Annotated in this window: 51 protein-coding genes and 2 tRNA genes (2 of these 53 only partly in view); 21 read left to right on the top strand and 32 right to left on the bottom strand. The window is 61.8% G+C overall.

All coding sequences use genetic code 11. The annotated features are described in order from the left end of the window. From PQR40_RS11620 to PQR40_RS11595, 6 genes are all read left to right on the top strand, one after another. Window positions 1-514 carry the 3' portion of a pyrimidine 5'-nucleotidase gene (locus PQR40_RS11620; protein WP_408337331.1) on the top strand. 290 nt of this gene lie to the left of the window's left edge, so the window shows 514 of its 804 coding nt (coding positions 291-804); its start codon lies off the left edge, out of view; its stop codon occupies window positions 512-514. Beyond that, window positions 481-1,179 carry a nucleoid occlusion factor SlmA gene (slmA, locus tag PQR40_RS11615; RefSeq protein ID WP_408236866.1) on the top strand — a complete coding sequence of 233 codons (699 nt, stop codon included), beginning with the start codon at window positions 481-483 and terminating at the stop codon, window positions 1,177-1,179. The genes PQR40_RS11620 and slmA overlap by 34 nt, the downstream gene beginning before the upstream one ends. Window positions 1,180-1,477: 298 nt before the next feature. Further along, complete coding sequence (metX, locus tag PQR40_RS11610; protein ID WP_408236869.1) at window positions 1,478-2,623, top strand: homoserine O-succinyltransferase MetX; 1,146 nt, start codon at window positions 1,478-1,480, stop codon at window positions 2,621-2,623. Then, window positions 2,620-3,228, top strand: coding sequence for a methionine biosynthesis protein MetW (gene metW / locus PQR40_RS11605; RefSeq protein ID WP_325044186.1), 609 nt, complete (start codon window positions 2,620-2,622; stop codon window positions 3,226-3,228). The genes metX and metW overlap by 4 nt, the downstream gene beginning before the upstream one ends. Window positions 3,229-3,242: 14 nt before the next feature. Further along, window positions 3,243-4,637, top strand: coding sequence for an AmpG family muropeptide MFS transporter (locus tag PQR40_RS11600; protein WP_408509040.1), 1,395 nt, complete (start codon window positions 3,243-3,245; stop codon window positions 4,635-4,637). A 74-nt stretch (window positions 4,638-4,711) separates the two neighbouring features. Next, window positions 4,712-5,926 carry a M48 family metallopeptidase gene (locus PQR40_RS11595; RefSeq protein WP_408484213.1) on the top strand — a complete coding sequence of 405 codons (1,215 nt, stop codon included), beginning with the start codon at window positions 4,712-4,714 and terminating at the stop codon, window positions 5,924-5,926. Between the two features lie 81 nt (window positions 5,927-6,007). Here the strand turns inward: PQR40_RS11595 and PQR40_RS11590 are convergent, their stop codons facing one another. The 5 genes from PQR40_RS11590 to gatC all read right to left on the bottom strand — a co-directional run bounded on the left by PQR40_RS11590 (window position 6,008) and on the right by gatC (window position 11,124). Continuing rightward, window positions 6,008-6,787, bottom strand: coding sequence for an exodeoxyribonuclease III (locus PQR40_RS11590; protein ID WP_408236875.1), 780 nt, complete (start codon window positions 6,785-6,787; stop codon window positions 6,008-6,010). 54 nt (window positions 6,788-6,841) lie between these two features. Beyond that, window positions 6,842-7,681, bottom strand: coding sequence for a PPK2 family polyphosphate kinase (locus PQR40_RS11585; protein ID WP_408509039.1), 840 nt, complete (start codon window positions 7,679-7,681; stop codon window positions 6,842-6,844). Window positions 7,682-7,824: 143 nt separating this feature from the next. After that, window positions 7,825-9,300, bottom strand: coding sequence for an Asp-tRNA(Asn)/Glu-tRNA(Gln) amidotransferase subunit GatB (gene gatB / locus PQR40_RS11580; protein WP_408484157.1), 1,476 nt, complete (start codon window positions 9,298-9,300; stop codon window positions 7,825-7,827). A gap of 5 nt (window positions 9,301-9,305) precedes the next feature. After that, a complete protein-coding gene (gene gatA / locus PQR40_RS11575) occupies window positions 9,306-10,793 on the bottom strand; it encodes an Asp-tRNA(Asn)/Glu-tRNA(Gln) amidotransferase subunit GatA (RefSeq protein WP_408236884.1) in 1,488 nt (495 codons plus the stop codon). Between the two features lie 31 nt (window positions 10,794-10,824). Continuing rightward, window positions 10,825-11,124 carry an Asp-tRNA(Asn)/Glu-tRNA(Gln) amidotransferase subunit GatC gene (gene gatC / locus PQR40_RS11570; RefSeq protein WP_095417749.1) on the bottom strand — a complete coding sequence of 100 codons (300 nt, stop codon included), beginning with the start codon at window positions 11,122-11,124 and terminating at the stop codon, window positions 10,825-10,827. Window positions 11,125-11,504: 380 nt separating this feature from the next. On the opposite strand from gatC, the gene PQR40_RS11565 reads away from it, so the two are divergent. The 5 genes from PQR40_RS11565 to rodA all read left to right on the top strand — a co-directional run bounded on the left by PQR40_RS11565 (window position 11,505) and on the right by rodA (window position 17,925). Continuing rightward, entirely contained in the window at window positions 11,505-12,548 is a 1,044-nt protein-coding gene (locus tag PQR40_RS11565; RefSeq protein WP_004189550.1) for a rod shape-determining protein, read from the top strand. 153 nt (window positions 12,549-12,701) lie between these two features. Then, complete coding sequence (gene mreC, locus PQR40_RS11560; RefSeq protein WP_408236890.1) at window positions 12,702-13,790, top strand: rod shape-determining protein MreC; 1,089 nt, start codon at window positions 12,702-12,704, stop codon at window positions 13,788-13,790. Beyond that, complete coding sequence (mreD, locus tag PQR40_RS11555) at window positions 13,787-14,299, top strand: rod shape-determining protein MreD (RefSeq protein ID WP_408236893.1); 513 nt, start codon at window positions 13,787-13,789, stop codon at window positions 14,297-14,299. Before mreC ends, mreD begins: the two co-directional genes overlap by 4 nt. A 145-nt stretch (window positions 14,300-14,444) precedes the next feature. Beyond that, a complete protein-coding gene (gene mrdA / locus PQR40_RS11550; RefSeq protein WP_408509038.1) occupies window positions 14,445-16,766 on the top strand; it encodes a penicillin-binding protein 2 in 2,322 nt (773 codons plus the stop codon). Window positions 16,767-16,776: 10 nt separating this feature from the next. Next, complete coding sequence (rodA, locus tag PQR40_RS11545; RefSeq protein WP_408236899.1) at window positions 16,777-17,925, top strand: rod shape-determining protein RodA; 1,149 nt, start codon at window positions 16,777-16,779, stop codon at window positions 17,923-17,925. A gap of 262 nt (window positions 17,926-18,187) precedes the next feature. On the opposite strand, the gene PQR40_RS11540 is transcribed toward rodA, so the two are convergent. The 14 genes from PQR40_RS11540 to def all read right to left on the bottom strand — a co-directional run bounded on the left by PQR40_RS11540 (window position 18,188) and on the right by def (window position 31,071). Next, window positions 18,188-18,892: a tetratricopeptide repeat protein gene (locus tag PQR40_RS11540; RefSeq protein WP_408509037.1), complete on the bottom strand. Its 705-nt coding sequence runs from the start codon at window positions 18,890-18,892 to the stop codon at window positions 18,188-18,190. Then, window positions 18,889-19,671 (bottom strand): HpcH/HpaI aldolase family protein, encoded by a 783-nt coding sequence (locus tag PQR40_RS11535; protein WP_408337323.1) that lies wholly within the window; start codon window positions 19,669-19,671, stop codon window positions 18,889-18,891. Before PQR40_RS11535 ends, PQR40_RS11540 begins: the two co-directional genes overlap by 4 nt. A gap of 206 nt (window positions 19,672-19,877) precedes the next feature. Beyond that, window positions 19,878-20,321: a 6-carboxytetrahydropterin synthase QueD gene (gene queD / locus PQR40_RS11530; RefSeq protein WP_093634683.1), complete on the bottom strand. Its 444-nt coding sequence runs from the start codon at window positions 20,319-20,321 to the stop codon at window positions 19,878-19,880. 9 nt (window positions 20,322-20,330) lie between these two features. Beyond that, on the bottom strand, window positions 20,331-20,963 hold the full coding sequence (gene queE, locus PQR40_RS11525; protein ID WP_408509036.1) for a 7-carboxy-7-deazaguanine synthase: 633 nt from the start codon (window positions 20,961-20,963) through the stop codon (window positions 20,331-20,333). Between the two features lie 86 nt (window positions 20,964-21,049). Further along, on the bottom strand, window positions 21,050-21,781 hold the full coding sequence (gene queC / locus PQR40_RS11520; RefSeq protein ID WP_408509035.1) for a 7-cyano-7-deazaguanine synthase QueC: 732 nt from the start codon (window positions 21,779-21,781) through the stop codon (window positions 21,050-21,052). A gap of 440 nt (window positions 21,782-22,221) precedes the next feature. Further along, window positions 22,222-22,297: transfer RNA gene (locus PQR40_RS11515), tRNA-Phe, on the bottom strand. A 94-nt stretch (window positions 22,298-22,391) separates the two neighbouring features. Further along, window positions 22,392-23,084, bottom strand: a complete 693-nt coding sequence (gene esaR, locus PQR40_RS11510; RefSeq protein WP_408236913.1) for a response regulator transcription factor EsaR — start codon at window positions 23,082-23,084, stop codon at window positions 22,392-22,394. Then, on the bottom strand, window positions 23,085-25,499 hold the full coding sequence (locus tag PQR40_RS11505) for a sensor histidine kinase (RefSeq protein WP_408236916.1): 2,415 nt from the start codon (window positions 25,497-25,499) through the stop codon (window positions 23,085-23,087). After that, window positions 25,489-26,088 carry a DUF4390 domain-containing protein gene (locus PQR40_RS11500; protein ID WP_408236919.1) on the bottom strand — a complete coding sequence of 200 codons (600 nt, stop codon included), beginning with the start codon at window positions 26,086-26,088 and terminating at the stop codon, window positions 25,489-25,491. Before PQR40_RS11500 ends, PQR40_RS11505 begins: the two co-directional genes overlap by 11 nt. Further along, a complete protein-coding gene (gene rsmB / locus PQR40_RS11495; protein ID WP_408509034.1) occupies window positions 26,085-27,524 on the bottom strand; it encodes a 16S rRNA (cytosine(967)-C(5))-methyltransferase RsmB in 1,440 nt (479 codons plus the stop codon). Before rsmB ends, PQR40_RS11500 begins: the two co-directional genes overlap by 4 nt. 306 nt (window positions 27,525-27,830) lie before the next feature. Next, entirely contained in the window at window positions 27,831-28,688 is an 858-nt protein-coding gene (gene htpX, locus PQR40_RS11490) for a zinc metalloprotease HtpX (protein ID WP_408236925.1), read from the bottom strand. A 103-nt stretch (window positions 28,689-28,791) separates the two neighbouring features. Continuing rightward, a complete protein-coding gene (locus PQR40_RS11485; RefSeq protein WP_408236927.1) occupies window positions 28,792-29,433 on the bottom strand; it encodes a LysE family translocator in 642 nt (213 codons plus the stop codon). A 113-nt stretch (window positions 29,434-29,546) separates the two neighbouring features. Then, the gene (gene fmt, locus PQR40_RS11480; RefSeq protein WP_408509033.1) at window positions 29,547-30,536 is read right to left on the bottom strand and encodes a methionyl-tRNA formyltransferase; all 990 of its coding nucleotides are present in this window, start codon (window positions 30,534-30,536) and stop codon (window positions 29,547-29,549) included. Window positions 30,537-30,567: 31 nt separating this feature from the next. Further along, window positions 30,568-31,071, bottom strand: a complete 504-nt coding sequence (gene def / locus PQR40_RS11475; RefSeq protein ID WP_408236932.1) for a peptide deformylase — start codon at window positions 31,069-31,071, stop codon at window positions 30,568-30,570. 243 nt (window positions 31,072-31,314) lie between these two features. On the opposite strand from def, the gene dprA reads away from it, so the two are divergent. The 3 genes from dprA (at window position 31,315) to PQR40_RS11460 (ending at window position 35,955) form a co-directional block, all read left to right on the top strand. Next, window positions 31,315-32,559, top strand: coding sequence for a DNA-processing protein DprA (dprA, locus tag PQR40_RS11470; protein WP_408509032.1), 1,245 nt, complete (start codon window positions 31,315-31,317; stop codon window positions 32,557-32,559). 89 nt (window positions 32,560-32,648) lie between these two features. After that, window positions 32,649-33,026, top strand: a complete 378-nt coding sequence (locus PQR40_RS11465; RefSeq protein WP_408236938.1) for a thioredoxin family protein — start codon at window positions 32,649-32,651, stop codon at window positions 33,024-33,026. Window positions 33,027-33,276: 250 nt separating this feature from the next. Further along, window positions 33,277-35,955, top strand: coding sequence for a DNA topoisomerase III (locus PQR40_RS11460; RefSeq protein ID WP_408509031.1), 2,679 nt, complete (start codon window positions 33,277-33,279; stop codon window positions 35,953-35,955). Between the two features lie 146 nt (window positions 35,956-36,101). Here PQR40_RS11460 and gvmR read toward each other — a convergent pair whose 3' ends face one another. Together gvmR and PQR40_RS11450 are read right to left on the bottom strand one after the other, a co-directional pair. Beyond that, window positions 36,102-37,202 (bottom strand): transcriptional regulator GvmR, encoded by a 1,101-nt coding sequence (gene gvmR / locus PQR40_RS11455; RefSeq protein ID WP_408236944.1) that lies wholly within the window; start codon window positions 37,200-37,202, stop codon window positions 36,102-36,104. A gap of 342 nt (window positions 37,203-37,544) precedes the next feature. Further along, window positions 37,545-39,413, bottom strand: coding sequence for a phosphoenolpyruvate carboxykinase (GTP) (locus PQR40_RS11450; RefSeq protein ID WP_408509030.1), 1,869 nt, complete (start codon window positions 39,411-39,413; stop codon window positions 37,545-37,547). A gap of 376 nt (window positions 39,414-39,789) precedes the next feature. Between PQR40_RS11450 and PQR40_RS11445 the strand changes: the two genes are divergently transcribed. Beyond that, window positions 39,790-40,803 (top strand): D-2-hydroxyacid dehydrogenase family protein, encoded by a 1,014-nt coding sequence (locus PQR40_RS11445; RefSeq protein ID WP_408236950.1) that lies wholly within the window; start codon window positions 39,790-39,792, stop codon window positions 40,801-40,803. A 139-nt stretch (window positions 40,804-40,942) separates the two neighbouring features. On the opposite strand, the gene PQR40_RS11440 is transcribed toward PQR40_RS11445, so the two are convergent. Then, window positions 40,943-41,818 carry a patatin-like phospholipase family protein gene (locus tag PQR40_RS11440; RefSeq protein ID WP_408236953.1) on the bottom strand — a complete coding sequence of 292 codons (876 nt, stop codon included), beginning with the start codon at window positions 41,816-41,818 and terminating at the stop codon, window positions 40,943-40,945. 51 nt (window positions 41,819-41,869) lie between these two features. Continuing rightward, the gene (locus tag PQR40_RS11435; RefSeq protein WP_408236956.1) at window positions 41,870-42,274 is read right to left on the bottom strand and encodes a PaaI family thioesterase; all 405 of its coding nucleotides are present in this window, start codon (window positions 42,272-42,274) and stop codon (window positions 41,870-41,872) included. Between the two features lie 203 nt (window positions 42,275-42,477). On the opposite strand from PQR40_RS11435, the gene PQR40_RS11430 reads away from it, so the two are divergent. From PQR40_RS11430 to PQR40_RS11420, 3 genes are all read left to right on the top strand, one after another. Next, window positions 42,478-42,553 (top strand) — tRNA-Lys (locus PQR40_RS11430). 70 nt (window positions 42,554-42,623) lie between these two features. Beyond that, complete coding sequence (locus PQR40_RS11425; protein ID WP_408509029.1) at window positions 42,624-43,436, top strand: UPF0149 family protein; 813 nt, start codon at window positions 42,624-42,626, stop codon at window positions 43,434-43,436. Between the two features lie 86 nt (window positions 43,437-43,522). Further along, window positions 43,523-44,110 (top strand): LysE family translocator, encoded by a 588-nt coding sequence (locus PQR40_RS11420; RefSeq protein WP_408236962.1) that lies wholly within the window; start codon window positions 43,523-43,525, stop codon window positions 44,108-44,110. A 118-nt stretch (window positions 44,111-44,228) separates the two neighbouring features. Here the strand turns inward: PQR40_RS11420 and PQR40_RS11415 are convergent, their stop codons facing one another. The 6 genes from PQR40_RS11415 to cadR all read right to left on the bottom strand — a co-directional run bounded on the left by PQR40_RS11415 (window position 44,229) and on the right by cadR (window position 49,869). Then, the gene (locus PQR40_RS11415; protein ID WP_408509028.1) at window positions 44,229-45,074 is read right to left on the bottom strand and encodes a helix-turn-helix transcriptional regulator; all 846 of its coding nucleotides are present in this window, start codon (window positions 45,072-45,074) and stop codon (window positions 44,229-44,231) included. Between the two features lie 78 nt (window positions 45,075-45,152). Then, window positions 45,153-45,947, bottom strand: coding sequence for an ABC transporter substrate-binding protein (locus PQR40_RS11410; protein ID WP_408337313.1), 795 nt, complete (start codon window positions 45,945-45,947; stop codon window positions 45,153-45,155). Window positions 45,948-46,147: 200 nt separating this feature from the next. Further along, window positions 46,148-47,302, bottom strand: coding sequence for a pyridoxal phosphate-dependent aminotransferase (locus PQR40_RS11405; protein ID WP_408509027.1), 1,155 nt, complete (start codon window positions 47,300-47,302; stop codon window positions 46,148-46,150). A gap of 366 nt (window positions 47,303-47,668) precedes the next feature. Continuing rightward, window positions 47,669-49,072: an ATP-dependent RNA helicase DbpA gene (dbpA, locus tag PQR40_RS11400; RefSeq protein ID WP_408236974.1), complete on the bottom strand. Its 1,404-nt coding sequence runs from the start codon at window positions 49,070-49,072 to the stop codon at window positions 47,669-47,671. Between the two features lie 53 nt (window positions 49,073-49,125). Then, the gene (locus PQR40_RS11395) at window positions 49,126-49,326 is read right to left on the bottom strand and encodes a hypothetical protein (RefSeq protein WP_408236977.1); all 201 of its coding nucleotides are present in this window, start codon (window positions 49,324-49,326) and stop codon (window positions 49,126-49,128) included. A gap of 111 nt (window positions 49,327-49,437) precedes the next feature. Then, entirely contained in the window at window positions 49,438-49,869 is a 432-nt protein-coding gene (cadR, locus tag PQR40_RS11390; protein WP_408236979.1) for a Cd(II)/Pb(II)-responsive transcriptional regulator, read from the bottom strand. 80 nt (window positions 49,870-49,949) lie between these two features. On the opposite strand from cadR, the gene PQR40_RS11385 reads away from it, so the two are divergent. Further along, on the top strand, window positions 49,950-52,406 hold the full coding sequence (locus PQR40_RS11385; RefSeq protein ID WP_408509026.1) for a heavy metal translocating P-type ATPase: 2,457 nt from the start codon (window positions 49,950-49,952) through the stop codon (window positions 52,404-52,406). A gap of 83 nt (window positions 52,407-52,489) precedes the next feature. Here the strand turns inward: PQR40_RS11385 and PQR40_RS11380 are convergent, their stop codons facing one another. After that, entirely contained in the window at window positions 52,490-53,533 is a 1,044-nt protein-coding gene (locus tag PQR40_RS11380; RefSeq protein ID WP_408509025.1) for a helix-turn-helix domain-containing protein, read from the bottom strand. Window positions 53,534-53,859: 326 nt separating this feature from the next. Between PQR40_RS11380 and adh the strand changes: the two genes are divergently transcribed. Next, window positions 53,860-55,380, top strand: a complete 1,521-nt coding sequence (gene adh, locus PQR40_RS11375; protein WP_408337305.1) for an aldehyde dehydrogenase — start codon at window positions 53,860-53,862, stop codon at window positions 55,378-55,380. Between the two features lie 74 nt (window positions 55,381-55,454). Beyond that, on the top strand, window positions 55,455-55,850 hold the full coding sequence (locus tag PQR40_RS11370) for a DUF779 domain-containing protein (protein WP_408236991.1): 396 nt from the start codon (window positions 55,455-55,457) through the stop codon (window positions 55,848-55,850). Window positions 55,851-56,040: 190 nt separating this feature from the next. On the opposite strand, the gene eutC is transcribed toward PQR40_RS11370, so the two are convergent. Then, window positions 56,041-56,826 (bottom strand): ethanolamine ammonia-lyase subunit EutC, encoded by a 786-nt coding sequence (gene eutC, locus PQR40_RS11365; protein ID WP_408509024.1) that lies wholly within the window; start codon window positions 56,824-56,826, stop codon window positions 56,041-56,043. After that, window positions 56,823-57,471 carry the 3' portion of an ethanolamine ammonia-lyase subunit EutB gene (locus PQR40_RS11360; protein WP_408509023.1) on the bottom strand. The gene runs 746 nt beyond the window's last position, so only the last 649 of its 1,395 coding nucleotides appear in the window; the start codon falls outside the window, past its right edge — the gene reads right to left on this strand; its stop codon occupies window positions 56,823-56,825. The genes eutC and PQR40_RS11360 overlap by 4 nt, the downstream gene beginning before the upstream one ends.

Genomic DNA, 57,471 nt, shown 5'->3' with positions numbered 1-57,471 from the left:
CGGTTCGATGATCCGTCACGAACGCGGCGTCGCGCGCCTCGTCGCGTCGCTGCCCGGTCGCAAGATCGTGCTGACCAATGCACCTGAGGCGTATGCGCGCGCGGTGCTCACGGAATTGCGCATCGAGCGTCTGTTCGAACAGGTGATTGCCATCGAACATATGCGCGATCGCCGCAACTGGCGCGCCAAACCTGACCATGCGATGCTGCGCCGGGCAATGCGCGACGCGCACGTCTCGCTCAAAGATGTGATCCTCGTCGAAGACACGCGCTCGCATCTGAAGAACTACCGGCGGCTCGGCATCCGCACCGTGTGGATCACCGGCCATTTGCCGCGCAAACCGCACGCGGACGGCATACCGACGCGTCTGCCGGGCACCGGTCGGCCGCATTATGTCGATCGCAGCATTCGTTCGTTAAAATCGCTACGACTGGGCACCCGCTCGGTTCGATTGAAGGGACAGCAGACGGGACGACAGCCATGCAGCCGATCGACAAGCCTGACGAAGCCGTAGCCGAAGACGAACCCTCCCCGTCGGCCGCCCCGCGTGCGCCACGCCTGAAGCCGGGCGAGCGTCGCGTGCACATCCTGCAGACGCTTGCCGCGATGCTGGAGGCGCCGAAGAGCGAAAAGATCACCACGGCGGCGCTCGCCGCCCGGCTCGGCGTCTCCGAAGCCGCGCTATATCGCCATTTCGCCAGCAAGGCGCAAATGTTCGAAGGGCTGATCGAGTTCATCGAGCAGACGATCTTCGGTCTGATCAACCAGATCGCCGACAAAGAAAACAACGGCGTGCTGCAAGCCCGTGCAATCGCATTGATGCTGCTCAACTTCCCGGCAAAAAATCCCGGCATGACGCGCGTGCTGACCTGCGAGGCGCTGGTCGGCGAGCACGAACGGCTGACCGAGCGCGTCAATCAGATGCTGGAACGGATCGAAGCGTCGTTGAAGCAGTGTCTGCGGCTGGCCCAGATGGAGGCAAACGCAAGCGCGGGTGAAAACGCAAGCCCGAGCGCAAATGGGCATGCTGCCTCACTGCCCGCCGGCTACGATCCCGCGATCCGCGCGAGTCTGCTGCTGAGCTACATCATCGGCCGCTGGCATCGGTATGTTCGCAGCGGCTTTGCACGGCCGCCCGCCGAACACGCCGATGCACAACTGCTGCTGATTCTTCAGTAGTCCGCGCGGCAGGCGGGCTCACGAGGAGCCCTCGCCGCTGTCGCATGAAATTTTCCGCTATACTTTGCGCCTGACTTCGGCAACTCACTACGCCTGAAGCCGCTGTCCAGAACACCCTGAACACCTATCACGCGCCGATTTGCTGACTCGATTGCGGGCGCGCGAACTACCGGGAACATACGATCCCGCGGTTCACTATAAATGCGGCTAAAGAGGTCGTCAGCCGCGCACACCGTTTCTCCTTCGTGCCTCGCCGACGCCAATCTAGCCGCCCTGTATTTGTTAAATGGCGGAATGAATGGAATCGATCGGTATCGTCGCTCCCCAAAAAATGCATTTCACCGAGCCGCTGCTCATGCAGAACGGCAGCTCGCTGGCCGGTTACGACCTGATGGTCGAGACCTACGGCACGCTCAATGCCGCGCGCAGCAATGCCGTGCTGGTGTGCCACGCGCTCAACGCATCGCACCATGTGGCGGGCGTGTACGCCGACAATCCGAAGGACATCGGCTGGTGGGACAACATGGTCGGCCCTGGCAAGCCGCTCGACACGAACAAGTTCTTCGTGATCGGCGTGAACAACCTGGGCTCGTGCTTCGGCTCGACTGGACCGATGAGCATCGATCCGGCGACGGGCAACCCGTACGGCGCGACCTTTCCGGTGGTCACGGTTGAAGATTGGGTGAACGCGCAGGTGCGCGTCGCCGATGAGTTCGGTATTGCGCGCTTCGCCGCGGTGATGGGCGGCAGCCTCGGCGGTATGCAGGCGCTTGCGTGGAGCATGATGTATCCGGAGCGCGTGGGCCATTGCATCGTGGTTGCGTCCACGCCGAAGCTTTCCGCGCAGAACATCGCGTTCAACGAGGTGGCGCGCTCGGCGATCCTGTCGGACCCGGACTTCCACGGCGGCAACTACTACGCGCACAACGTGAAGCCGAAGCGCGGCTTACGCGTCGCGCGCATGATCGGCCACATCACGTATCTGTCGGACGACGACATGGCCGAGAAATTCGGCCGTTCGTTGCGCCGCGCGGAAGGCGCGGTGGACGCGTACAACTTCAATTTCGACGTCGAATTCGAAGTGGAGTCGTATCTGCGCTACCAGGGCGACAAATTCGCCGACTACTTCGACGCGAACACGTACCTGCTGATCACCCGCGCGCTCGACTACTTCGATCCGGCCAAAGCCTTTGACGGCGATCTGACCGCCGCCGTCGCGCACACCACGGCGAAATACCTGATCGCCAGTTTCTCGACCGACTGGCGTTTCGCACCGGCCCGCTCGCGCGAACTGGTGAAGGCGCTGCTCGATCACAAGCGCACCGTGACCTACGCGGAAATCGACGCGCCGCATGGTCACGACGCTTTTCTGCTCGACGACGCGCGCTATCACAACCTGATGCGCGCCTATTACGAACGTATTGCGAACGAGGTGAACGCATGAACCAGCGAGCACTCGATTATCTGGCGCTGCGCCCGGACTTTCGCGCGATCGCCCGCTGGGTCGAACCGCGCGCCACCGTGCTCGATCTGGGCTGCGGTGACGGCTCCTTGCTGTCGCTGTTGACCGAAGAACTGGACGTGCAGGGCTACGGCATTGAAATCAACGACGCCGGGGTATTGGCGTCAACGCAGAACGGCGTCAACGTGATCCAGCAGAATCTGGAAGACGGCCTGCGTCTGTTCGAAGACGGCAGCTTCGATTTCGCCGTTCTGTCCCAGACGCTGCAAACCATCCATCAGACGGCCGCGATCCTGCGCGAGACAGTCCGGGTGGGCAAGGAATGCATCGTCTCATTCCCGAATTTCGGTTACTGGGCGCACCGGCTGTCTGTGCTGCAGGGCCGCATGCCGGTGTCGAAGTCGCTGCCTTATCAATGGCACAACACCCCGAACGTGCGGGTGCTGACGATCAAGGATTTCGAAGCGCTGGCGCCGGAAGTCGGCATTGAGATTCTCGATCGCGTGGTGCTTCACGATGGCCAGGTGGTGCGATGGGGGGTGAACTGGCGTGGTAGTCTTGCGGTCTATCGCGTCAAGAAAAGCTAACACCACTTATCCACATGTCGAACCCGCCGCACGAGGCGCCTGCACTTACCGCTCACGAAGAACATCCCGGCTGGCGCGCGTTTCTGAATACGCGCATGCTGATCTGCGTCTTTCTCGGCTTTACGTCGGGCCTGCCGCTGTTCACGCTCGTCTATCTGGTACAGGCCTGGCTACGCTCCGAAGGCGTCAATCTGAAGGAAATCGGCCTTTTTGCGCTGATTCAGTTCCCGTACACCTGGAAATTCATCTGGGCGCCGTTGATGGACCGCTATGTGCCGCGTTTTCCGGGCTGGCGTCCGGGAAGACGGCGCGGCTGGATGCTGGTCACACAGATTCTGGTTGCGGGCGCGATTGGGACGTTAGGTTTCGTGTCGCCGCGCGACTCGATCTGGACCGTGGCGGCTTTGACGGCGCTGGTCGCGTTCTTCGGCGCAAGCCAGGACATCGTGATCGACGCCTACCGGCGTGAATTGCTGAGCGACACGCAGCAGGGTCTCGGCAACGCGGTGCATGTGAACGCATACAAGATCGCCGCGCTGGTGCCGGGTTCGCTGGCGCTGATTCTGTCCGACCATTTGCCGTGGACCACCGTTTTCATCGTCACCGCCGCATTCATGCTGCCCGGCATGGTCATGACGCTGGTGGTGCGCGAGCCCCAGATGCATGGCACGCCGCCTAAGAATCTGCGCGAAGCGATCGTGCAGCCATTCAGTGAATTCATCCAGCGTGATGGTTGGCGCGGCGCGCTCTTCGTGCTTGGCTTCATCTTCCTTTACAAGCTCGGCGACACGATGGCGACCACGCTGTCCACCTCGTTCTTTCTCGACATCGGCTTTTCGCGCACGCAGATCGGTGTGATCGCCAAGACGACCGCGTTCGGCGCAAGTCTGGCGGGCGGGCTCGTCGGCGGGATCTGGTTGATGAAGGTCGGCATCGGCCGCGGGCTCTGGATCTTCGGCATCCTACAGATGGTGTCGACGCTCGGCTTTGCATGGCTCGCGCATCTTGGTCCGGCATCGCCCGGTCTTGCCGTGATTTATGACATCGCTGTCTGGCTGAGCCAGGGCACCTCAAAGCTGCTCTCGCTGGTCGGCATCGACTGGACCGTGCAGCTCGATCCGCGCTCAGTCGCGCTGGCGCTGGTCTACGGCCTGGAAACCTTCGCGACCGGCCTGACGATGGCGGCCTTCACCGCCTACATCGCAAGCACCACCGATCCGCGCTACACCGCTACGCAGTTCGCGCTTTTCACGAGCCTCGCCTCCGTGCCGCGCACGTTGGCATCGGCGGCAAGCGGCTATGTGGTCGCGCAGATCGGCTGGTTCGACTATTTCATCGTATGTACTGCGCTGGGGCTGCCCGGCATGTTGCTTCTGCTGCGCATCGCGCCCTGGAGAACCCGGTCGTGACGATGCGTCAGTCAAAGCGCGTGGCGCGCCCGGAATCGGATGCCTTCGGGGTTTCCTCGTTCAAGGCCAACCGCATGCTGCTGCGTGCGGCGTTGGCGCTCGGTTGCGCGAGCCTGACGTTGGCGACGCCGCTAAGTGCCTACGCGGCGGCGATGCCTGCGGTCGGCACCAGTGCAGCAGCACCGGCCACCGCCGCCACGCCAGCTCCGGCGACGGCGACAGCGGCAAAATCGGCGCCGAACATAGCGAGTCCTGAAAACGCGACATCGGCGGCGGCCAGCGCGACCAGCGCCACGAACACCGGCAGCGCACCTGCGGCCGCCACGCCGCCCTCTTCAACACAGCCGCCACCGCTGCCGGTAACGGCCAGAACGCCTGCCGCTACCTCGGTTCCGGCTGCGGCCACAAAAGCGCCTGCCGCGACTTCAACGCCCGCAGCAGCAGCCAGCGCGCCCGCGTCCCCGTCTTACAGTCGTCCGAATACACAGTTGCGCTACGGCGGCTACCTTGTATTTCGCAACCTGATCCCGTCGCCAATGCTCGAGGCGCAAGCCGCCGAAGAGTTCAGCCAGATCGTGTACGGTGCAGAGCATGCGAACCGCCTATACGGCGATACCGACGCCCACGTCACTCGCGTTCGTTCGATCGTCGACAAGCTGATTCCCTATTCGTTGAAGTGGAACGAGCGCGCGAAGGGCTGGAAGTGGAATGTGGCGGTGGTGCGCTCACCCGATATCCGTATGTACTGCCTGCCGGGGGGCAAGATCGTCGTGTATAGCGGCCTGCTCGATCGCGCGCGTCTGAACGACAACGAGCTCGGCATGCTGATCGGTCACGAGATTGCGCACGCATTGCGCGAGCATGCGCGTGAGCGGCTCGGCGAACTCCAGTCAAGCCAGCTCGACTCATCCGGCACGATCCCGCAGCTATTCGGACTCGCCGATCTGGGAGAGGCGCCGCTCGGCATCGGTTCGCGGTTGCTGGAGATGAAGTACGAAAGCACCGATGAAACCGAGGCCGACGTAATTGGCAGCGATATCGCTTCGCGCGCCGGCTTTGATCCGCGCGCGGCGGTCACGCTATGGGACAAGCTGGCCAAGGCGACGCGCAGCAATCGTGACCAGGGCTATATCTACGTGCACCCGTACACGCCGACGCGCCGCCAGGACATTATCAAGCGTTTGCCGGATATGCTGCCGCTCTATGCGAAGGCCATCGGCAAGAGCGTCGATGCGTTGCCGGACTATGCCGGCATGGGCCGCCCGCGCCGCAAACCGATCAGCGAGTGAGTTCGCGGGGCTTGCGGCTTGCGGCTTGCGGCTTCAGGCCCGCCTGCGGCTCACGCGGTTCCGCTGCGGTTCGGGCCGTGCTTACTTCTTGAGCTTGTGGTCGTAATCGATCGTCAGCGGTGCATGGTCGCTGAACTTGATATCGCGGAACACATCGGTGCGTTTTGCCTTGCTGGCGAGACCCTGCGTCGCGATCTGATAGTCGATCCGCCACCCCACGTTCTTCGCATACGCCTGACCGCGATTGCTCCACCACGTGTACTGTTCCGGCCGCTGATCAAGCGTGCGGAAGACGTCGACGTAACCGACTTCGTCAAACAGCTTGGTGAGCCACTCGCGCTCTTCCGGCAGGCAGCCTGAATTTTTCTGGTTGCTCTTCCAGTTCTTGATGTCGATCTCTTTGTGGACGATGTTCACGTCGCCGCACACGATCACTTCCCGCTCCTGTGCGAGCTCCGCGAGATGCGGCATGAACTCGTCCATGAACCGGAACTTGGCCTGCTGGCGTTCTTCACCGCTCGATCCCGACGGCACGTACACCGAGATCACCGACAGTTTGCCGAAGCGCAATTCGACATAGCGCCCTTCCGGATCGAATTCCTCGCTGCCGAAACCGATAATGACTTCGTCCGGTTCATGACGTGTGTACACGCCCGCGCCGCTATAACCCTTCTTCACCGCATGCTGGAAATACCCGGTGAAATCGTGCGGCGACATGAATTCCGGCGTCAAATCGTCCTGTGAGCATTTGATTTCCTGCACGCACAGCACGTCGGCTTTCTGTTCTCCGAACCATTCGAAAAAACCCTTCTTCGCCGCTGAGCGGATGCCGTTCAGGTTGGCGGTAATCACACGCAACATGTCGTTTCCTTTACGTTCAATTCGTTTCTGGAGCAAAAGGCCGAAGGCACAGGGTCATTCGACCTTGATGCCCTTCAGCGATTCTTTGGCAGGCGGATATTCGAGCTTTAACGCTTCGAACGTGCGTAGCAACAACTCGGCGACCATCACATTGCGTTGGGTCTTCGAATCGGCCGGGATGACGTACCACGGCGCATAGTCGGTCGAAGTCGCAGCCAGTGCATCGCGATACGCCGCCTGATATTTGTCCCACTGCTTGCGCGCCTCGAGATCGGCGACGTCGAATTTCCAGTGCTTGCTCGGATCGTCGATGCGCGCCTGCAGACGCGCACGCTGCTCGTCTTTCGAAATGTACAGCATGCACTTGACGATAGCCGTACCGCTGAAGGCCAACAGCTCTTCGAACTGGCGAATGTGGCAACAGCGTCGCTCGAATGCGTCGGCATCGAGGTTGCCGAGCACCGTCGGCACCAGCAAATCTTCATAGTGACTGCGGTTGAAAATAGTCAGCTCACCGGCAGCGGGCGCCTGCGCATGCACACGCCAAAGAAAATCATGCGCCAGTTCGACGGGCGTCGGCGCCTTGAACGGCACGATGCGCAAACCGAGCGGGTCGACTTCATGAAACACCGCGCGGATCGTGCCGTCCTTGCCGCTCGTGTCCATGCCTTGCAGGACCAGCAACACCCGACGTCTCTGCTGCGCGTGCAGGCACTCCTGCAGTGTATCGAGCTTCGCGCCGATCTCCGACAACCGCGCCCGGTCGGACTCTTTCGAGCCGGTCGAAAAAGGCTTCGCGGCTGGATCGAAAGCGTCGAGCGAGAATTTGCTGTTCTTCTTGCCGTCGTCGAAATACGGTACGCGGAAATCGTCGAGGTCGGGTTGCTTCGCCATTCACACTCCGTGTTCTGCGTTTAAACGGGCCCGCAAAATGAAACGGGCCGCTGCCCCCACTTTCGTTTCCGGCAACAGCCCGTAATGGCAGAAGCTCTCGCTTCGGCCGTGGTTTTTCAACTGAGCTTTAACTCAGCGTCAACTCAGGACAGCTTCTTCTTGAGCAGTTCGTTCACCTGCGCCGGATTGGCCTTGCCCTTGGTCGCTTTCATCGCCTGGCCGATCAATGCGTTGAACGCCTTTTCCTTGCCGGCGCGAAATTCCTCAACCGACTTCTGGTTCGCGGCGAGCACTTCGTCGATGATCGCTTCCAACGCGCCGGTGTCCGAAATCTGCTTCAAACCCTTCGCTTCGATGATGCGATCGGCGGCGGCTTCGTCGGTGGCCTTCTCTTCCCAGATCGCGAGGAAAATTTCCTTGGCGATCTTGTTCGAGATCGTGCCGTCGGCGATACGTTGCAGCAGCAGCGCGAGTTGCGCCGACGAAACCGGGCTATCGGCAAAATCCACGCCTTCGCGATTCAGTTGCGACGACACTTCACCCATCAGCCAGTTAGCCGCGACCTTGGCCTGAGCCGGGCCGACCTTGAGCACAACGGCTTCGTAGTAAGCGGCCATGGCCTTGCTCGACGTCAACCCATTGGCGTCGTACGGCGTCAGGCCGTATTGCGTGACGAAGCGCTGTTGAATCGCTTCCGGCAGTTCCGGCATCTCGCTCTTCACGCGCTCGACCCATGCCGCGTCGATCACCAGCGGCATCAGATCGGGGTCGGGGAAATAACGGTAATCGTGCGCGTCTTCCTTGCTGCGCATCGAACGCGTTTCGCGCTTGTCCGGATCGTACAGACGCGTTTCCTGCACTACCGTGCCGCCGTCTTCGATCAATTCGATCTGACGACGCACTTCGTACTGGATCGCTTCTTCGAGGAAGCGGAACGAGTTCAGGTTCTTGATCTCGGCACGCGTGCCGAATTCGGCCTGACCGACCGGCCGCACCGATACGTTCGCGTCGCAACGGAACGAGCCTTCCTGCATGTTGCCGTCGCAGATGCCCAGCCACGTGACCAGCGTGTGCAGCGTCTTGGCATACGCAACCGCTTCCGCCGCGCTGCGCATTTCCGGCTCAGTGACGATTTCGAGCAGCGGTGTGCCGGCGCGATTCAGGTCGATGCCGGTCATGCCTGCAAAGTCTTCGTGCAGCGACTTGCCCGCGTCTTCTTCGAGGTGAGCGCGCGTCAGGTTGACGACCTTCTCGTACGCTTCCTTGCCCGCCTTTTCGTTAGCCGGGACCTGAATCGTCACCTGGCCGCCCTGCACGACGGGTATTTCGTACTGGCTGATCTGATAGCCCTTCGGCAGATCGGGGTAAAAGTAGTTCTTGCGCGCGAAAATGCTGCGCGACGCGATGGTCGAGCCGATTGCGAGGCCGAATTGAATCGCGCGCTCGACAGCGCCACGGTTCATCACCGGCAGCGTGCCCGGCAATGCCAGATCGACGGGGCATGCTTGCGTGTTGGGTGCCGCGCCGAATTGCGTGGGGGCACCCGAAAAAATCTTCGAAACGGTCGACAGTTGCGCGTGGGTCTCCAGACCGATCACGACTTCCCATTGCTTGGCCATGGTGCTCACACTCCTGCCGGTGCTTGACGATGCCAGTCGGTCGCGCGCTGGAACGCGTCGGCCACTTGCAGCATCCGGGCTTCATTGAAATAGTTGCCGATGATCTGCAGACCCACCGGACGCTGCGCATTCGCGCCCGCGCCGAAGCCGCACGGCACGCTCATGCCCGGCAAGCCGGCAAGGCTCACCGACAGCGTGTAGATGTCGGCCAGATACATCTGCACCGGGTCGTCGCCCTTTGCGCCGAGGTCCCATGCCACCGACGGCGCGACCGGTCCCATGATCACGTCGCACTGCTTGAACGCTTCCTGGAAATCCTGCGCGATGATGCGGCGAATCTTTTGCGCCTGCAGGTAGTACGCGTCGTAATAGCCGTGCGACAACACATACGCGCCCACCAGAATGCGGCGCTTCACTTCCGGGCCGAAACCTTCTGCACGCGACTTCTTGTACATGTCGAGCAGATCGCGGTATTCCGACGCGCGATGGCCGAAACGAACGCCGTCGAAACGCGACAGGTTCGACGAAGCTTCCGCCGGCGCGATCACGTAGTACACCGGGATCGACAGTTCGGTTTTCGGCAGTGAGACTTCCACCAGCGTTGCACCCAACGCTTCGTACTGCTTCAGCGCAGCGTCGATCGAGGCGCGCACGTCGTCGGCGAGGCCTTCACCAAAGTACTCTTTCGGCAGGCCAATACGCAAGCCGGCGAGCGGTTTGTCAGCGCCGCCGTCTTTCCACGGCTTGCCGATGTGACGCGTGAAGTCTTCGTCTTCACGCGTCAGGCTGGTCGAATCGCGTTCGTCGAAACCGGCCATGGCGTTGAGCAGCGTCGCGCAATCCGCGGCGTTTTGGGCCATCGGTCCGCCTTGATCCAGCGACGACGCGAACGCGATCATCCCGTAACGCGAGACGCGCCCGTATGTCGGCTTGATGCCGGTGATGCCGGAGAACGACGCCGGCTGACGGATCGAGCCGCCGGTATCCGTGCCGGTTGCAGCGGGCGCGAGGCGCGCAGCAACCGCAGCCGCCGAGCCGCCCGATGAACCGCCCGGCACAGCCTTACGATCCCACGGATTCTGCACGGGACCAAAGTACGAATTCTCGTTGGATGAGCCCATCGCGAACTCGTCCATATTGGTCTTGCCCACGCACACCATGCCGGCGCTCTGCAGGCGCGCGACAACCGTCGCGTCGAACGGACTCTCGTAGTTCGACAGCATCTTCGAGCCGGCGGTGGAGCGCCAGCCCTTGGTGACGAACACGTCTTTGTGCGCGATCGGCAGGCCGACCAGCGGGCCGGCGTGGCCGGTATGCAGCAGCGCGTCCGCGGCTTTCGCCTGCGCGAGCGTGAGCTCCGGGTCGACCTGAATGAACGCGTTCAGGCTGTTGGCCGCTTCGATCCGCTTCAGATACAGCTGCGCCAGTTCGACTGCGGAGCATTCCTTGGCCGCCAGTGCGGCGCGCAGTTCGGTCAAGCTTTTTTCATGCATTGCGTTTTATCCTGAGCTTTATTCGCGGGTCTTACTCGATCACCTTCGGCACCAGGTACAGGCCGTCCTGAACGGCCGGCGCCGGGCGCTGGAAAGCTTCGCGTTCGACCGTTTCGGTCACCGCGTCGTCACGCAGGCGCAGCGCGACGTCTTCGATCTGCTCGATCGGATGGGCAAGCGGGGCAATGCCGGTGGTATCGACCGCCTGCATTTGCTCGACAAGGCCGAAAAAATCGTTGAGCTGGACAAGCGTGTGCTCAGCGTCGGCGTCGGCCAGTTCGAGTCGCGCGAGGTGCGCGATGCGTTTAACATCGGTCAGGGTCAGAGCCATGCAGTCACCGGAAAATGTGGTGGACCGCCGCAGCGGGGGAAAACAACGCTGCGACAGCGGGTTACGACACTGGAGGAAGGCCTCGAAAAAAGGGGCCAGCGGTGGCAAAAAGTGCCTTCCGTTTCCTTCAAAACATCCAAAATTATAAGGTATCATTACGCGTTCGACCCAAACCCGGACCGACTTAACAAGGCCTTTCTGAACAATTCCCAAAGATAGTTCGGATTTTTCTGACCAGGCCTTGCTCCGGCCTCCGGTAGACTCCCTCGCAGCTTCAAGTTCCTGTGGCGCCGCTTCCGCCCGGTTGAAGCTGTTATTTTTTCCGCTGCCGCCCTGCGCATACTTTGCGAGGCCCGGCCCCAAGCGAGACAGGATTTTGAATGTTCGGCTTTTTGCGCAGCTACTTCTCCAACGATCTGGCGATTGACCTCGGCACTGCCAACACGCTTATCTATATGCGTGGCAAGGGTATCGTCCTTGATGAACCGTCGGTGGTCTCGATCCGCCAGGAAGGCGGTCCCAACGGTAAGAAAACCATTCAGGCAGTCGGCAAGGAAGCCAAGCAGATGCTTGGCAAGGTGCCGGGCAACATTGAGGCGATCCGCCCGATGAAAGACGGCGTGATCGCCGACTTCACCGTCACCGAACAGATGATCAAGCAGTTCATCAAAACTGCTCACGAATCGCGCATGTTCTCGCCGTCACCGCGCATCATCATTTGCGTGCCGTGCGGTTCGACCCAGGTCGAGCGTCGCGCGATCAAAGAAGCGGCGCACGGTGCCGGCGCTTCGCAGGTTTACCTCATTGAAGAACCCATGGCCGCTGCAATCGGCGCCGGTCTGCCGGTTTCGGAAGCAACGGGCTCGATGGTCGTCGACATCGGCGGCGGCACGACTGAAGTCGGCGTGATCTCGCTCGGCGGCATTGTGTACAAGGGTTCGGTGCGCGTAGGCGGAGACAAGTTCGACGAAGCCATCGTCAACTATATCCGCCGCAACTACGGCATGCTGATCGGCGAGCAAACCGCCGAAGCCATCAAGAAAGAAATCGGCTCCGCGTTCCCGGGTTCCGAAGTCAAGGAAATGGAAGTGAAGGGCCGTAACCTGTCGGAAGGCATTCCGCGCAGCTTCACGATTTCCAGCAACGAAATTCTCGAAGCCCTCACCGATCCGCTGAACCAGATCGTGTCATCGGTGAAGATCGCGCTCGAACAAACGCCGCCGGAACTGGGTGCGGATATCGCCGAGCGCGGCATGATGCTTACGGGTGGTGGCGCACTGCTGCGCGATCTGGACCGTCTGCTCGCCGAAGAAACCGGCCTGCCGGTGCTCGTCGCCGAAGACCCGCTGACCTGCGTTGTGCGCGGCTCGGGCATGGCGCTCGAACGCATGGACAAGCTGGGCAGCATCTTCTCGTACGAGTAAGCGAGCCCGTCTCCATGTCAGTAGCGCGGATCAGGCAAACGGCCCCTCGTGGGCCGGTTTGCCGTTGGCTGGGCCTGCCAGCCTCCGCGCGCTGAACGCGCGTCCCTCGCGCGCCGCCGTCTCACCCAACCGCTCACGCCCCCGGCGCCGACCATGGAATACAGTCCGCCGCCCCTGTTCAAGCAAGGCCCGTCCGCTCTCGCACGGCTGGTGTTTTTCGTCGTGCTGGCGCTCGCCCTGCTGATCTCCGATGCACGCTTCAAGACGCTCGAAATCGTTCGCGGCGTGCTCGGCGCGGGTCTTTATCCGTTGCAACGCGCAGCCCTCGTGCCGCGCGACATCTTCATGGGCGCTGCCGACCTGGCCGTGACCAGCGCCACATTGCGCCACGAGAATGACACGCTGCGCACCAAAGATCTTCAGCTCTCGCAGCAAGCCAATACGGCCGCCGAACTAGCCGCCGAAAACACCCATTTGCGCGCGCTGCTGCAACTCTCGCAACGCTCGACCACGCAATCACTGCCCGCTGAAATCCAGTACGACACGCGCGATCCGTTCACGCAGAAGGTCGTGATCGGCCGCGGTGCGCAGCAAGGCGTCCAGGACGGTTCACCAGTCGTCAATGAAGACGGCGTGATCGGTCAGGTTACGCGCGTGTTCCCGCTGCAAGCCGAAGTCACGCTGCTCACCGACAAAGACCAGGCGGTGCCCGTACAGATCGTGCGCACCGGGTTGCGCAGCGTAATTTACGGCACGCCGAAGGGCGATACGCTCGATCTGCGCTTCGTGCCGATCAGCGCCGACGTACAAACCGGCGACGAACTGGTCACGAGCGGGCTCGACGGCGTTTACCCGCCGGGGTTGCCGGTCGCCAAGGTCGTGCGGGTCGACAAACAGGCCGATACGGCGTTCGCGCGCGTGATCTGCTTGCCGGTTGCACCCGTGCGCGGCGCGCGTCAGTTACTGGTGCTGCACTATGTGAATAATGTGCCGCCGCGTCCAGCGGAAGAGCCCGATGCGGCCACGGCCGCGAAAGACGCCAAAGCGAAAAAGGGTGGCAAACCCGCGGACAGCAAGGCCGCGGCGGATAAATCTGCGAAGCCTGCTGAAAAGCCGGCCGCCAAACCCGCCGAGAAAACGCCCGCCAAGCCCGCCGCGGCGGAGAAGAAGGCCACCGCCGAGAAGAAACCGGCCGCAGACAAGAGCGCGAAGCCGCACGCCACGCCGGGGACCCAGCCATGAACCGTCCGCAATACATCCTGCAGCCGGTCAATCCGTACTTCATCGCGTTCAGCCTCGCCGCGGCGTTCCTGCTGAACCTGATGCCGTGGGGGCGCCTCGCCGGTGTGCCGGACTTCGTGGCGCTCGTGCTGCTGTTCTGGAACGTGCACCAGCCGCGCAAAGTCGGCATGGGCATCGCGTTCTTTCTCGGCATGCTGATGGACGTGCATAACGCCAGCCTGCTCGGCGAACACGCGCTGGCGTATACGTTGTTGTCGTACGGCGCGATTACGATCCATCGCCGCGTGCTGTGGATGTCGCTCGGCGTGCAGACCTTCGCGGTGATGCCGCTGCTGGTCATTGCGCAGCTGGTGCCGTTCGTGATCCGTCTGCTGACGGGCGCGGCGTTTCCGGGCTGGAGTTACCTGATCGACGGCTTTGTCGAAGCCGCGCTCTGGCCGGTCGCCAGCATGCTGCTGTTGATGCCGCAGCGCCGTCCTGCCGATCCGGACGATACGCGGCCGATTTAATCACCTATCGAGCGCGCCGGCCGTTCGTTCCGATGGAACCCAGGTACCCGGCCCGCTCGACGCGCATCGCTGTTCATGCCTCCTGGCTCCGGCCGGATTGGGCGCACACTCATGATGGCCGTCAGACGGCTTTTTGCAAAATCGCATGACCGAATTCAAGGACACTCAGCAACAGCTCTCGAAGTTCCGCCTGCGGGTCGCGGCAGCGGGCGTGTTCGTGTTCGTCTGCTTCGGGCTGATCGGCTTCCGCTTCCTGGTCCTGCAAGTCTGGCATTACAGCAAGTACTCGCTGCAAGCCGACGAAAACCGCATCTCGGTCGCCCCGATCGTGCCGAACCGGGGCATCATCACCGACCGTAACGGGGTGGTGCTGGCCAAGAACTACTCGGCGTATACGCTCGAAATCACACCGTCGAAGCTGAACGACACGCTCGAAAACGTGATCGACAACCTGGCCACCGTGGTCTCGATCGATGCTCGCGACCGCCGCCGCTTCAAGAAACTGCAGGAAGACTCGAAGAATTTCGAGAGCCTGCCGATCCGCACCCGTCTCACCGACGACGAAGTCGCGCGCTTCACTGCGCAACGCTTCCGCTTTCCGGGCGTGGAAGTGCGCGCGCGCCTGTTCCGCCAATACCCGCTCGGACCGACCGCGGCGCACGTGATCGGCTATATCGGCCGGATTTCACAGCGCGATCAGGACCGTATCGACGACGCCAGCGATCAGAACGACAGCGATCCGGACCACTACGATCCGCGCCTCGACGCGAACAACTACAAGGGTACGGACTACATCGGCAAAATCGGCGTCGAGCAGAGCTATGAAACGGAACTGCACGGCCAGACCGGTTTTGAGGAAGTCGAAGTAACTGCGGGCGGCCGGCCCGTGCGCACGCTGTCACGCACCCAGGCAACGCCGGGCAATAACCTCGAACTATCGATCGACATCGGCCTGCAGCAGGTCGCCGAACAGGCGTTTGCGGGTCGCCGCGGGGCGCTGGTCGCGATCGAACCGGCAACCGGCGACGTGCTCGCGTTCGTGTCGGCGCCGAGCTTCGATCCGAATTCGTTTGTCGACGGCATCGATCAGCAGACCTGGGACGAGCTCAACAACTCGCCCGACCATCCGCTCCTGAACCGCCCGCTGCACGGCACCTACCCACCCGGCTCGACCTACAAGCCGTTCATGGCGCTCGCCGCCCTGACGCTCCATAAGCGCACGCCGGGCTGGGGTTTCCAGGATCCGGGCTCGTACACGTTCGGTGGCCATACGTTCCGCAACGACGTGCGCTCCGGCCAGGGCTGGGTCGACATGAACCGCGCGATCGTGGTGTCGAACGACACGTATTTCTACATGCTCGCGCACGATCTCGGCGTCAACGCGATCGCCGGCTTCATGAAGCCGTGGGGCTTCGGCCAGATCACCGGCATCGACATTTCGGGCGAAGCGCGCGGCATCCTGCCGTCGACGGACTGGAAGCGCAAGGCGTACCGCAAGCCCGAGCAGCAGCGCTGGTATGAAGGCGAAACGATCAGTCTGGGCATCGGCCAGGGCTACAACTCGTTCACCATTCTCCAACTCGCCCATGCCACCGCCACGCTCGCGAACAACGGCGTCGTGATGAAGCCGCACCTCGTGCGCGACATCGAGAATCCGATTACGAAAGATACGCGCCCGGTCGTACGCGATCCGAGCGACAAGATTGCCGTGAAGCAATCGGACATCGACATCATCAAGCGCGCGATGGAAGGCGTCGTGACCAACGGTACGGCGTCGAAGGTATTCATTGGGGCACCGTATCTGGCCGCCGCCAAGACCGGCACGGCACAGGTGTATTCGTTGCAAGGCGCAAACTACAAAGGCCACGCGATCGCCGAACATCTGCGCGACCACGCGTTGTTCATTGCGTTCGCGCCTGCCGAACAGCCAAAGATCGCGATTGCGCTGATCGTCGAAAACGGTGGCTGGGGCGCGGAAGCGGCCGGTCCGATCGCACGTCGTGTGCTCGATTACTACCTGGTCGGCAAGAACAAGCCCGGCGCTGAGGCGGCAGCTGTCGCAGCAGCGGCCTCGGCGACGCAGGATGCGTCAGCGCCTGAAGTGGGTGGCGCACCGACGCCACAGGACGCGGCACAACCGGTTAAGGTCGCAGCGGGCTTCACGGCACTGCCGATGCCGGGCGCCGCCTCGGCCGCGGCGGCGGCTTCTGTTGCCGCGGCCGCATCGGCTCCGTCCGCTGCATCGACACCTACGGCTGCGGCGGGTGCATCCGGCGCGTCGACCGCTGTCGCCACACCCGCGTCTGCCTCTGCCGCTGCAAAGAACCCAACGCCGCGTAAATCCGGCGTCCCGCACAAACCCCGCCCGAGCAGCGAGCCGGCGCCTACCGCCGCCGCCCCGTCGCGGGATGACGGCATTCAGCCTACGTCGCCACGCCAGCCGGTTTCCGGCGGCATCGACGAGTAAGGAGAAAGGCATGCAATTCGACAAGCGCGCCTGGCTCGACCGCATCAAGCGGATGTTCGTGGGCTTCGACCGGCCGCTCGCCCTGATCGTGTTTCTGCTGCTGTGCGTCGGCATCGTCACGCTATACAGCGCGACGCTGGACATGCCCGGCCGGGTGGAAGACCAACTGCGCAACATCATGCTGACGTTCGTGCTGATGTGGGCGCTGGCCAACGTGCCACCCACCACGCTGATGCGTTTCGCGGTCCCGCTCTATACGTTCGGGATCGCGTTACTCGTTGCGGTGGCGCTGTTCGGCCTCACGCGCAAGGGTGCCAAGCGCTGGATCAACGTCGGCGTGGTGATCCAGCCGTCGGAAATTCTGAAGATCGCCACACCGCTGATGCTCGCCTGGTACTACCAGCGCCGCGAAGGCGTAATGCGCTGGTACGACTTCCTGGTTGGCTTCGTGATCCTGATTGTGCCGGTCGCTTTGATCGCCAAGCAGCCTGACCTTGGCACCGCCGTGCTGGTGTTCGCGGCGGGCTTCTTCGTGATTTACTTCGCGGGGCTGAGTTTCAGGCTGATCGTGCCGGTACTGATTGCCGGCGTGATCGCGGTTGGCTCGATCGCGGCGTTCCAGGACAAGATCTGTCAGCCGGAAGTGCAGTGGCCGCTGATGCACGATTATCAGAAGCACCGTATCTGTACGCTGCTCGATCCGACGTCCGATCCACTCGGCAAGGGTTTCCACACGATCCAGGCGGTGATTGCAATCGGCTCGGGTGGCCCGCTCGGCAAGGGCTGGCTCAAGGGTACCCAGGCGCATCTGGAGTTCATCCCCGAGAAGCACACCGACTTCATCTTCGCGGTGTTTTCCGAGGAATTCGGGCTGGCGGGCGGGATCGTGCTGCTCACGCTTTATATGCTGCTGATCGCGCGCGGTTTGTATATCGCGGCCAACGGGGCGACGCTGTTTGGGCGGCTACTGGCCGGATCGTTGACGATGGCGTTCTTCACCTACGCGTTCGTCAACATCGGCATGGTGAGCGGGATCTTGCCGGTGGTGGGCGTGCCGTTGCCATTCATGAGTTACGGCGGCACCGCGCTGACTACGCTGGGGGTTGCGATTGGCCTCATCATGAGCATCGCGCGGCAGAAGCGGTTGATGCAGAGTTAGAGCGAGCAGGACTTAGACTGCGGAGATGAACGCAGCAGGGTGCAAAATCAAAAACCCTTCCGCTAAAAGAAGTCCCATCGGTCGTCCACAACGAAACGACGATCCGGCTTCCTCGAAACGGCCGTAGCCGATCCGCGAAAGCGGACCACGGAACGAAGGCCGAATAAACAAAAGGGGCGTACCGTCAGAACTGTTCCTCAAAAGCACGGACACGTGTCCAACTTTTGGGGTGCGGTACACGTCAGGAGCGCCCCTTTTTCATCTACTGCGGCTTCACTTCCTTCTGATCCCGCAGTTGCGCGCTCAGTTGCTGATACTTGAGTTTCGCCGCCGGGTCACCCTGTGCGGCGGCTGCCGCGTAATACGCGCGCGCCACGTTCAGGTTCTTGTCCACGCCGTCGCCACCGCGTTCGTAGAACGAGCCGGCGACGTACTGCGCGGTCATATCGCCGCCTTGCGCGGCCTTCTTGTACCAGACGAACGCCTGCTGGTTATCGCGCGGAGTGCCGCGGCCATCGAGGAACTGGTTGGCCAGCGCGAGTTCCGCCTGTATGTGCCCCTGCCGCGCGGCCTTCAGGAACCACCGATGCGCCTCGACCGGATCACGCCCGACGAACTCGCCGTCGTCGTACATCTTCCCGTAGACATACTGCGCGTGCGACATGTTGGCGTCGGCGGCTTTGCGCAACCACTTCTTGCCTTCGTCGACATTGGCTGCGGTGCCCTCACCGTTGAGCAGCATCATCGCGTAGTTGAACTCGGCAAGCCGGCTGCCGCGCTCCGCGGCTTTACGGAACTCGGCAAGCGCTGCGCCCAGATTGCCGGCGTTGTAATCGGCGACCGCGGTTTGCGTCTCCGGATCGTTCGACTTCGCGACGCGGCTGTCCTGCGCATACGCCGTCACATTCGCCATCAAGGCCGCTGTGACCGCCAGGCGCACCACGACGCACTGCACCATCCCCTTCATGTCCTCACCTCCTGCAACGCCTGGCGGGTCGCGCGCAACATCCACATGACGTCGGCGGCCAAGGCGATAAAACGAAAACCGGCATCACGATGCTGCTTTGCACTCGCGACATCCATAGCAAAAATTCCCGTGGCGATACCGGCCTTGTCGGCGGCGCTAACGATGCGCGCCATCGCGGCCTGCACCTCGGCATGTTTCGAATCGCCAAGGTGACCGAGGCTCGCCGCGAGATCGGCCGGTCCGACAAACAGGCAATCGACGCCCGGCGTCGCCGCAATCTTCTCCACTTCCTGCAAGCCGCGCGCCGACTCGATCTGCACGATGCTTGCGATCTGTGCGTTGGCGCTCTGCACGTAGTCGCGCCGCATGCCGTACGCAGCCGCCCGCACCGCGCCGGCGACGCCACGCTGACCGTCAAGCGCATCGGCGGTCGGATACTGCGTCAGACGCACGGCGTGTGCCGCCTCCTCGGCGGATTCGATATTCGGGAACATCAGCGTGCGCGCGCCGGCGTCCAGCACACGCTTGACGAGCCACGCTTCGCTGGCGGGCACGCGCACGACCGGCTCGCTAGGCAGATGCGCTGCGGCGATCGCGCGCAATTGCGACGTGACATCGCCGCTATCGTTAGGCGCATGCTCCATGTCGATCAGCAGCCAGTCAAAACCGGCGTGCGCGAGCGCCTCGGCCGAGGAATCGCTGCCGAGCGAAAGCCATAAGCCGAACAGCGGATCGGCCTCTTTCAGACGTTGCTTGAGGGGATTCGTGAAGGTACTCATTGCCGCGCTCCCTGGCGCTGAGATACAGCGCCTGAAACACGGTTGAGGGTGCTGACGTGGCGGAACAGCTCAACGCCAGGGCCATGACGGCCTGAATGCCTGCTGCGACGCAATGCGGTGACCGGCATGTCTCGCTCCGTGTGGTTATCGGAGCGATCATACCGTGACAATAACGTGGGGGTTAGGCCACGAGGTTGACCCGGCGTTTAGTCGCGAACGACGTCGGCCCAGCAGTTCGGTGTCTCGAACAGACGCACCTTATGCAGACGCAGATTCACGCCGTAATGCGCGTCGTAAACGTTCGCGAGGATGTCGAACGCGACGGCGGCGAGATTTTCGACGGTGGGGATGCGATCGAGCACGACCGTCTTGTGCCCCGCCATCGTTTCCAGAAAGCCGCGCACCTGCGTATCGCCTTCGTAGACGAGAAACGCGTGGTCCCACTTATCGACCAGATGCTCGACGGCGAGCGACTTCACGTCGGCGAAGTCCATCACCATGCCGCGATCCGGCGCGCCTTCGGTGTCGACCAGATCGCCTTGCAGCGTGATTTCGAGCACGTAGCGATGGCCGTGCAGATTACGGCACTGGCTGCGGTGATCGGGGATGCGGTGGCCCGCGTCGAATTCGAGTTTTCGTGTAATCGTCAGCACGGCAAATCAGGGAATGTTCAGATACTTGTGGGTCTGCATCGACAGGCGCCATTGCGGATGGCGTTTGCACCAGTCGATCGCGAGCTTCGTGTTGAGCTCGCGCGACGGGCCGTCCATCGGCTGGACGAGGAAATACTCGAAGTCGAGCTTCGCATACTCGGACAACCGCTGGTTGTCCTGCGGAATCACGACCTTCAATTCGTTGCCTTTGGTGACGACGAGCGGCGCGTCGGCCTTCGGGCTCACGCAGATCCAGTCGATCGTCTCGAGCACCGGCAGCGAGCCGTTAGTCTCGATGGCGATTTCAAAGCCGGCGGCATGCAGCGCGTCGACGAACGGCTGGTCGATCTGCAGCATCGGTTCACCGCCAGTGCAGACCACGAAACGCTCGCCTTCGCCTTCCGGCCATTGCGACGCGATCATCTGCACCAGTTCTTCGGCGGTGCGGTACTTGCCGCCGTTCTCGCCGTCAGTACCGACGAAGTCCGTATCGCAGAAGCGGCATACCGCCTCCGCACGATCTTCTTCGCGGCCCGACCACAGATTGCAGCCGGCGAACCGGCAGAACACGGCCGGACGACCGGCATTCGCGCCCTCGCCCTGCAATGTGTAGAAGATTTCCTTGACCGCGTACGTCATGCTGCTTTCTGCCTTGTATTCCTGAAAATGATTGCCCGCTGGCGCACCGTTTGCGCGATGCGCCAGCGTCAGTGCGTGTCAAACCGTCAGACTGGTTCGGTGACCTTTTCGCCGGCCAGATAGGCTTCATAGCCCCGCTTGCGCAAGCGGCACGCCGGGCATTCGCCGCAGCCAAAGCCCCATGCATGCAGTTCGGCGCGCTCGCCAACATAGCAGGTATGCGTTTCGACGCGCACCAGCTCGACGAGTTCGTCACCGCCAAGCTCATGTGCGAGACGCCACGTGTCGGCCTTGTCGAGCCACATCAACGGCGTTTCGAGCAGGAAGCGCGTGTCCATGCCGAGGTTCAGCGCGACCTGCAACGCTTTCATCGTGTCGTCGCGGCAATCGGGGTAGCCCGAAAAGTCCGTCTCGCACATCCCGCCGACCAGCACTTGCAAACCACGCCGATACGCGATGGCCGCCGCGATCGTCATGAACATCAGATTGCGGCCAGGCACGAACGTATTCGGCAAACCGTTGGCAGTGGCGTGAATCTCGATTTCGCGCGTCATCGCGGTGTCGCTGATCGAACCGAGTACTGACAGATCGACCATGTGATCTTCGCCGAGCCGGTCGGCCCATGCAGGAAATGCCTGTACGACTGCGTTGCGAAACCCTTCGCGACATTCGAGCTCGACGCGGTGCCGTTGACCGTAATCGAAGCCTAGCGTTTCGACCGTTTCATAACGTTCGAGGGCCCAGGCGAGGCACGTGGCGGAATCCTGGCCGCCGGAAAACAGCACCAGAGCGCTACGTTTAGCGTCTTTGCGGATCACCGTGAAACTCCGTGAATGATGAGTGCCACGTCGCGCTGCGCGAAGTGCGCCATGCAAGCAACGCGGCGCGACGCGTGCCGGCACTGCTGCCGGCCCAAAGCAGTATAGGCCGCGCCTTCCACATGCAGAGTCGCTGGGCGCTTATACCGTTAATCGTCGGGCGAAGGGTTCGGCGCCTGTTGCGGCCTCGCTGTCTTGCGGCAAAGTGCGCAGAAGGTCCAGCTTCAGGATGCGAAAAGACGTGTTTAGCGCGGTGGCATACCAGCCGAACCTCGACCGCGCGCTCGCATGCAAGTCCTTGAACTGGCGCGATTTTATCACGCGATGCCAAACGCCGCCGAGCACGCCCTACCGCCACGGCAAGCAAGCCCCACTGCCGCGAATGCCTGTCAGAAAAAGGAAAAGCCCCAGGAATCTTGCGATTTCCTGGGGCTGAATCCTGGTGGCCTGGGACGGAATCGAACCATCGACACGCGGATTTTCAATCCGCTGCTCTACCAACTGAGCTACCGGGCCAACGAAGAACGAAATGATATCAAAGGGTCAGCAGTGCGGCAAGCCCCTTCTCGAAAAAATCTGGCGGCCCGGACCTGCACGCACGGCGCGCCGTTCACTCCCCTTTGTTCTTGCCAAGATCGACGCCGAGCTGCTTGAGCTTGCGATACAAGTGCGTACGCTCCAGCCCGGTCTTCTCCGCAACGCGCGTCATGCTGCCATTCTCGCGCGCGAGGTGATATTCGAAGTAAGCGCGCTCGAACGCATCGCGCGCGTCGCGCAACGGAATGTCGAATGAAATCGACGCCGTTTGCGCAGCCAACGCGCCGCTGCCCATGCCATCCGACGACAGCATCGGCAACGCAGCCGCCGAGGCCACTGCGGAAGCGCTGACCGGCAACGCCGGCTTCGCCGCCGCGCCGCCCGGCGCACCGGCCGCCGCGTTGCCGCGAGCGAGGCCCTGCTCGACCGCCTTCAGCAGTTTCTGCAACGCGATCGGCTTCTCGAGAAAATTGAGGGCGCCGATTTTGGTCGCTTCGACCGCCGTATCGATGGTTGCATGACCGGACATCATGATCACCGGCATGGTCAGTTGCCCTTGCGCGGCCCACTCCTTGAGCAGGGTCACGCCGTCGGTATCGGGCATCCAGATGTCGAGCAGCACCAGGTCCGGCGCCTGGCGCAAGCGGAATTCGCGCGCTTCCTGCGCATTTTCCGCAGCTTCCACGACATGCCCCTCGTCGCTCAGGATCTCCGAGAGCAATTCCCGGATGCCCATTTCATCATCTACCACCAGGATGGTTGCCATTTACGCTGCCCTTGTCTGCACTGTTGCTTTTGTCATTCCCTGCGCCGCATTGCCATGCGCCGCCCGCGGCCCTGCTCCAGGTGCCGCGGCATCGTCTGCCAGTTGAAGGAAGAGGATCGAGATCTGCGCGCCTTCAATCACATCGCCCGCTTTCATGCGGTTGCGAATGTCGATCCGCGCGCCGTGTTCGTCGACGATCTTCTTGACCATCGCGAGACCGAGACCTGTACCTTTGGCCTTGGTCGTCACGTAAGGTTCGAATGCACGTGTGAGGATACGCGCGGGAAAGCCCGGTCCGTTATCCGACACTGTCAGACGCACCGCGACGCGTACTTTGCCTTCAGCGTCGGGGTCTCCGTATTCTACTGTCCTCGTCTCGAGCAACACACGTGGTTGTTCGACGTCGGCCACGGCATCCTGCGCATTCTGCAGCAAGTTGTGAATCACCTGACGCAATTGCGTGGCGTCGCCGCGAATCGCCGGCAAGTCCGCGAGTTCCACCTGAATCGCGCCCTTGCCTTCCTCGATACCGTACAACGTCAGCACTTCGCTGACCAGTTCGTTCAGTTGCAGATGCGCCAGCACCGCCGGCGGTGTGCGCGCATAGTCGCGGAAATTGTCGACCATCTGCTTCATCGCCGCGACCTGGTTGACGATGGTGGTCGCGCCGCGCTTCAACACATCGGCATCCGATGGCGACAGCTTGTCAGCGAGCTTCATCTGCAAACGCTCGGCGGAGAGCTGGATCGGCGTGAGCGGGTTCTTGATCTCGTGCGCGAGACGCCGCGCCACTTCGCCCCAGGCGATCGAACGCTGCGCGGAGATCACGTCCGAAATATCGTCGAACACGACGACGTAGCCGGAGGTCTGCATATCTTCCGCATCGCGATCAGTGGCGGACACAAGACGCGCGCCGCGCACAAGCAAGGTGAGCGGCTCGGTTTCGCCCGGCACCTGCACCGAGAACTGCTGCTGCCAGTGGCCGCGGTCGTCGTGACCGTCACCGCTCGCGGCTTCGCGATCGGCAAACGCCTTGCGCACCATCCCGCCGAATTCGATCAATACGCCAATCTGCTCTAGCGCCGAACCCAGCACTTCCTGGAACTGCTGGCGGAAGATGCGCTCGGCGCCGCGGTTCGCGGTGGTGAGACGGAACTGCCGGTCGAATACGAACACACCCGCGGTCAGGTTCGCAAGAATGCTTTCCAGATAGGCCTTCGAATGCTCGAGCGCGATGCGGTTGTTCTCGACCGCCGCGCGCGCTTCGGACAACTGCCGCGTCATCGCATTGAACGACTGCGTAAGGAAGCCCAGTTCGTCACGCGACTTGATTTCGCGCTTTGGCGTGTAATCGCCCTCCGTCACCTCCTTGGTGCCTTGCGCGAGCAGGAACAACGGCCGCGCGAGCTGATTGCCCAGCGCGAGCGCCAGCATCATCGCAATGAAGGTGGCAAGGAACAGCGCAAGCGTCAGCGTGCCGATGTACATCTTGCGCAAGCCGGTGCGGCCCAGCGCCTTTTCCTGATACTCGCGATAGGCTCGCTGCACCGCGTCGGCATTACGCGCGAGCGACGGCGACACCGGCTGCGTGAGTTGCAGAAAGCGTTCAGTGGGCTGCAACAGCGACGCATTCGAATCGGGAATGCGCTGCACGATGCGCAGCCGCAGCACACCCTTGCTGCCATGCGCATGCGGATCGCCGTCGACTTCTCCTTCGATCGCCGCATAGCCGCGGCCGCGCGCCTGATCGATCATCAGCGGCGTGGGCAGGTCGTTCGGCACAAGCGTGGCGTAATTGCCGGATGCCTGCGCGACCACATGCATATCCGGCGTCGCGCCCGACATGCTGCGCGTGGGTTCGACGATCGTCGCATCCTGCACGCCGAACTGATCGCGCAAACGCAGGAGCGTGAGCGTCGTACCGGCGGCGTCCGCGCTCGCCAGTTGCTCGGACATCAAGCGGCCCTTGGTCTGCAGATCGGACAGCGACGCGTCGAGCATGCCGCGGCCCAAATTCAGGCCCGAGGTCAATGCGGTTTCGACATTCACGTCGAACCACGATTCGATACTGCGCGACACGAACTGGTACGAGACGACGTAAATGATGCCGCCCGGCACCACACCAACCAGCGCCATAAAAAACGCGAGTTTCGCTAACAGCCGCGTGCCGAACTTACCTTTTCGAAGCCGGGCAATGATGATGATGACGAGCGTCGCCACCACCAGCAAAAAGATCATCGCGACCGCGAGGTTGGCCGCATACAGCCACTGGTAATAGCGGTCGAAGAATTCGGTGTTCGCACTCGCCGCTGCAAGCAGCACGAGCAGCAGCACGGCCGTCACGGCGACCGTGGACACCAGCACGCGCACGACGATGCTGCTGACGCTGGTGGCTCGGCGCACTCTATTTAGCACGTTCGGTCACCGTGAAGGTAAAGCGCTTCCACTCGGACGAGAGGTTCCAGTCGCGGTTGTTCACCGCGTCGATCTGGAACGGCTTGGGCATCAGCGCGATGTCGAGTTGCGTGCGCACCGACGCCGTGTACGTCTCCCCGGCATGCACCTGGTTGCGGTCGATGACATGCCACGACGTGATGTGCTTGATCACCGCGAGCGCGTCTTTCAGCGTGGTAAAGCCGAGCTGCAACCCACCCGACGATACGCTCGAGACACGATACTCACGTGTGAGCGGCTGGAATGAGAGGCGAATGCTCTGCGACACGCTCACCGGCTGCTCGTCGAACCAGTACCAGCGCGGCCGGCTCAGTTCGAAGTCCGTTGTGAAGTACAGCGGAATGCCTTTGTTGACGGCGTCTTCGAGATTGCTGTTCAGGTCGAAGTCGAAACGTGCGTCAAGGCTCCAGCCGGTGTTGTCCGATTGCAGCGACGCGCGCTGCACCGCGATCGAATCGGCATATGCCGCGCCTGGTGCGGTGAGCCACATGGCCAGCACGATCCAGAACACGGCAGCGAGCCGAAGCGGGAAGAAGCGTTTGATGGTCACCGTTTCTGGAAGCGCGCGTAGAAAAATCCGTCGTGGTCTGAGTTCGAGCCGGCGCTATCTTCAGCGGCGTGTCCGGCATGGGAACCGGCCGATGTGTCGGCGGGCGCGCGGGCAGCTGAGGGTAAAAGTTGCCCCGGCGCGTCCAATCGTACCGCATCCTGATACTTGTTTCCAAACCACTGCGCCTGCAACTCGCCTTCTTCGGGAAAGATCGAGCACGTAACGTAGAGCAACTCGCCGCCCGGCTTCACGAGCGGCCATAGCGCGTCGAGAATGCGGCGCTGCCCGGCGACCAGCGCGGGAATATCCGACGCGCGGCGCAGCCAGCGAATATCCGGATGGCGCCGCACGATGCCCGAGGCCGAGCACGGCACGTCGACCAGAATGCGATCGAACGGCTGGTCGATGTCGTCGTGCCATTTTGCCGGCGCACCCGCGTCGCCGATACGCACTTCCGCTTCGAGCTTGAGCCGCCGCAGATTTTCACCGATGCGGCGCGCGCGCGACACGTCGCTTTCAAGCGCCACGAGCTGCAGGTTGGCGAGTTCGAGCAGGTGGCCGGTTTTGCCGCCAGGCGCCGCGCACGCGTCGAGCACGCGCATGCCGTCACGCACGTCGAGCAGTTGCGCGGCAAGCTGCGCGCCGGCGTCCTGCACGGACACAACACCGTCGTTGAAGCCGGGGATGCGGTCGACCGGCATCGGCGTAGCAAGCATGACGGCATACTCGCCGGCTTTGCTCGCAGGGATGTGATGGTCCTGCAGCACTTGCAGATAGGCGTCGACCGTCGAGCGGCGTGCGTTCACGCGCAGCGTCAGCGGACCTTGCGTATTTCCGGACGCGAGCACCGCTTGCCATGCCTCGGGCCATGCGTTTTTGACCGCATCGATCCACCACATCGGGTAGTTCCAACGCGCGACTTCGTCGGCTTGCGCTGCGTCCAGCAGCGCCTCGCGCTCGCGCAGGAAATTGCGCAGCACGGCGTTGACGAGGCCCTTTGCGAACGCAAACTCACGACGCGCGGCGATGGCGCCCACCGCCTGATCGACGACCGTGAACGGCGCATAGGCGGCGTTCGCTTCATCGTCGACGAGCAAGGCGAACGCGCAGGCAAGCACATGCCCGACATGGGGCGGCGGCGCCTTTTTCACCAGCTTCGCGATCAGCCACTCGGCGGTCGCCAGACGCCGCATGGTGCGATACGCGATGTCCTGCACTGCGCCGCGCGCAGCGGCGGCACTCCCCTCAGCCGAGCAGACGAACACAGATTGCAGCGCCGCCGGCAAGGCCGCGCCAAGGCGCACGGCCCCGACCACCTGGCCCGCGCAGTCGAGCGCGAAACCGAGCGACTCGGGCGCGAGATGCAGCATCGACAACCGGGATTCGCGCGGATGCGCCGATGGGGAAGCAGAACGCGAAGAAGGCTTTGGAGTCATGAAAAAGGCAAAAGCAGGCCACGCGGTGCGCGCGACGCAAACAGCACACATTGTAGCGTGGCCCGGGACTGGGGCCGCCGAGGGCGAATGACAGCCCACGGCCTTAGTCGCAGCAACGGGTGCTGCAAGCAATAGGGCAAGGACCTGCCGAGGAGGGCAAGCGACGCAACGCGAACTGCACCTGAGGCGAAAAGGCCCCGCATTGGCCGTAGCCAGGCGCGCCGCTACTAGCCTAAATCCCCCGCGCTCAAACAAGAAAGGCGAGCCCGCAGACTCGCCTTTCTTCACGCCACGTAGCGCTGTTTTTTACTCGAAGCGCCCCGTGCGCGCCATTTCCATCAAACGCGCGACGCGTTCCTCGGTGGCCGGGTGCGTCGAGAACAGCTTCGCGACGCCGCCACCCGACAGCGGATTCATAATCATCATCTGCGCGGTGGCCGGATGCTGCTCGGCCGCGGGGAAGGGAATCCCGCTCGCGTAACGATGGATCTTGTCGAGCGCCGAGGCGAGCGCCTGCGGGTCGCCGGAAATCTGCGCGCCGCCACGGTCCGCTTCGAATTCACGCGCGCGCGAAATCGCCATCTGGATCAGCGCACCGGCGATCGGCGCGAGCAACGCGACAGCGATGCCGGCTATCGGGTTCGTCGAACGGCCGTTTTCGTCGCGGCTGCCGAAAAACATCGCGAAATTCGCCAGTGCGGAAATAGCGCCGGCCATTGTCGCCGAAACCGTGGAGATCAGGATGTCGCGGTGCTTCACGTGCGCCAGTTCGTGCGCCATCACGCCGCGCATTTCGCGCTCGGACAGCACGCGCAAGATGCCGGTGGTGGCGGCGACGGCCGCATGCTCCGGATTACGGCCGGTGGCGAACGCGTTCGGCGCGTCTTCGTTGATCAGGTAGACGCGCGGCATCGGAAGATTAGCGCGCGTGGAGAGTTCGCGCACCATGCGGTAGAACTGCGGCGCACTGTTTTCGTCGACTTCCTGCGCGTTGTACATGCGCAGGACCATCTTGTCCGAGAACCAGTACGAAAAGAAATTCATCCCAAGGGCGATCACGAGCGCGATCATCATGCCGCGCGACCCGCCGATCATCCCGCCGATCACGATGAAAAGGGCAGTGATCGCGGCCATCAACATCGCGGTTTTGACCCAATTGAACATGTCTGCAACTCCTTGCCCTAACGCGGGTTCATATCTGCGCCGCATGATCGCGGCGACCGATTGTAAGCTAAACGTTAGATATGGGCGCGCGAGGAAAATTCAATCATCTTGATGCGGTGGCGAGCTTGATGCCCAAGCTCACGAATGCGCTGCCGACGCCGCGATCCAGCCACTTCTTCATCGACGGCTTGCCGGAGAAGCGCCGGGTCACACTGCCGGCAATCCACGCGACAAAACTGTTCCAGATCATGCTCATCACGACAAATACCCCGCCGAGCGTGAGGAACGCCAGCGCCTTATGATCGCTGCCCGTCGTGACGAATTGCGGAAAGAACGACACGAAGAACAGCACGACCTTGGGATTCAGCACATTGGTCCAGAAGCCTTGCAGGAACAGCTGACGCAGCGATTTCGGCGCGCCGGCAGCGCGCGCTTCGCCACCCGCCTGGTCTGCCGCCGGCTTCGCGAAAATCAGGCGCACGCCGAGATACATCAGATAAATAGCGCCGACGAACTTGATGACGGTGAACGCGGTGGCCGAAGCGGCCAGCAGCGCCGTCAAGCCGAACGCACAAGCAAGCGAATGAACGCAGCAACCGGCGGAGATGCCGAGCGCGGACATCAGACCTGCGCCACGGCCCTGAGCGACGCTGCGCCCGACGATGTAAGCCGTATCGGGACCGGGCGTCACATTCAGTAGAAAGACCGCGACGACGAAAAATTCGAAATGGGTGATGCCAAACATGGGGATCCTCGAAACACAAGCTGCTGCATAGAGGATTCTAACGCGCCGCGAGCCGGGGGCGGGTGCCTTAAATATCGGCCGAATGGGGGATGTTCAAGACATGCGCAAGGCGGTTATTTTGCTTCGGGAAGCTGGAAACGCTGACCTGCGGCCAGCGTTGCGCCGGCCAGGAATTCGCGTACCGGCAAGCGCTTACCGCCCGGCTTTTGCAATTGCGTGAGACGCAGCGCGCCTTGACCGCAGGCGACCACGACGCCCTCGGGAGAGACCTCGGTGATGACGCCGGGGGCGGTTGCGTTGCTTTGCGCTTCAACTGGAACCGCTGCCCAGATCTTGATCGACGTGCCGTCTTCCAGCGTCCCCACACCGCCGGGGAACGGGTCGAACGCGCGCACCTGACGTGCGAGGGCTGCGGCCGGCTTACGCCAGTCGAGCGCAGCCTCGTGCTTGCCGATCTTTTCCGCGTAAGTCACGCCATCCGCCGGTTGCGGTGTTGCCGTCAGTTTGCCGCTGCGCTCGAGTTCGATCAGCGCTTCGACGATCAGCCTCGCGCCGTCTTGTGCGAGACGGTCGTGAAGGGTGGCCGTGGTGTCGACGTCGGAAATCGGCGTGCGCGCTTCGGAGATCATCGCGCCGGTGTCGAGTCCGGCGTCCATTTGCATCAGCGTGATGCCGGTTTCCGCGTCGCCCGCCTCGATCGCGCGATGGATCGGCGCGGCGCCGCGCCAGCGCGGTAACAACGAAGCGTGAATGTTGATGCAGCCCAGCGGCGGAATATCGAGCACTTCCTGCGGCAGGATCAGACCGTACGCGGCCACGACCATCACGTCGTGCGGCGTGGCGCGCAGTTGATCGATCGCGGCTGCCGCTTCAGCCGGATACTTGCCCGTGCGCCGCAACGAGGGCGGTTGCGCGACCGCAATTCCATGCTCCTGCGCGTAACGCTTAACCGCGCTCGCCTGCAATTTCATGCCGCGTCCAGCAGGCTGATCTTGCCGGGTCAGCACGAGCGGCACCGGAAAACCGGCGCTATGGATCGCGGCCAGCGCGGCCGCAGCGAACTCCGGCGTACCGGCAAAGATGACGCGCAACGAATGACTCATGAACGGGGGCAGTAGGCGAGGTGGGCGCGCATTACATCGCGTGGGCGAGCTTCTTCATCTTGCTCTTGATGCGCGTCTGCTTCAGTGATGACAGGTACTCGACGAACACGCGGCCCATCAGATGATCCATTTCGTGCTGGACACAAACCGCCAGCAGCCCTTCGCAGTCCATCTCGAAGATTTCGCCCTTCGCGTTTAACGCCCGAACCCGCACCTGCTCGGCGCGCTCGACGTTGTCGTAAATGCCCGGCACCGAGAGGCAGCCCTCTTCCGACAGCTTCTTCTCGTCGCTCGACCAGACAATTTCAGGGTTGATGAACGCGAGCAGTTCGTCGTGCGTTTCTGACACGTCGATCACGATCACGCGTTCATGCACGTCCACCTGGGTCGCCGCGAGGCCGACGCCGGGCGCCGCGTACATCGTTTCAGCCATGTCGGCGACGAGCCGGCGGATGCGGTCGTTGACCACTTCGACCGGCTTCGCAACCTTGTGCAGCCGTTTGTCCGGGTAATTGATGATGTTCAGTAAAGCCATGATCTTGAGTGTGTTTTTAGGCGCCGCTGACCGGTGTAAGACTCGCGTTAGCCGTTTGGCCAGGTTGTGGGCACATCGCGTTACGCAGAGGATAGATGGTGTCGAACCGGTTCGATTCAACGCGCCACATGCGCTAAACGACGAGCCCGCGCGGGTGGGCGCGGCGCTGCAGTTATTTCGGATGATGAAAATTTTAGCATGGCGCCCGCCTGCCCGCTGGCCCTGTAAGAGGATCGACTTTCAATGCGCACCTTGCCAGCAACCGATATTGAACTTGCCGCCTGGCTGCGGCTTTCGCTCGCGCCGGGGCTGAAACCCGCCGCCCTGCGCTTATTGCTAAGCGCTTTTGGACTGCCGGAAGCGATTTTCAATCAATCGCTCGAGGCACTTGCCGGGATCGCGGGCGAGACTGCGGCGCGCGCTGTGCTGGCACCACCCAGCCCAGACTTCGAGGCGCAACTCGACGCGGCGATCGCATGGTGGGCGCTGCCCGGCAACCACGTGGTGACACTCGACGATCCTGCTTACCCTCCCGCGCTACTCACCATGCCCGATCCGCCGCCGCTACTATATATAAAGGGCCGGCTGGATTTGTTGCACACACGGGCGATCGCGCTGGTGGGCAGCCGCAGCGCGACGCCGCAAGGCGTTGAAGACGCGGAGCGTTTCGCACGTGAGCTTTCGCAAGCCGGCGTCACTATCGTGTCGGGGCTGGCGCTGGGTATCGACGGTGCCGCACATCGGGGCGGGCTGGAAGGCGTCGGCGGCACGGTAGCCGTGATCGGCACCGGCGCGGACCTCGTGTACCCGGCCGCGCATCATGCGCTAGCGCGGCAGATTGCGGCGCAAGGGGCGATCCTTTCGGAATGGCCACTCGGCACGCCGGCGCGCGCCGCAAACTTTCCGCAGCGTAACCGCCTGATCGCAGGCCTTGTCAGCGGAGTTGTGATCGTCGAAGCCGCAATGCGCTCGGGCTCGCTGATCACGGCTCGGCTCGCCAACGAAATGGGACGCGATATCTTCGCATTGCCCGGCTCGATCCATGCGCCCTTATCCCGCGGTTGCCATCGAATCATCAAGCAGGGCGCCAAGCTGGTGGAAACGCCCGATGAGGTGCTCGAGGAACTAGGCTTTGCCACGCCCGTGGCTGCGAAAGCCGCCAGCAAACAGGCGGTGCGTCGGAAAAGCGCGGGCTCAGAGCATGCATCGGCAGCGATCCAGTCCGAATTGCTGGCGGTCCATGCCCCGACATCAGTTCAGCCCGAATTGGCGGCGGGGCCTGCATCATCTTCAGCCCCGCCGGCCATGAGCGCGGAAGCGCTGCAACTCCTCGACGCACTGGGCCACGCCCCCGCCACGCTTGAAATTCTTGCCATCCGCACCGAGATGGGGGACGCGGCGTTGCAAAACACGCTGTTGCAACTCGAACTCGCCGGCCAGGTGACCGCGCTGCCCGGCGGCCGCTTCACGCGAGCGACCCATGGCTGACCCCGCATTGACCAGGGTTGACCACGATCCAGGATCGGCCATGCTACATTCGCGCCAAAGCACCTGACAAAAGTACGCAAGGAACCACCATGCCCGCGCTGAATCTCGACACCGACCAAGACCGGATTGCCGAGCGCGTCAACGAACCCGATACGCTGTTCGTTGCCTGCCTGTGCGCGGAGTGGTGTGGGACTTGCCGTGAGTATCGGGATGCCTTCGACCGGCTGGCGGAAAGGCATCCGCATATCTGTTTCGCATGGATCGACATCGAAACCCATGCGGACCGCTTCGACGATCTGGATGTCGAAAATTTCCCGACCATCCTGATCGAAGACTCGGTAACGACACGTTTTTTTGGCACGGTTTTGCCACAGGCGGCGATTGTGGAGCGGATGTTGTCTGACCTGACGGCCGTGCCCGGCATCAGCGGCGCGCCCAAACTACGGCCCGCGCTGACCGCCGCGTGAATGTAGCCGCCAGCCGCTGAAGCTTACGGCACGGGCGTTGCGAGCGATACACGACGCGTTTTCCGCAGCTTGCCCAGTGACTCAGCGCGCAATTATCATGGCGCGCTTTTTATGGCACTTGACACGCCGCTCTCGCGCCGTGTGCTATAAAGCGGTCGTTATTGGGTCGCAAAGGTCGCAAACGAGGGTCGCGCTAGTTAAAAGCGCACTCAAGGCCATCAACCCGGATCTACCAACCTCACATCGAGTCATGTCCAAAGCACTGATCATCGCCGAAAAGCCTTCCGTCGCGAACGACATCGCGAAGGCTTTGGGCGGCTTTACCAAGCATGACGAATACTACGAAAGCGACGACTACGTCCTTTCCTCGGCAGTCGGCCACTTGCTGGAAATTGCCGCGCCCGAAGACTATGAAGTCAAACGCGGCAAGTGGAGTTTCGCCAACTTGCCCGTCATTCCGCCGCATTTCGATCTGAATCCGATCGCCAAGAGCGAGTCGCGCCTGAAGGTACTGACCAAGCTGCTCAAGCGCAAAGACGTAGATCGTCTGATCAACGCATGTGACGCAGGGCGCGAGGGCGAGCTGATTTTCCGCCTGATCGCGCAGCACGCGAAAGCCAAGCAACCGGTTCAGCGCCTGTGGCTTCAGTCGATGACGGCCGGCTCGATCCGCGACGGCTTTGCCCGTCTGCGCAGCGACGAAGAAATGCAGCCGCTCGCCGATGCGGCGCGTTGCCGTTCGGAAGCGGACTGGCTGGTCGGCATCAACGGCACGCGAGCCATGACCGCGTTCAACAGCAAGGGCGGCGGCTTTTTCCTGACCACGGTCGGGCGGGTGCAGACGCCGACGCTGTCGATCGTCGTCGAACGCGAAGAGAAGATTCGCCGCTTCGTGCCGCGCGATTACTGGGAAGTGAAGGCGGAGTTCGTCTGCGCGGCCGGTTTCTACGAAGGCCGCTGGTTCGATCCGCAATTCAAGCGCGACGAGTTCGATCCCGAAAAACGCGATTCGCGTCTGTGGGCACTGCCCGCCGCCGAAACGATCGTCGCCGCCTGCCGCGGCCAGATCGGCAAGGTGACCGAAGAATCAAAGCCGACCACGCAACTGTCGCCGGCGCTGTTCGACCTGACCAGCTTGCAGCGTGAAGCCAACGGCCGCTTTGGCTTTTCGGCGAAGAACACGCTCGGCCTCGCTCAGGCGCTGTACGAAAAGCACAAGGTGCTGACCTATCCCCGGACCGACGCGCGCGCGTTGCCGGAAGACTATATGGATACGGTCAAGGAAACGCTCGGCATGCTCAAGGAGAGCAACAACTATCTCCCGTATGCCAAGCAGGTGCTCGACAAAGGCTGGGTGAAGCCGAACAAGCGCATCTTCGACAATTCGAAGATCAGCGACCACTTCGCAATCATCCCGACGGCGCAAGCGCCAAAGAATCTGTCCGAACCGGAACAGAAGCTTTACGACCTCGTCGTGAAACGCTTCCTGTCGGTGTTCTTCCCAGCCGCCGAATACCGGGTGACAACGCGGATCACGGAAGTGGTCGGCCATCACTTCAAGACTGAAGGCAAGGTGCTGGTCGAACCGGGCTGGCTGCAGGTCTATGGCCGCGAAATCAGCGGCGAAGACGCAAACCTCGTGCCGGTGCAGAAGGACGAGAAGGTCAAGACGGACAAGATCGCCGCCCAGCAACTGGTAACGAAACCGCCCGCACGCTACAACGAAGCGACCTTGCTGTCGGCAATGGAAGGCGCAGGCAAACTGGTCGAAGACGACGAATTGCGCGAAGCCATGGCCGCCAAGGGGCTCGGCACGCCGGCCACGCGCGCCGCCATTATCGAAGGGCTGCTCGGCGAAAAGTATCTGATCCGCGAGGGCCGCGATCTGATTCCAACCGCCAAGGCATTCCAGCTGATGACGCTGCTACGCGGCCTCGGCGTAAAGGAATTGACTGCACCGGAATTGACCGGCGAATGGGAGTACAAGCTCTCGCAGATGGAGCGTGGCAACCTGCCGCGCGACGCGTTCATGCAGGAAATCGCCCGCATGACGCAGACCATCGTCAAGCGCGCGAAAGAGTACGATTCCGACACGATCCCGGGCGATTACGCGACGTTGCAAACGCCGTGTCCGAATTGCGGCGGCCAGGTGAAGGAAAACTACCGGCGCTTTGCCTGCTCGAAGTGTGAGTTTTCGATTTCGAAAATTCCGGGCGGACGCCAGTTCGAAATTCCGGAAGTTGAAGAGCTGTTGCAGAACAAGACGATCGGACCGCTGTCGGGTTTCCGCAGCAAGATGGGCCGCCCGTTCTCCGCGATCCTGAAGCTCTCGCTCGACGACGAGATCAAGAACTACAAGCTCGAGTTCGACTTCGGTCAGGACTCTGGCGGTGAAGATGGTGAACCGCCTGACTTCTCAGACCAACAATCGGTCGGCGCGTGTCCGAAGTGCAAGGCTCGCGTGTTCGAACACGGCATGAGCTATGTCTGCGAGAACTCGGTTGCAAATCCGAAGACTTGCGACTTCCGCTCGGGCAAGGTGATTCTGCAGCAGGAAATCGCGCGTGAGCAGATGGCGAAATTGCTCGAAGAAGGACGCACCGACCTGCTGACGAACTTTAAGTCGTCGCGCACCGGTCGTAACTTCAAGGCGTTCCTCGTCAAGCAGAACGACGGCAAGATCGGCTTCGAGTTCGAGAAGAAAGAGCCGTCAGCCAAGACAGCAGCGAAGACCGCCGCGGCAAAGGCGGCAGCCAAGGCAGCGCCGGAGTCGGACGACGAAGATGCACCGGTCGCATTGAAGGCGGCGCCGGCCGCCAAAAAGGTAGCGGCGAAGAAAGCGCCCGCTACGAAAACTGCGGCTGCGAAGACTGCTGCTGCCAAGAAGACGCCGGCCAAAAAAGCGGTAGCGCGCAAGACGGGCTCGTAAATCGGGCGGGCGACCGGAGGTATTCAGTTTCCGGCCTGCCTCACACCTGCCCAGAAAAAAGGCGCAGTCACTTCATGTGACTGCGCCTTTTTGTTTTGGACCTGGCTGCGCTTAGCTCAGCGCCGCCGGTGCCATCGCTCGCACGCTCAAAGCGGCGACAGAGCGGTGGGCCGTGGACGGTTCGTCGTCTTTGCCAAAGTCTTCGGCATCGGCGATAGCTCGCTATCCAGGAGCCGCGAGAGCGGCTCAGCGCCATCAAACGCTTCCGGCGGCATGTGATCCTCCGAATCGAGCGCCGCGGACGTGGCGGGCCTGCCAAGGCCGTCCTTGATCCACTGCTCGCCCAGCAGACTGTTCGGCGTCTGGCTGAAATGCTCGACCAGGTGATCGATGAACGTGCGCACCTTCGCCGGCAAGTGACGACGGCTTGGATACGCGATGTTGATCTCGACCTGCGGCAAACGGTAATCTCCGAGCAAACGCACGAGCCTGCCGCGCGTCATGTCGCGGCCGATCAGATAACTCGGCAAAATCGCGATGCCCATGCCGAGCAACGCGAACTGCCGCAGCATTTCCGTGTTGTTCGCCACGATCACGTTGGACGGACGCACGCGCACTTCCCCTTCCGGGCCCGTGAACACGCGCTCGTCGCCCCAATACTCGGACGGCAAGCTCAGGCACGGATGCTCCAGCAGATGCTCAGGACGCGTTGGCGTGCCGTGCTTCTCCAGATAGGCCGGCGTTGCGCACACCGTCATGCAGCCAGTAGTCAAACGGCGCGTGACGATGCTCGCGCTGCGCATTTGCCGCGCGATCACCACGCCTACGTCGAAGCCTTCTTCGACCAGATCGACTTGACGGTCGACCAGCGTGACATCGGGAATGACTTTCGGATAGCGCTCCGCGTACGTCTGCAGCACGGGCGCAAGGTTATGCAACCCAAACACCACCGGTGCGACTATTCGCAACGTGCCGACGGGTTCGTGATTGCGCGCGACCACCATCTGCTCGACGTCTTCCAGTTCGTCGAGAATCTGGCGCGCGCGCTCGAGATAAACCTGACCGGATTCGGTCAGGGACAAGCTGCGGGTTGTGCGATTGAGCAGCCGCGTACCAAGCCGGCCTTCGAGATCGGCAACGTGACGGGTAGCAACTGCGTTGGAAATATCCATCGCGCTCGCAGCGCGGGCAAAACTACCGAGATCCGCCACTTTGACGAAAACTCGCATCGACTGCAAATGATCCATGGGACAACTCCTGCCGTGTTACAGCTTCCTGACAATTAGTGAAAACCAGTGAAGCGAACTTGGAATTCTCCTACGACTCGCGAAATCGTGCAGAAGTTGCCCGCCAAAGCGGAAATATTGTCGATATTTGTGTCACTGTGCTCCCCAGTGTGGGGCACGGACCTCGATTGTTCCGACTAAAGCAACAATCTGCTGCACTGCAGCTTGCACTGTCTTTTTTGTTCGAACAGATGCAAAGGTCTCCCCGCCATTGTGAAATCAGAGAAAATCGCCGTGCAGGTCGGAGCGGGAAAGAAAAAACCGCCCGAAGGCGGCTTTTATGCGAAGTGAACACTCACCTCGTCAGGCAGCGAGTTTTCCTTCGAGCGCGAGTTTGGTCTGTTTCAAAGCCGGCGGCAGACCTTGCTGCAATGTGTCAAACAACTCGGCATGCAGCGCGAGTTCGTCGCGCCATGCCGCGTCGTCGACAGAAATCACCTGCTGGAATTGCTCGCGGCTGAAATTCAGGCCACTCCAGTCGATGTCTTCGTAGTGCGGCGACACGCCGAACGCATGTTCTTCACCTTCCGCGTGGCCTTCGATGCGCCCGACCATCCAGCTCAACACGCGCATATTCTCGCCGAAGCCCGGCCAGACGAACTTGCCGTCCGCACCCTTACGGAACCAGTTGACGCAAAAGATTTTCGGCAGCCTGGCGTTCAGTTTCTCGAGGCGCTCACCGGTTTTCAGCCAGTGCCCGAAATAGTCGCTCATGTTGTAGCCGCAGAACGGCAGCATCGCGAACGGGTCACGGCGCACCACGCCCTGCTGCCCTGCGGCGGCCGCGGTCGTTTCCGAGCCCATGGTCGCGGCCATGTACACGCCTTCGACCCAGTTGCGCGCTTCGGTGACGAGCGGCACGGTGGTTGAACGGCGGCCGCCGAAAATGAACGCGTCAATCGCGACGCCCGCCGGGTTTTCCCAGTCGGCATCGATCGACGGACATTGCGAAGCCGGCGCCGTGAAGCGCGCGTTCGGGTGCGCGGCCTTGCGCCCACTCTCTTTCGCGATCGCCGGCGTCCAGTCCTTGCCCTGCCAGTCGATCAGATGCGCGGGCGGTGCGTCGGTCATGCCCTCCCACCAGACGTCGCCGTCATCCGTCAGCGCGACGTTCGTGAAGATGACGTTTTCATTCAGCGTAGCCATCGCGTTGAAGTTGGTCTTTTCGCTCGTGCCTGGCGCGACGCCGAAATAACCCGCTTCCGGATTGATCGCGTACAGGCGGCCGTCCTTACCCGGCTTGATCCACGCAATATCGTCGCCGATCGTGGAAATTTTCCAGCCGTTCAGGCCTTCCGGCGGAATCAGCATCGCGAAATTGGTCTTGCCGCAAGCCGACGGAAACGCCGCCGCGACGTGATGCTTGTGTCCTTGCGGCGACGTCACGCCGAGAACCAGCATGTGTTCGGCGAGCCAGCCTTCGTCGCGACCCATGGTGGATGCGATACGTAGCGCGAAGCACTTCTTGCCGAGCAACGCATTGCCGCCATAGCCCGAGCCGTAGCTCCAGATTTCGCGCGATTCGGGGAAGTGGACAATGTATTTGGTGTCGTTGCACGGCCACGGTACGTCTTTCGCGCCCGCCGCGAGCGGCGCGCCGACCGAATGTACGCACGGCACGAATTCGCCGTCTTCGCCCAGTACCTCGTACACCTTGCGGCCCATGCGCGTCATGATGCGCATGTTGGTCACCACGTATGGGCTGTCGCTCAACTCGACGCCGATGTGCGCGATCGGCGAACCGAGCGGACCCATCGAGAATGGCACCACGTACATGGTGCGGCCACGCATCGAGCCATCGAACAGGCCGTCGAGCTTCGAGCGCATCTCAGCCGGTTCGATCCAGTTGTTGGTCGGCCCGGCATCTTCACGGCGCTTTGAGCAGATGAATGTGCGGTCTTCCACACGCGCCACGTCCGACGGATCAGACCATGCCAGATAAGAATTCGGACGTTTGGCGGGGTTCAGTTTCTTAAGGGTGCCGGCTTCGACCATCTGAGCGCACAGGCGGTCGTATTCCTCCTGTGAACCGTCGCACCAGACGATCTGATCGGGCTTGGTCATGGCGGCAACGCGCTGGACCCAGTCGACCAGTTTCCGGTTTTTGACCCACGCGGGCGCTCCTGCAGACGCCTCGATGGTGGGCTGTCCTTCGAATGAGGGATGATTCATCGACCTGTCTCCGTTTTGAAAGCAATAGAAAAACGGTACAAGCCCAGTGACGCTGCATGCGAGAGGCGTTCAATTCTTCGCGACGACATTCCTACAAGCCGACGCACAATTGTGCAGGTCATCACGGGCCACACAGCGTGTTGCATGGAGGCATCCGCGGACAGTTGTCTGCAACCGTCTGTAAAGCGGCTTGCCTCAACACGCAACAAACTGTTAAAAACGATGTCAATCTGCCTTGCAGTGGCGCTGCCGTTCTATGCGGCAGCTTCTACATTAAGGCATTCAGTCATACCATCATGTGACCTGGGTCACATGATGGGACAGTCAGCATAACACTCCGTTCCGCACCGCTATGGTGCGTCGCAAGACACATACCATGAAGATTGCCATCCTCGACGATTACCAGGACGCTGTCCGCAAGCTCGATTGCTTTCAACTGCTTGCCGACCATGAGGTCAAGGTTTTCAACAACACCGTCCGCGGTCTCGGGCAACTGGCGAGCCGTCTTTCCGAAGTCGACGCTCTCGTCCTGATTCGCGAACGCACCCGTATCAGCTCGCAACTGCTCGACAAGTTGCCGCATTTGCGCATGATCAGTCAGACCGGCAAAGTTTCCAGCCATATCGATCTGGCCGCCTGTACCGAGCGCGGCATTGCCGTGCTGGAAGGCAGCGGCTCGCCGACCGCACCGGCCGAACTGACCTGGGCCCTCATCATGGCGGCTCAACGGCGGATTCCGCAATACGTAGCAAACCTTAAGCAAGGGGCCTGGCAGCAATCCGGTTTGAAGACGTCGGCACTGCCGCCGAACTTCGGTCTGGGTCAGGTGTTGCGCGGTCAGACGCTGGGAATTTGGGGTTACGGCAAGATCGGACGGCTGCTTGCGGGATACGGCAAGGCGTTTGGCATGAACGTGCTGATCTGGGGCCGCGAGCATTCGCGCGAAGCCGCGCGCGCGGAGGGATATAGCGTGGCCGAGAGCCGCGAGGCGCTGTTCGAGCAGAGCGACGTGTTGTCGTTGCACCTGCGTCTGCATGACGACACGCGCGGCATCGTCAAGGAGGAAGACCTGATGCGGATGAAGCCGACCGCATTACTCGTGAACACGAGCCGGGCCGAACTGCTCGACGAAAACGCCCTGGTGAACGCGCTGTCGCACAACCGTCCGGGGATGGTCGCGATCGATGTCTATGAGAGCGAGCCGATTCTGCAGGGCTACAGCCTGCTGCGCATGGAGAACGTGATCTGCACGCCGCACATCGGCTACGTGGAGCGCGAGAGCTACGAGTTGTATTTCACCGCGGCATTCCAGAACATTCTGGCTTTCGACGCCGGCGATACCTCCAGTACAGCGAATCCGGAAGCGTTGCAGGGCGGGCGTCGGCGGTAATCTGTGGCGTTGGTTAAGCGACCGCGTTAATCCCTCGCGGTTGTTTCGGCTTCAATCTGCGCGCCGATCTGGTTGGCGCATGGCCTGCGAGCCACGCAACGCTTTTAGAAGCCGCGCCGCCCCGTTAGTCACATTCACCTCAGCGCGCTTCGTGCGCGCCGGCTTCCAGCAGATCGGGCATGCGTTCCAGAAAGACCTCACCATCGGCACGGCCGAGGTTGTACGCGTGCACCATCTGCGATGGGCTCGTGTAATCCCAACTCGAAATCGGCACCTTGCGCGACGGCTGCACGTAGAGCCGTTGCTGCACGCCATGCGGCACGACGAACATCTGCGGTCGCGGATAAAGACGCGTGACCATCACCAGCACATTGCCAGGTGCATCGGCGTCGAGCGCGCCGACCGGCACGTTGTCGACCATTCCGCCATCCAGCACCGGCCGCCCATTGCGCCGCAAAACCGGCGTGAACGGCGGCGTACTCGACGATTGCAGAATCAGATCGGCGAGATCCTCGACCGTCGCGCAATCCTGCGCGCGAACGAATTCCGGATGAAAACCGAGCGTCTGACCGAGCGTCGGATGCAGCGTCTTGCGCACGTACTTCTCGATGTTGTACGCAATCAGGCCCGCGGCGACGGCGCTTCGCGCGCCAAGCCAGCGTGGCAGGTGCGATACGCCGATGCGGATTTCTGGCGCGTCGGCGAGCGTCGAGAACTTGTCGCCGTAGATGTCGAGCAGCGCCTGCCGGTAGATCCGGTAATGTGGAAACACCGATTCGCCACGCAGCAGATTGCCCCAGTACGCGTTGCGGGTGTTGTGACGCAGTGCTTCTTCGTAATAGCGCATGACCCAGTCGGAATCGCGCGTGTAGAGCATGCACGCGGTGGCCGCGCCGGCCGAAATGCTGGTGATGACACGCGGCCGGATATCCAGCGCCGGCTGCGCCACGTCCCAGAACCCCGCCTGCCACCAGCAGCGATTGCCACCGCCGGCGAATACGACCTGATCGAACATCTTGGCTTTTTCCTCTATTGCGGCTTGCGAACCAACTTCAAGTCTCGGGTTTCAGTCGAGCAGCGCGTAGGTGGTGGTGGCGTGGACCGCCATGTTGCCGGCTTCGTCGAATAATTCGACTTCGCCAAACACGAGATTGCGGCCCATGCGCAGCACGCGCGCGGTGATCAGCACGTCGCCGTTGCGGACCGCACGCATGAAACTGATGTTGAGCGACACCGTGCTCATCGGCTTGAAACCGCCGAGCGCAGCCGAAATCGCGACGATCATTGCCGTGTCGGCGGCCGCCATAAAGACCTGCCCGCAGATCACGCCGCCCGAGTGGCGCAGCCCGCCGGAGAATGGCAGGCGCAAAGTCGCACTCTCTTCGTCGACCTTGACCGGGGTCAGCGTGAGCGAGCGGACCCAAGGCGCGAGGATGCGGTCGAGCAGCTCGATAATTTCTTTGTCATCCATGGCGGTCCCCGGTCGAAAGCCGCGCGACGCTTCGCGCGGCAGATGTCCGCGACATGATACCGGGACGGTGAGCCCCGCGCCTTTCCGGTGTTTGACGGCAGGCAGATCGGGCTTTGGGTCGCCTCCCTGCCCAGATTTTTTAAGAAATCTGCTAAAGGGGGTTGGCAATCCTGGAAAGTTTCGGCATAATTTCGCTTCTGTTTGGGGCGTTAGCTCAGCTGGTAGAGCAGCGGACTCTTAATCCGTAGGTCGACAGTTCGAATCTGTCACGCCCCACCAAAGATTCAACAAAAAGCCCGGTCCTTGCGACTGGGCTTTTTGCTTTGTGCCTTTGCGGCACGGGTGCCATATGGGCACGCCGACTCCGCATCTCCCGCATGCCATCGGGACCCACGATTCGAAGCGCCGGAGCCTCACCATGCCCAAATCAAAACTCGCCCCCGCCGATCTGGCCAACCCGCTCTCCGAAGAAGAGTTCGACGAACTCGATGAGTTTCTGATTTCCGATCTGACCTCAGAAGAGACGCTGACGATCGAGGGGCTCGACGGTTATCTGACCGCGATGGCCATCGGGCCGACTACCGTACCGCCCAGCTACTGGCTGCCGGGTGTCTGGGGCCCGAGCGAGAGTGACGCGCCTGCGTTCGAAACAATGGATCAGGCGCAGCACATTCTCGGACTGATCTTGCGGAACATGAACGGCATCATTACCTGCCTGGAAGATGCCCCCGATGAGTTCGAACCGGTGTTTGGTTTCAGCCGAGTTGACGACAGTGAACGCGAATACATCGACGGCGAAGCGTGGGCTTTCGGCTTCATGCAGGGCCTCGCTGTAGTTCGGGCAGATTGGCAAGCGCTGTTCGATAGCGAGCAGGGTCGGGCATGGCTGGATCCGCTACACCTGATGGGCTCCGAGGAGCTGACGCCGGAAGAGGCGCAGTTGGTCGACACGCCAGAACAGCGTGAAGCCCTCACCAAGCAGATTCCCGCCAGCATCGCCGCGATCTATCGCTTCTGGCTCCCCCACCGTCAGGCCGTCCACGAGCAGAAGCTCGCCGCGATGCAGCGCACCGAACCCAAGGTGGGACGCAACGACCCGTGTCCTTGCGGCAGCGGCAAGAAATTCAAGAAGTGCTGCGGCGACGCGGCGACGCTTCACTGAAAGTCATTTCCTTCAATACACCCCACCCCACTGCCCGATACCGTTGAGCGTCGCAAATCCTGCGCACTCACGTATCGAGGCATCAGATGACCGTTTTACTCTCCATGGCCGCCTTCGCATTGGCCTCGTCGATTTCTCCCGGGCCGGTCAATGTCGTCGCGCTGAGTGCCGGCGCACAACATGGATTCACTGCGAGCATGCGGCATGTGACCGGCGCAACCGTCGGATTCACGTTGTTGCTGCTGCTCATCGGCCTGGGTCTGCATGAGTTGCTCGCGCATTTCCCCAATCTGATCAACATCGTCAAATGGGCCGGCGTCGGGTTTCTGCTTTACATGGCCTACAAACTCGCCATCGATGACGGCAAGCTCGGCGCGGACAAACCCACTCGCGGGCCATCGTTCGCATACGGCGCGGCGATGCAGTGGCTTAATCCGAAAGCATGGCTCGCGTCATTAGCCGGCATGGGCGCCTACGCGGCCGATGGCGGCGGCCGGCTCGTCTGGCAATTCACCGTCGTGTACTTTGTGGTTTGCTATCTGTCGATTGCCTGCTGGGCGTATGCCGGCACGTTCCTGCGTCGATACCTGCAGGAGCCCAAGCGCGTGAGGTTTTTCAATCGTGCGATGGCGGCTTTGCTCGCGGCCAGCGCGCTGTATCTGCTGATCGCGTGACGCGCGCAGCAGGACGCGCTCAAGAGGCGCAACCGCTACTTCAGCTACATTGCCCGACGCCATCGTCAGCAGTTGTTTGACGGTCGAGTGAAAATGCGCCTGGTCGGCAGAGCCAGGCTCAACTCCGATACTGCCCCGGCGTCGCCGCGACCAGCCGCTTGAAGGTCCGCTGCAAATGCGCCTGATCGGCAAAGCCCGCATCGAGCGCGACGTCCGCTATCGGGTAGCCGCGCCGCAGTTGTGCGCGGCTGTACTGAATGCGTCGGTTGATCAGATACGCGTGCGGCGTCATGCCATGACGCTGCTTGAACGCGCGGATCAAGTGCGAGGCGGAAAGCCCAGCCGCCTCGCAGACATCCTCCAGCTTCAGCGGACGCGTGCAGTTTTCAGCGATGAATTCCGCGGCTCGCGCGAGTTGTCCGCTTGCGTCATCATCCGGCAAGGACGCCGGATTCAGCTTCTGTTGTACTTCCGAGAAGAAAGTTAGCGCGGCGCTTTCCTTGCGCATGAGCTCGCTGTCGTCGTCGACGAGGACCGCGTAAAGACGGTTCAAACCGTCGAACAACGCCGGGTCCGCCGTCATGGTCTGCGAGAAAGCGCGAAACGCGTGGTTGTCGCTAAAACCCAGGTCGTGTTGCAGACCCGTGAGCCAATCAACCTCCACATGCAGCATCCGATACGACCAGCGCTCGTCGGCGACCGGGTTACACGCGTGCACGTCGTCCGGATTCATCATCACGACTGCCCCGGCGCCGATCCATTCACTCGCGTGACGATTCACGTACACGCTATGCCCGCCGGTAACGGCGCCGATCGAAAACGTCTCGTGCGAGTGTTTGGCATAGCAGACTTCGCGGCCGTCTTGGATAGAACGCGCCTCGATGAACGGCAACGCTTCATCGCGCCAGAACTTCGGCGCTGCAGCGGTCACCGCTGAATCACTGCAGTCATTCGTCCCGCTCATCGTGTGCTCCTCGGTCATGCGCCTTATCCTACCGCAACGCTGGACCCGCCGAACACAGCCCGTAACACGATCAATAAGTTACTTCGCCGTCACATCGATATTGCCGAGATACTTCGCCGCCAGCGTCTTCACCGTGCCGTCGGCCTGAACCTTCGCAATCGCCGCGTTCAGCTGGTCACGCAGTGCGGTGTCGCCCTTGCGAATCCCGTACGCAATGCCGCTGCCGAGGATCTTGTCATCGCGCACCGGCTGACCGACGAACGCGTAGTCCTTGCCGCTAGGCTTCGACAGAAAACCCGTCTGTCCAGCCGGCGCCAGAACGAGCGTTGCGTCGAGTCGACCCGCGACCAGATCCGTATAAACCTGGTTCTGGTCCTGATACGGCACGACGGTGACGCCCGCCGGTTCCCAATGCGCCTTTGCAAAGGTTTCCTGAATCGACGCCTGCAACACACCGACGCGTTTGCCCTTCAACGAAGCCGGCGTGGGCAGCAAACCGCTGTCGTGTTTCGCAATCAACTGCGTCGGCACGCGATACACGACGGTCGTGAAATCGATCGCCTGACGGCGCTGTTCGGTGGCGTTCATCGCCGAATTGATTGCGTCGAACTTGCGACCCTGTAGCGCCGGAATCAGGCCGTCGAATGAGGTTTCAACCCATTTGCACGTCATATGCGCAGCAACGCAGACGGCATTGCCGACGTCGATGTCGAGACCCTGCAGTTCACCGTTCGGCCCTTTCGATTCGAACGGTGGATACTGCGCCTCGAGTCCAAAACGCAGCGTTGCGGGTTCGGCAGCGATCGCGACAGACGATGCGGCAATCGACGCGACTGCGCAGGCCAGCGCCAATAGAGGCTTGAGCAACTTCATAACAGGTCCCTTTTCCTTCGATATTGTTGTAACGCAGCATGCAGCGCACCGATGCATAAGGACGTACGACGTAACGACGCGACGATCATACTGCGATCAAAAATGCTGCCGGTTCACGCCGCCGTTGATCTGATCGCGTCTCTCTGCGATCAGGTCAGGTCTTCATGCGTTCGCCGGGAAAAACTCGCACAACCGGCGAATCAGATTTCGCACAAACGCCGCGCACCTTCGATCAAGGTCGCGTCGTCCTTCGAAAAGCTCAGGCGGATCAAGCCGGAATCCGTGCCGTCGGTATAGAACGCCGACAGCGGAATCGTCGCGACGCGCGCATCGCGAATCAGGCGCAGCACGAAATCGCTATCGCTTTCCTCGGAGAAACCGCGAAAACGCGCAAGCATGAAGAAGCTGCCTTCGCTCGGCAACAACTCGAAGCGCGACTCGCGCAGCGCATGCGCGAGCAGATCGCGCTTCTTCTGATAGAACGCGGACAGGCCGAGATAGCTCTCGCGATTGGCCAATGCATCGACAAACGCGTACTGCATCGGCGTATCGGCGGAAAACACCATGAACTGATGGACTTTGCGAATCTCGTCCATCAGCGCGGCGGGCGCGAGGCAATAGCCGATGCGCCAACCGGTTACGTGATACGACTTACCAAACGACGACACGATCACGCTGCGCTCCGCAAGTTCGGAATCGCACGCCATGCTCTGATGTTTGGCGCCGTCGAACACAACGTGTTCGTAGACTTCGTCGGCGAGAATCACGATGTCGGTGTTTCGCGTCACGGCCTTCAGACGCGCGATATCGGCCTCGCTGAACACCGTCGCGGTCGGGTTGTGCGGCGTATTGATGATGATCATGCGCGTCTTCGGCGTGATCGCGGCAGCGACCTCGTCCCAGTCCACGCGGAAATCGCTCAATGAAAGTTTGATCGGGATCGGCGTTGCGCCTTGCAGGCGAACGATCGGGCCGTAGCTGTCGAATGACGGTTCGAAGTAAATGACTTCGTCGCCCGGGTGTACCAAGGCGCTGATCGTCGAATACAGGCCTTCGCTGGCGCTGGCGATCACGGTGACTTCGCTCGACGGGTCGTAGCGCACGCCGTACAGCGTCTCGACCTTGTCGGCGAGCGCTTCGCGCAGAGCGGCGATGCCGGCCATCGGCGCGTACTGGTTATGACCGGCGCGCATGGCTTGCGCGACACCGTCGATCAGTTTCGCGTCCGGCGCGAAATTCGGCGCACCTTGCGACAGGTTCAGCGCATCGTGTTGCGCGGCCAGTTGGCCGATCACGGTAAAAATCGTCGTGCCTACGTCAGGCAGTTTCGAGCGGGCTTGCATGGCGCTCTGCATAAGGCTTTCTCCCTTTCTCCATCCGGCAGCGGATTCGCGGACTGCCCACTGCGCGGCGGTCCCATCCGGTTCGATGATTAGGCATCAGCCAAAGAACGGTCACAATCGAAACTTTGTCATGCGCGGCATGCGTTTACGTCATGGCTCGCGCAATGCCGTGCTGGAGCAGGCTAAGGCAATGAAATCGGGGGTTTAGCGGAAGAAAGGCAGCTGTGCGGGAAGCGCGGAAAACAGCCGAGGTATGACGTAATGTGATGCGCGACGGCGATGCGGAGTTGTGATTCGCTGCGGTGATACTCAGCGGTGATGCAGGCCAACCCGGCTGCGACTGGGCGGTCGCAGCCGTCAAAGCAAACTAGTCAGCGATCACGCGTCGTCCATCATGCGGACTTTGACCTTCTTGCCCTTCACCTTGCCGCCACTGAGCTTGCGCAATGCGTCGCGCGCGACGCTGCGCTCCACGGCCACATAGGTCGACATTTCGGTCACGTTGATCTTGCCGATCTGCGAACCGGCGAAACCTGCTTCGCCGGTCAGCGCGCCAAGCACATCGCCCGGACGGATCTTTTCCTTGCGGCCACCGAGAATCTGCAGCGTTTCCATCGGCGGCAGCAGCCGCTCGTTACTCGCGGGCTTGAGATCGGCCAGCTTGTGCCACTCGACTTCACGCTTCTGCGCCTGTTCGAGACTGCCCACGCGGCCCATCTCGTTCATGCTGGCGAGACTGAGCGCCCAGCCTTCCTGATCGGCGCGGCCCGTGCGGCCGATGCGGTGCACGTGCACTTCCGGATCCGGCGTCACGTCGACGTTGATCACCGCTTCGAGCTCCGCGATGTCCAGACCGCGCGAGGCGACATCGGTGGCAACCAGCACCGAGCAACTGCGGTTCGCGAACTGGATCAGCACCTGATCGCGTTCACGCTGATCGAGTTCGCCATGCAGCGCGAGCGCATGAAAACCCTGCGCGCGCAGCACGTCGAGCAGATCGCGGCATTGCTGCTTGGTGTTGCAAAACGCCAGTGTGCTCACCGGACGATAGTGGTTCAGCAACAGACCGACGGCATGCAAACGCTGGTCTTCGGTCACTTCATAGAAGCGCTGACGAATCTTGGTGTTGTCGTGCCGCTCGGCGAGCTTCACTTCCTTCGGATTACGCAGGAATTGCTGGCTGAGTTTGACGATGCCTTCGGGGTACGTCGCCGAGAACAGCAACGTTTGACGCTCTTTCGGGCATTGCTTCACGACCGTCGCGATATCGTCGAAGAAACCCATGTCGAGCATGCGATCGGCTTCATCGAGTACCAGCGTGTTGAGCCCCTGCAAGGGCAGACTGCCGCGCTCGAGGTGATCCATGATCCGGCCCGGCGTGCCGACCACGATGTGCGCACCGTGTTCGAGGCTGGCGGTTTGCGGACGCATCGGCGTGCCGCCGCACAACGTCAGCACCTTGATGTTTTCTTCGGCACGCGCCAGACGGCGGATTTCCTGCGTGACCTGGTCGGCGAGTTCGCGCGTCGGGCACAGCACCATCGCCTGCACGGCGAAGTTGCGCACGTCGAGGCGGTTGAGCAGCGCCAGCGAAAACGCCGCGGTCTTGCCGCTGCCGGTTTTCGCCTGGGCGATCAGATCGTTGCCGGCCAGCGCGATCGGCAAACTCGCTGCCTGAATCGGCGTCATCTCGACATAGCCGAGCTGCGTCAGATTGGCGAGCGTCGCGGGGGGGAGCGGTAGCTGGCTAAACGGCGCGCCGGCTGGTGTGGGACTGTTCATAGGGTGGTGGCTCGCTATCGACTGAAGGGGCTGAAGAGACTGAAGACCAGCAACTAATCGGCCATGGGGCCGGTTGCGGGACGGCCTTCGATCTGCTCGTACAGCACTGATCCATCTTCCGCGTCGAAGCGTTCGACGTAATTGCGCGCGCCGCACATCGGGCAACGGAACAGAAGCCCCTGCCCTTCATTCTTGATGACGACGTCCGACATCTCCCACTGCTCGCCGCAGGGCTGATTTCTACAGGTAAACACGTTGATTCTCCAACTGGATTCGATTGTTTATTGAGTGGGCCGGATAAATGGTCCAGCCGTGAATGCTGTCACTGCCGTGGTCAGCGCCGCCGCCAATACCGGCGCAGCGCTTCAACCCAGATGCGTATGCCGCACACGCGCTGCGCCGACGTCCATTTCGGTGAGGCCCTGGACGATGCCGCAGTCTTCAACGGCCTGTTCGCCGTGGCATTGCTCGCGCAGCGTGGTGAGTTGCACTTTCAGCTGCTTCAATTCGTCGATACGCGTATCGACGTGCGCAATGTGCTCGTCGATCAGGGCATTGATGCCGCCGCAGCCGTCCGCCGGCGCGTCCGTCAGACGCAGCAACGCACGGATTTCGTCGTGGGTCATATCGAGCGCACGGCAATTGCGGATGAAGCGCAGGCGCTCGACGTGCCTCACCGAATAGCTGCGGTAATTCGCCTCGGTGCGCTCCGCTTCGGGCAACAGGCCCTCTTTTTCGTAGAAACGGATGGTTTCGGTCGTGCAATGGGCGATTTTCGCCAGTTCGCCGATTTTCATGGACCCTCCGGATTGCGGCCTTGACCTTGTAGTGGCTTCAAGGTGTTTACTAGACCACAAATCGAACCAGGAAGCCACCCATGCCTCACGCGAACCAAGCCGAAGCAGACCGTCCGGAACAGGCCAAAGCCTGTGCCCACGGGCACGAAGGGCATGCTCACGAGCGTGCCGATGAAAACGCCGATGGTCATGGTCATAGCGAATCCTGCAGTCACGACCACGAAGCGCGCGGTCAGGACCCAGACCACGAGCACGCTGAAAGCTGCAACCATGGCCCCAAAGCGCACGCTCAAGCACACCGCGAAAGCTGCGGTCACGAGCATGAAGCGCGCGACCACCGCCGTGAACACGCCCACGGTCACGCCGAAGCAGGCTGCTGCGGAACGGCGCACGCGGCAGCCGCGCCGGTCAAGCTCCCGCAATCCGAAGCTGTCGGCAGCGACGTGCGTACCGCGATCCGCATCATGCAGATGGACTGTCCGACCGAAGAAGCGCTGATCCGCAAGAAATTCAGCCGCATGCCGAGCGTGCGCAGCATGGACTTCAACCTGATGCAGCGCGTGTTGACCGTCGTCCACGCGCCGGACGCCCTCGACTCGATCCTCGCCGCGATCCGTTCGCTCGGCTTCACGCCTGAACTGGCAGACGCGAACCCGGACACCGCCGCCGCCCCTCATGCACCGCCCAAGCCGTGGTGGCCGCTGGCGCTCGCCGGCCTTGCTGCGGTGGGCTCAGAGGCCGCGGGCTGGCTTGGCGCCCCCGTCTGGCTGGCAGCGGGTCTGGCGATCCTGGCGATCGCCTCCTGCGGCCTCACGACGTACAGAAAGGGCTGGGTTGCGATCCGCAACGGCAATCTGAACATCAACGCCCTGATGAGCATTGCGGTGACTGGCGCGCTGATCCTGCAGCAGTGGCCGGAAGCCGCGATGGTGATGGTGCTCTTCACGATCGCCGAACTGATCGAAGCGAAATCGCTCGACCGCGCCCGCAATGCCATCCAGGGGCTGATGCAGCTCACGCCCGAACAGGCCAGCGTGCAGCAAGCCGACGGCAGCTGGCGGCCCACGGACCTCAAGGCGATCTCGCTCGGCGCGGTAGTACGCGTGAAGCCGGGTGAGCGGATCGCGCTTGACGGCGAAATCGTCGCGGGCCGCTCGAGCGTCGATCAGGCGCCGATCACTGGCGAAAGCCTGCCGGTCGACAAGACCTTGGGCGACGCGGTGTTTGCCGGCACGATCAACCAGGCCGGCTCGTTCGACTATCGCGTCACCGCTGCGGCCAGCAATACGACGCTCGCGCGCATCATTCACGCGGTCGAAGAAGCACAAGGCACCAAAGCGCCGACGCAGCGTTTCGTCGATCAGTTCGCGCGCATCTATACGCCGATCGTGTTCGCTGCCGCACTCGCCGTGGCGGTGTTGCCGCCGCTGCTCTTTGGCGGACAGTGGCACGAATGGGTCTACAAGGCGCTCGTGATGCTGGTGATCGCCTGTCCTTGCGCACTGGTGATCTCGACGCCGGTGACGATTGTCAGCGGCCTAGCCGCTGCCGCCCGCAAAGGCATCCTGATCAAAGGCGGCGCCTACCTCGAGCAGGGTCGCAAGCTAAGCTGGCTCGCGCTCGACAAGACCGGCACGATCACGCACGGCAAGCCGGTGCAAACCGAGTTCGAAATACTGGCCGAGGTCGACGTCGTTCATTGCAGGACACTCGCGGCGGGCCTTGCGGGTCGCTCGGACCATCCCGTGTCGATGGCGATTGCGGCCGCGGCGAAAAACGAAAGCGTCGCGAGTGCCACGGTCGAGGCGTTCGAGGCATTGGCGGGCCGCGGCGTGCGCGGCGAAATCGACGGCTCGCCGTATTGGCTCGGCAATCATCGGCTGGTCGAAGAGCTCGGCCGCTGCTCGACGTCGCTCGAGGCGCGCCTGGATGCGCTCGAGGGGCAAGGCAAAACCGTCGTAATGCTGGTGGATGCCGAACGCGTGCTCGCGCTGTTCGCTGTCGCCGATACGGTGAAGGACACGAGCCGCGCCGCCATCGCCGATTTAGAGCGCCTCGGCGTGCGTGCCGCCATGCTCACCGGCGACAACCCGCACACGGCTGCTGCGATCGCGCAGCAGGTCGGCATCGACGAAGCACGCGGCAATCAGTTGCCCGAAGACAAGCTGAACGCGGTGGCGCAGTGGTCGCAGGAAGGCGCGACGGTGGGCATGGTTGGCGACGGCATCAACGACGCCCCCGCGCTGGCGCGTGCCGACATCGGCTTCGCGATGGGCGCGATGGGCACCGACACCGCGATCGAAACCGCCGACGTCGCGTTGATGGATGACGATCTGCGCAAGATTCCGCAGTTCATCCGTCTGTCGAAGGCGACGCATTCGGTGCTGGTACAGAACATCACGCTGGCGCTGGGCATCAAGAGCGTCTTCCTCGTGCTGACGATGATGGGCTTGGGCACGATGTGGATGGCCGTGTTCGCCGACGTGGGCGCGAGCCTGCTGGTGGTGGCGAATGGCTTGCGGCTGTTGCGCAAATAAGTGCGTGCGGGGCCGCCGCCTGCAAACAGCAGGCCGCCGGCCAGCGTACTTTGTACCAGCAATGCGCAACGCGCCGCACGATCCTAGTGAGCGAACGAACGATTCCCCGTCACCTGATGAGCGCCGATCGCGGCCTTCAACGTATCGGAAGGCCGCATGCCGAACAGCTTCCGGTAATCGGTCGCAAACTGGCTCAAATGCCAGAAGCCCCACGCCGCCGCAACATCCTGCACCGAGCGTGTTTCGTGCGACGCATTGCACAGATCGCGTCGCGCGCCATTCAGGCGAATCGTGCGCAGATACGTGGCAGGCGCCATCCCGAGCACGTCCTGAAAGCAGTATTGCAACGTGCGCCGGCTCACATGCAGGCGCTCGCACAACTCCGGCACGTTGATCGCGCGGTCGCGATTGGCCAGCACATACTCGCGCGCTTCCGACACGATCGACTGACGACGCCCACGCGCAGGCATCGCCACCTGCTCCGCGGCAGGCAACGCGCCCACATCGAATAGTGAAGCCAGCACCGACGCCTGCAAATTGTTGCGTGCGAACGAGGACAGCGGGGTGCTGCTCGCAGCGCCGTCGTTGAGAAGTTGCCGCAACGATGCGCACAAGCGATCTTTGCGCGCCGTGCCGATCGACACGACTTCCGTGTTCGGCAGACGATCGGCCAGACCGATGCGCTCCACTTCAGCGGCGTAACGGCGCAGCACTTCACCCTTCACCACCACGCCGAAAATCTCGTAGCCCGCTGAGGTCAGCAATTCGAATTCGATCCCGCCCGGACGAAATGCGAGCGCATCCCCAGCGATCACCTGCGCATCGATACGCCCCGAACCTTCGCGGCAAGCCGGAATACCGAACCAGTAAGCATCCTTCTGCACTTCGCAGGTCTGCCGCAGCGTGTGGCTGGTCGTTTCGACGAACACCTGCATGTGATCGAGGCACAACTCCGTCAAGCCGCCGACAAACCGGCCTGCGGTCAGCTGGTCGTAGGTCTGGTGCCAGCCGTGGAGGTTGCGCGCCTGCTCGTCCGCGTCGTAGGCGACGCAGGTCTGCACGCAAAAGCTCGGCTGTTGTGCGTGCGTCGGTGCTGTCAGGCTCTGATTCTGGAATTCAATCGTCATACCGGATCTACGAAAACGGAATATCGAAGCGGGAAAGGAAGGCAATTCCCATGCCGAACGGATTCTTCGCTTACTTTGCTTTGATCTCACCAGCAGGTGCGCACGCCCTGTTCAATTCCTGAACAGCGCTGCGCACGCTGGTCAGAAACGAAACGCTCATCCACCGGCAAGGTGAACAGTGCCACGCGCCATGCCGCGCAAAGTGCCCGCTGCGCGTGCGCGGCTCACCAGCGCGGTGCATTGGCACGGTTCTGGCTCTAGCCTCTCGCGGCCAAGCGAAATATCGCGCCGAATATAGCCCATTCAAACATGTGAGGAGCACACAGATGAATCACGCAGAGATGCAGTTTCTGACCACCGAATTCCCGTACAAAAAGCAGTATGCGAATTTCATCGGCGGCGAATGGGTAAAACCAGTGGGTGGCGAGTACTTCGACAACGTGTCGCCAATCACCGGTGAGGCGTTCACGTCGATCCCGCGTTCGCGCGAAGCCGATATCGAACTCGCGCTCGACGCCGCGCATCGTGCGAAGGCAGCGTGGGGCAAGACCTCCGCCGCCGATCGCGCGAACGTCCTGAACCGTATCGCCGACCGGATGGAAGCGAATCTGCAGCGCATCGCCGTGGCTGAAACGATCGACAACGGCAAACCGCTGCGTGAAACGATGGCGGCCGATATCCCGCTAGCCATCGATCATTTCCGTTATTTCGCCGGTGCCGTGCGTGCGCAGGAAGGTGGGATCTCCGAGATCGACCACGACACCGTCGCGTATCACTTTCACGAACCGCTCGGCGTGGTCGGCCAGATCATTCCGTGGAATTTCCCGATCCTGATGGCGGTATGGAAGCTCGCACCTGCATTGGCTGCCGGCAATTGCGTCGTGCTGAAGCCGGCCGAGCAAACTCCCGCTTCGATTCTCGTGCTGCTCGAACTGATCCACGATTTGCTGCCGCCGGGCGTGCTGAACGTGGTGAACGGTTTCGGCCTCGAAGCCGGCAAACCGCTCGCATCGAGCAAGCGCATCGCGAAGATCGCTTTCACCGGCGAGACGACGACGGGCCGCCTGATCATGCAGTACGCGAGCCAGAACATCATTCCCGTGACGCTCGAACTCGGCGGCAAGAGCCCGAACATTTTCTTTGCCGACGTGATGAACGAGGACGACAGCTATTTCGACAAGGCGCTCGAAGGCTTCACGATGTTCGCGCTGAATCAGGGCGAGGTGTGCACGTGTCCGTCGCGTGTGCTGATCGACGAAAAAATTTACGACCGCTTCATGGAACGCGCATTGAAGCGTGTGGCCGCGATCACGCAAGGCCATCCGCTTGATACGAAGACGATGATCGGCGCACAAGCCTCGCAGGAACAGTTGGAAAAAATCCTCTCGTACGTCGACCTCGGCAAGCAGGAAGGTGCCGAATGTCTGATTGGTGGTGAACGCAATGCGCTCGGCGGCGAACTGAGCAAGGGCTACTATGTGAAGCCGACCGTATTCCGCGGCCACAACAAGATGCGCATTTTTCAGGAAGAAATCTTCGGACCGGTTGTTTCCGTAACGACCTTCAAGAACGAAGAGGAAGCGCTCGAGATCGCCAACGATACGCTCTACGGTCTGGGCGCCGGTGTATGGACACGCGACGGTACGCGCGCCTATCGCTTCGGCCGGCAAATCCAGGCGGGCCGTGTGTGGACCAACTGCTATCACGCGTATCCGGCACACGCTGCGTTCGGTGGCTATAAGCAATCGGGCATCGGCCGCGAAAATCACAAAATGATGCTCGATCACTATCAGCAGACCAAGAACCTGCTCGTCAGCTATAGCGATAAGCCGCTCGGTTTCTTCTGAGCGTTACGAGGAGCTGGCGATTCTGTTCGAGCGGGCCGCTTCGCGCGGCTCGCTTTTTTCAGCGAGGGCATGTGATGGCTGATGAGAAGGAAGTGGCCCGTGTGATTGCCACGCCGGCTGCGGTCGATTTGATCGATAAGCTATGCGCCGAGCACGGGGCTGTGCTGTTTCACCAATCCGGTGGATGCTGCGACGGCAGCGCGCCGATGATGTTTCCTCAGAGTGAGTTCATGGTCGGCTCGTCCGACGTGAAACTCGGCACGATTGCCAGCGTGCCGTTCTACATGAGCGAATCGCAGTTTGAATACTGGCAGCACACGCAGTTGATTATCGACGTGGTGCCGGGCAATGGCGGGATGTTTTCTTTGGAACGGCCGAGCGGCTTGCGTTTTCTCACACGCTCGCGACTGTTCGCGGACGATGAAAACGCGTGGCTCGAAACGCATCCGGTGGAACGGGCGGATGCTTAAGTGGCGTTTTTATGTCGCGCGTGAGGTCGAATTGTTGCTGACTGCGAGCGTGATCGTTAGCATCACGTCTCTAGTTTGAATCGCGGCCGACTGCTGGCGTTCCCGGCGCGCTCTCTTGTCAGCCGTGCGTGTCTAATTCTAATCGCCGCCGACGGCAAGTTTTGCCGGCGCATTCACCAGCGGCGCGCGTCTAATTCGAATCGTCATTGACTGCGGGTGGTGTCAGCGGACTTGCCAGCAGCGTGTCGCTGTCGTCCTTCAGGCCGACACCGGTGAGACCCAAGCGCTTTGCATGCGTTAGCAGATAGTGCAACTTGTGTGCGGCGGACTCGTAGTTAAGACCTTCAGGACGCACGTTGGAAATGCAGTTACGTTGCGCATCGCTGCAGCCCACTTTGGGCGCATAAGTCAGGTAGATACCGAGACTATCGGGCGAACTCAAACCTGGTCGCTCGCCGATCAGCATCACCACCAGTTTGGCATTGAGCAGTTCGCCGATTTCGTCACCGAGCGCGACGCGAGCCTGACGTGCAACCACCACCGGGCCGATCTTCCATTCGGCCAGGCGTGGAATGACAGCTTGCAGCAGCGGGATCGATTGCTTCGACGCAGCGAATGCAGAGAGACCATCGGCGATGACGAAAACCACTTCAGGCGAATCGTTCTTGAGTTGACCAAGCGCAGCGCGGCTCTCATCGCTTAAGCGCCTGCCGAGATCAGGCCGCCGCAAATAATGTTCGCGATCAGGCGCGGCACTATGCACATCCAGTGTGCTGAAACTTTGTGCGCGCAGTTGTTCGTGCAGCACGTCCGTATCGAGCGGATGATGCACGGCGTCGCGCGCTTGCGCATGCGACAGGTTGAACGCCAGCAACGGCGCCGTCGGCAAACTATTGCCTGCGCGGCCCAACGCGATGCGCGCGTTAGTGAACTGTCGCAGCGCGTTCCATGGATTCTTTTCGAGGAAGTCGCTCATGCGATACCCATCCAATCGCGCGCGCCTTCCAGCAGCGGTTGTTGTGTCGACGCACTCAGCAATGCGCCGCGTGCGTCGGTGATCTGCATCGACTCCAGCCACTCTTCGAATTCCGGCGCACGGCGCAGGCCGAGCACGTCGCGCACGTAAAGCGCGTCATGGAAGGAGGTACTTTGATAGTTGAGCATCACGTCGTCCGCGCCCGGAATGCCCATGATGAAATTGATGCCTGCCACACCGAGTAGCGTAAGCAGGTTGTCCATGTCGTCCTGATCGGCTTCGGCGTGATTCGTGTAGCAGATGTCGCAGCCCATCGGCACGCCGAGCAGCTTGCCGCAGAAGTGGTCTTCGAGACCCGCACGGGTGATCTGCTTGCCGTCGTACAGATACTCGGGGCCGATGAAACCGACCACCGTGTTGACCAGGAACGGATTGAATTTACGCGCGACGGCATAGGCGCGCACTTCGCATGTCTGTTGATCGACGCCGAAATGCGCATCGGCCGACAACGCGCTGCCCTGCCCGGTTTCGAAATACATCAGGTTATTGCCGACGGTGCCGCGTTTCAGCGACAGCCCCGCTTCATACGCTTCCTGCAGCAGCGCAAGCGAAATACCGAAACCCGCGTTCGCCTTCTCCGTACCT

Origin of the sequence: Paraburkholderia sediminicola, from assembly GCF_046026855.1 — a bacterium.
Lineage (GTDB): Bacteria > Pseudomonadota > Gammaproteobacteria > Burkholderiales > Burkholderiaceae > Paraburkholderia > Paraburkholderia sediminicola_A.
This window is presented reverse-complemented; position numbering and strand designations above follow the sequence as displayed.

Bases quoted from the DNA above. Each gene is read 5' to 3' on its own strand.
- gatB (WP_408484157.1), bottom strand. From the start codon at position 9,300: ATGGCCAAGCAATGGGAAGTCGTGATCGGTCTGGAGACCCACGCGCAA.
- PQR40_RS11435 (WP_408236956.1), bottom strand. From the start codon at position 42,274: ATGGATGACAAAGAAATTATCGAGCTGCTCGACCGCATCCTCGCGCCT.
- rsmB (WP_408509034.1), bottom strand. From the start codon at position 27,524: ATGACTCCAAAGCCTTCTTCGCGTTCTGCTTCCCCATCGGCGCATCCG.
- PQR40_RS11450 (WP_408509030.1), bottom strand. From the start codon at position 39,413: ATGAATCATCCCTCATTCGAAGGACAGCCCACCATCGAGGCGTCTGCA.
- mrdA (WP_408509038.1), top strand. From the start codon at position 14,445: ATGACCGAATTCAAGGACACTCAGCAACAGCTCTCGAAGTTCCGCCTG.
- queE (WP_408509036.1), bottom strand. From the start codon at position 20,963: ATGACGTACGCGGTCAAGGAAATCTTCTACACATTGCAGGGCGAGGGC.
- PQR40_RS11590 (WP_408236875.1), bottom strand. From the start codon at position 6,787: ATGTTGCGTGTGATTACCGCCAACCTGAACGGCATCCGCTCAGCGGCG.
- PQR40_RS11405 (WP_408509027.1), bottom strand. From the start codon at position 47,302: ATGCAGAGCGCCATGCAAGCCCGCTCGAAACTGCCTGACGTAGGCACG.
- gatC (WP_095417749.1), bottom strand. From the start codon at position 11,124: ATGGCTCTGACCCTGACCGATGTTAAACGCATCGCGCACCTCGCGCGA.
- mreC (WP_408236890.1), top strand. From the start codon at position 12,702: ATGGAATACAGTCCGCCGCCCCTGTTCAAGCAAGGCCCGTCCGCTCTC.
- htpX (WP_408236925.1), bottom strand. From the start codon at position 28,688: ATGTTCAATTGGGTCAAAACCGCGATGTTGATGGCCGCGATCACTGCC.
- gvmR (WP_408236944.1), bottom strand. From the start codon at position 37,202: ATGGATCATTTGCAGTCGATGCGAGTTTTCGTCAAAGTGGCGGATCTC.
- PQR40_RS11370 (WP_408236991.1), top strand. From the start codon at position 55,455: ATGGCTGATGAGAAGGAAGTGGCCCGTGTGATTGCCACGCCGGCTGCG.
- PQR40_RS11420 (WP_408236962.1), top strand. From the start codon at position 43,523: ATGACCGTTTTACTCTCCATGGCCGCCTTCGCATTGGCCTCGTCGATT.
- mreD (WP_408236893.1), top strand. From the start codon at position 13,787: ATGAACCGTCCGCAATACATCCTGCAGCCGGTCAATCCGTACTTCATC.
- PQR40_RS11600 (WP_408509040.1), top strand. From the start codon at position 3,243: ATGTCGAACCCGCCGCACGAGGCGCCTGCACTTACCGCTCACGAAGAA.
- cadR (WP_408236979.1), bottom strand. From the start codon at position 49,869: ATGAAAATCGGCGAACTGGCGAAAATCGCCCATTGCACGACCGAAACC.
- adh (WP_408337305.1), top strand. From the start codon at position 53,860: ATGAATCACGCAGAGATGCAGTTTCTGACCACCGAATTCCCGTACAAA.
- PQR40_RS11425 (WP_408509029.1), top strand. From the start codon at position 42,624: ATGGGCACGCCGACTCCGCATCTCCCGCATGCCATCGGGACCCACGAT.
- PQR40_RS11385 (WP_408509026.1), top strand. From the start codon at position 49,950: ATGCCTCACGCGAACCAAGCCGAAGCAGACCGTCCGGAACAGGCCAAA.
- fmt (WP_408509033.1), bottom strand. From the start codon at position 30,536: ATGAGTCATTCGTTGCGCGTCATCTTTGCCGGTACGCCGGAGTTCGCT.
- PQR40_RS11535 (WP_408337323.1), bottom strand. From the start codon at position 19,671: ATGAGTACCTTCACGAATCCCCTCAAGCAACGTCTGAAAGAGGCCGAT.
- PQR40_RS11540 (WP_408509037.1), bottom strand. From the start codon at position 18,892: ATGAAGGGGATGGTGCAGTGCGTCGTGGTGCGCCTGGCGGTCACAGCG.
- PQR40_RS11440 (WP_408236953.1), bottom strand. From the start codon at position 41,818: ATGTTCGATCAGGTCGTATTCGCCGGCGGTGGCAATCGCTGCTGGTGG.
- PQR40_RS11465 (WP_408236938.1), top strand. From the start codon at position 32,649: ATGCCCGCGCTGAATCTCGACACCGACCAAGACCGGATTGCCGAGCGC.
- def (WP_408236932.1), bottom strand. From the start codon at position 31,071: ATGGCTTTACTGAACATCATCAATTACCCGGACAAACGGCTGCACAAG.
- PQR40_RS11595 (WP_408484213.1), top strand. From the start codon at position 4,712: ATGCTGCTGCGTGCGGCGTTGGCGCTCGGTTGCGCGAGCCTGACGTTG.
- PQR40_RS11380 (WP_408509025.1), bottom strand. From the start codon at position 53,533: ATGACGATTGAATTCCAGAATCAGAGCCTGACAGCACCGACGCACGCA.
- metX (WP_408236869.1), top strand. From the start codon at position 1,478: ATGGAATCGATCGGTATCGTCGCTCCCCAAAAAATGCATTTCACCGAG.
- eutC (WP_408509024.1), bottom strand. From the start codon at position 56,826: ATGAGCGACTTCCTCGAAAAGAATCCATGGAACGCGCTGCGACAGTTC.
- PQR40_RS11485 (WP_408236927.1), bottom strand. From the start codon at position 29,433: ATGTTTGGCATCACCCATTTCGAATTTTTCGTCGTCGCGGTCTTTCTA.
- PQR40_RS11565 (WP_004189550.1), top strand. From the start codon at position 11,505: ATGTTCGGCTTTTTGCGCAGCTACTTCTCCAACGATCTGGCGATTGAC.
- esaR (WP_408236913.1), bottom strand. From the start codon at position 23,084: ATGGCAACCATCCTGGTGGTAGATGATGAAATGGGCATCCGGGAATTG.
- dbpA (WP_408236974.1), bottom strand. From the start codon at position 49,072: ATGAACAGTCCCACACCAGCCGGCGCGCCGTTTAGCCAGCTACCGCTC.
- rodA (WP_408236899.1), top strand. From the start codon at position 16,777: ATGCAATTCGACAAGCGCGCCTGGCTCGACCGCATCAAGCGGATGTTC.
- dprA (WP_408509032.1), top strand. From the start codon at position 31,315: ATGCGCACCTTGCCAGCAACCGATATTGAACTTGCCGCCTGGCTGCGG.
- PQR40_RS11460 (WP_408509031.1), top strand. From the start codon at position 33,277: ATGTCCAAAGCACTGATCATCGCCGAAAAGCCTTCCGTCGCGAACGAC.
- PQR40_RS11415 (WP_408509028.1), bottom strand. From the start codon at position 45,074: ATGAGCGGGACGAATGACTGCAGTGATTCAGCGGTGACCGCTGCAGCG.
- PQR40_RS11445 (WP_408236950.1), top strand. From the start codon at position 39,790: ATGAAGATTGCCATCCTCGACGATTACCAGGACGCTGTCCGCAAGCTC.
- PQR40_RS11410 (WP_408337313.1), bottom strand. From the start codon at position 45,947: ATGAAGTTGCTCAAGCCTCTATTGGCGCTGGCCTGCGCAGTCGCGTCG.
- gatA (WP_408236884.1), bottom strand. From the start codon at position 10,793: ATGCATGAAAAAAGCTTGACCGAACTGCGCGCCGCACTGGCGGCCAAG.
- slmA (WP_408236866.1), top strand. From the start codon at position 481: ATGCAGCCGATCGACAAGCCTGACGAAGCCGTAGCCGAAGACGAACCC.
- PQR40_RS11585 (WP_408509039.1), bottom strand. From the start codon at position 7,681: ATGGCGAAGCAACCCGACCTCGACGATTTCCGCGTACCGTATTTCGAC.
- metW (WP_325044186.1), top strand. From the start codon at position 2,620: ATGAACCAGCGAGCACTCGATTATCTGGCGCTGCGCCCGGACTTTCGC.